Annotated in this window: 52 protein-coding genes, 1 pseudogene and 1 riboswitch (2 of these 54 cut by a window edge); of the genes and pseudogenes, 15 read left to right on the top strand and 38 right to left on the bottom strand. The window is 63.2% G+C overall.

The window, feature by feature from the left end:
- Positions 1-421: the 3' end of a porin OmpA gene (gene ompA / locus KW824_RS11040; RefSeq protein ID WP_042648641.1), read on the top strand. 581 nt of this gene lie to the left of the window's left edge; 421 of the gene's 1,002 nt are visible here — the last part of the coding sequence; the start codon falls outside the window, past its left edge; the stop codon is at positions 419-421.
- A 229-nt stretch (positions 422-650) separates the two neighbouring features.
- Positions 651-1,727, top strand: a complete 1,077-nt coding sequence (locus tag KW824_RS11035) for an OmpA family protein (protein ID WP_043131150.1) — start codon at positions 651-653, stop codon at positions 1,725-1,727.
- A gap of 74 nt (positions 1,728-1,801) precedes the next feature.
- Here KW824_RS11035 and KW824_RS11030 read toward each other — a convergent pair whose 3' ends face one another.
- Together KW824_RS11030 and KW824_RS11025 are read right to left on the bottom strand one after the other, a co-directional pair.
- Positions 1,802-3,496: an NAD-dependent malic enzyme gene (locus KW824_RS11030; RefSeq protein ID WP_182786007.1), complete on the bottom strand. Its 1,695-nt coding sequence runs from the start codon at positions 3,494-3,496 to the stop codon at positions 1,802-1,804.
- A 55-nt stretch (positions 3,497-3,551) separates the two neighbouring features.
- Positions 3,552-4,409, bottom strand: coding sequence for an AraC family transcriptional regulator (locus KW824_RS11025; RefSeq protein ID WP_042648638.1), 858 nt, complete (start codon positions 4,407-4,409; stop codon positions 3,552-3,554).
- 120 nt (positions 4,410-4,529) lie between these two features.
- Here KW824_RS11025 and KW824_RS11020 point away from each other — a divergent pair, with 120 nt between their 5' ends.
- Together KW824_RS11020 and KW824_RS11015 are read left to right on the top strand one after the other, a co-directional pair.
- Positions 4,530-5,909, top strand: a complete 1,380-nt coding sequence (locus KW824_RS11020) for an MATE family efflux transporter (protein WP_218409787.1) — start codon at positions 4,530-4,532, stop codon at positions 5,907-5,909.
- Between the two features lie 128 nt (positions 5,910-6,037).
- Positions 6,038-6,286, top strand: a complete 249-nt coding sequence (locus tag KW824_RS11015; RefSeq protein ID WP_218409786.1) for a DUF2498 family protein — start codon at positions 6,038-6,040, stop codon at positions 6,284-6,286.
- Positions 6,287-6,316: 30 nt separating this feature from the next.
- Here KW824_RS11015 and KW824_RS11010 read toward each other — a convergent pair whose 3' ends face one another.
- The gene (locus tag KW824_RS11010) at positions 6,317-7,456 is read right to left on the bottom strand and encodes a diguanylate cyclase (protein ID WP_218409785.1); all 1,140 of its coding nucleotides are present in this window, start codon (positions 7,454-7,456) and stop codon (positions 6,317-6,319) included.
- 247 nt (positions 7,457-7,703) lie between these two features.
- On the opposite strand from KW824_RS11010, the gene KW824_RS11005 reads away from it, so the two are divergent.
- Both KW824_RS11005 and KW824_RS11000 read left to right on the top strand, forming a co-directional pair.
- Complete coding sequence (locus KW824_RS11005) at positions 7,704-9,101, top strand: nucleobase:cation symporter-2 family protein (RefSeq protein ID WP_218409784.1); 1,398 nt, start codon at positions 7,704-7,706, stop codon at positions 9,099-9,101.
- Positions 9,102-9,201: 100 nt separating this feature from the next.
- Entirely contained in the window at positions 9,202-9,918 is a 717-nt protein-coding gene (locus KW824_RS11000) for a protein ligase (protein WP_218409783.1), read from the top strand.
- A 118-nt stretch (positions 9,919-10,036) separates the two neighbouring features.
- On the opposite strand, the gene KW824_RS10995 is transcribed toward KW824_RS11000, so the two are convergent.
- Positions 10,037-11,419 carry a sodium:alanine symporter family protein gene (locus KW824_RS10995; RefSeq protein WP_218409782.1) on the bottom strand — a complete coding sequence of 461 codons (1,383 nt, stop codon included), beginning with the start codon at positions 11,417-11,419 and terminating at the stop codon, positions 10,037-10,039.
- Positions 11,420-11,668: 249 nt separating this feature from the next.
- Positions 11,669-11,784: riboswitch (glycine riboswitch) on the bottom strand.
- 507 nt (positions 11,785-12,291) lie between these two features.
- Between KW824_RS10995 and KW824_RS10990 the strand changes: the two genes are divergently transcribed.
- Positions 12,292-13,440: a type III PLP-dependent enzyme gene (locus KW824_RS10990; RefSeq protein WP_218409781.1), complete on the top strand. Its 1,149-nt coding sequence runs from the start codon at positions 12,292-12,294 to the stop codon at positions 13,438-13,440.
- 75 nt (positions 13,441-13,515) lie between these two features.
- Here the strand turns inward: KW824_RS10990 and KW824_RS10985 are convergent, their stop codons facing one another.
- The 3 genes from KW824_RS10985 to yfcD all read right to left on the bottom strand — a co-directional run bounded on the left by KW824_RS10985 (position 13,516) and on the right by yfcD (position 15,743).
- Entirely contained in the window at positions 13,516-14,481 is a 966-nt protein-coding gene (locus KW824_RS10985) for a calcium/sodium antiporter (protein ID WP_218409780.1), read from the bottom strand.
- 124 nt (positions 14,482-14,605) lie between these two features.
- Positions 14,606-15,079: a peroxiredoxin gene (locus tag KW824_RS10980; protein WP_218409779.1), complete on the bottom strand. Its 474-nt coding sequence runs from the start codon at positions 15,077-15,079 to the stop codon at positions 14,606-14,608.
- 145 nt (positions 15,080-15,224) lie between these two features.
- Positions 15,225-15,743: an NUDIX hydrolase YfcD gene (gene yfcD, locus KW824_RS10975; protein WP_218409778.1), complete on the bottom strand. Its 519-nt coding sequence runs from the start codon at positions 15,741-15,743 to the stop codon at positions 15,225-15,227.
- 177 nt (positions 15,744-15,920) lie between these two features.
- On the opposite strand from yfcD, the gene KW824_RS10970 reads away from it, so the two are divergent.
- Positions 15,921-16,136: a DUF1107 family protein gene (locus tag KW824_RS10970; protein ID WP_005328955.1), complete on the top strand. Its 216-nt coding sequence runs from the start codon at positions 15,921-15,923 to the stop codon at positions 16,134-16,136.
- Between the two features lie 102 nt (positions 16,137-16,238).
- Here KW824_RS10970 and KW824_RS10965 read toward each other — a convergent pair whose 3' ends face one another.
- The 19 genes and pseudogenes from KW824_RS10965 to KW824_RS10875 all read right to left on the bottom strand — a co-directional run bounded on the left by KW824_RS10965 (position 16,239) and on the right by KW824_RS10875 (position 34,674).
- Positions 16,239-16,982, bottom strand: coding sequence for an amino acid ABC transporter ATP-binding protein (locus KW824_RS10965; protein WP_005328952.1), 744 nt, complete (start codon positions 16,980-16,982; stop codon positions 16,239-16,241).
- A 13-nt stretch (positions 16,983-16,995) separates the two neighbouring features.
- Positions 16,996-18,090 (bottom strand): amino acid ABC transporter permease, encoded by a 1,095-nt coding sequence (locus KW824_RS10960; RefSeq protein WP_043131101.1) that lies wholly within the window; start codon positions 18,088-18,090, stop codon positions 16,996-16,998.
- A gap of 9 nt (positions 18,091-18,099) precedes the next feature.
- Positions 18,100-19,287 (bottom strand): amino acid ABC transporter permease, encoded by a 1,188-nt coding sequence (locus KW824_RS10955; protein WP_256351346.1) that lies wholly within the window; start codon positions 19,285-19,287, stop codon positions 18,100-18,102.
- 67 nt (positions 19,288-19,354) lie between these two features.
- Entirely contained in the window at positions 19,355-20,374 is a 1,020-nt protein-coding gene (locus tag KW824_RS10950; protein ID WP_171276622.1) for an amino acid ABC transporter substrate-binding protein, read from the bottom strand.
- 471 nt (positions 20,375-20,845) lie between these two features.
- Positions 20,846-21,157 carry a DUF2845 domain-containing protein gene (locus KW824_RS10945; RefSeq protein WP_005324667.1) on the bottom strand — a complete coding sequence of 104 codons (312 nt, stop codon included), beginning with the start codon at positions 21,155-21,157 and terminating at the stop codon, positions 20,846-20,848.
- A complete protein-coding gene (locus KW824_RS10940; RefSeq protein WP_182786023.1) occupies positions 21,142-22,155 on the bottom strand; it encodes an ABC transporter permease in 1,014 nt (337 codons plus the stop codon). The genes KW824_RS10945 and KW824_RS10940 overlap by 16 nt, the downstream gene beginning before the upstream one ends.
- A 76-nt stretch (positions 22,156-22,231) precedes the next feature.
- Positions 22,232-23,113 (bottom strand): ABC transporter ATP-binding protein, encoded by an 882-nt coding sequence (locus KW824_RS10935; protein ID WP_218409777.1) that lies wholly within the window; start codon positions 23,111-23,113, stop codon positions 22,232-22,234.
- Between the two features lie 146 nt (positions 23,114-23,259).
- Complete coding sequence (locus KW824_RS10930; RefSeq protein ID WP_005324672.1) at positions 23,260-23,871, bottom strand: FKBP-type peptidyl-prolyl cis-trans isomerase; 612 nt, start codon at positions 23,869-23,871, stop codon at positions 23,260-23,262.
- A gap of 151 nt (positions 23,872-24,022) precedes the next feature.
- A pseudogene (locus KW824_RS10925) lies at positions 24,023-24,103 on the bottom strand (copper homeostasis protein CutC); the annotation flags it as partial.
- A 173-nt stretch (positions 24,104-24,276) separates the two neighbouring features.
- Complete coding sequence (locus tag KW824_RS10920; RefSeq protein WP_005324680.1) at positions 24,277-25,002, bottom strand: copper homeostasis protein CutC; 726 nt, start codon at positions 25,000-25,002, stop codon at positions 24,277-24,279.
- A gap of 41 nt (positions 25,003-25,043) precedes the next feature.
- The gene (locus KW824_RS10915; RefSeq protein WP_218409776.1) at positions 25,044-25,946 is read right to left on the bottom strand and encodes an ROK family protein; all 903 of its coding nucleotides are present in this window, start codon (positions 25,944-25,946) and stop codon (positions 25,044-25,046) included.
- A gap of 110 nt (positions 25,947-26,056) precedes the next feature.
- Positions 26,057-26,563: a GNAT family N-acetyltransferase gene (locus tag KW824_RS10910; protein ID WP_218409775.1), complete on the bottom strand. Its 507-nt coding sequence runs from the start codon at positions 26,561-26,563 to the stop codon at positions 26,057-26,059.
- Positions 26,551-27,360, bottom strand: coding sequence for a M48 family metallopeptidase (locus KW824_RS10905; RefSeq protein ID WP_139751209.1), 810 nt, complete (start codon positions 27,358-27,360; stop codon positions 26,551-26,553). The genes KW824_RS10910 and KW824_RS10905 overlap by 13 nt, the downstream gene beginning before the upstream one ends.
- Before the next feature lie 152 nt (positions 27,361-27,512).
- Positions 27,513-28,487 (bottom strand): PstS family phosphate ABC transporter substrate-binding protein, encoded by a 975-nt coding sequence (locus tag KW824_RS10900; protein WP_043131083.1) that lies wholly within the window; start codon positions 28,485-28,487, stop codon positions 27,513-27,515.
- Between the two features lie 289 nt (positions 28,488-28,776).
- Positions 28,777-30,072, bottom strand: coding sequence for a phosphate regulon sensor histidine kinase PhoR (phoR, locus tag KW824_RS10895; protein WP_218409774.1), 1,296 nt, complete (start codon positions 30,070-30,072; stop codon positions 28,777-28,779).
- A gap of 8 nt (positions 30,073-30,080) precedes the next feature.
- Complete coding sequence (gene phoB / locus KW824_RS10890) at positions 30,081-30,770, bottom strand: phosphate regulon transcriptional regulator PhoB (protein WP_041206225.1); 690 nt, start codon at positions 30,768-30,770, stop codon at positions 30,081-30,083.
- Positions 30,771-30,872: 102 nt separating this feature from the next.
- On the bottom strand, positions 30,873-31,283 hold the full coding sequence (locus tag KW824_RS10885; protein ID WP_171272371.1) for a VOC family protein: 411 nt from the start codon (positions 31,281-31,283) through the stop codon (positions 30,873-30,875).
- Between the two features lie 134 nt (positions 31,284-31,417).
- Positions 31,418-32,698, bottom strand: a complete 1,281-nt coding sequence (locus KW824_RS10880) for a GGDEF domain-containing protein (RefSeq protein WP_218409773.1) — start codon at positions 32,696-32,698, stop codon at positions 31,418-31,420.
- Positions 32,699-33,015: 317 nt separating this feature from the next.
- On the bottom strand, positions 33,016-34,674 hold the full coding sequence (locus tag KW824_RS10875; RefSeq protein WP_218409772.1) for a sigma-54-dependent Fis family transcriptional regulator: 1,659 nt from the start codon (positions 34,672-34,674) through the stop codon (positions 33,016-33,018).
- 235 nt (positions 34,675-34,909) lie between these two features.
- Between KW824_RS10875 and KW824_RS10870 the strand changes: the two genes are divergently transcribed.
- A complete protein-coding gene (locus KW824_RS10870) occupies positions 34,910-36,427 on the top strand; it encodes an aldehyde dehydrogenase family protein (RefSeq protein WP_043131070.1) in 1,518 nt (505 codons plus the stop codon).
- A gap of 62 nt (positions 36,428-36,489) precedes the next feature.
- Here the strand turns inward: KW824_RS10870 and KW824_RS10865 are convergent, their stop codons facing one another.
- Positions 36,490-37,284 carry a helix-turn-helix transcriptional regulator gene (locus KW824_RS10865; RefSeq protein ID WP_043131067.1) on the bottom strand — a complete coding sequence of 265 codons (795 nt, stop codon included), beginning with the start codon at positions 37,282-37,284 and terminating at the stop codon, positions 36,490-36,492.
- Positions 37,285-37,380: 96 nt separating this feature from the next.
- Between KW824_RS10865 and KW824_RS10860 the strand changes: the two genes are divergently transcribed.
- On the top strand, positions 37,381-38,268 hold the full coding sequence (locus tag KW824_RS10860; protein WP_043131064.1) for a DMT family transporter: 888 nt from the start codon (positions 37,381-37,383) through the stop codon (positions 38,266-38,268).
- 77 nt (positions 38,269-38,345) lie between these two features.
- On the opposite strand, the gene KW824_RS10855 is transcribed toward KW824_RS10860, so the two are convergent.
- Genes KW824_RS10855 through KW824_RS10840 form a run of 4 tightly spaced genes read right to left on the bottom strand, consistent with a single transcriptional unit; the run spans position 38,346 to position 43,508 of the window.
- Positions 38,346-39,038, bottom strand: a complete 693-nt coding sequence (locus KW824_RS10855; protein WP_043131060.1) for a response regulator — start codon at positions 39,036-39,038, stop codon at positions 38,346-38,348.
- 3 nt (positions 39,039-39,041) lie between these two features.
- Positions 39,042-40,607 (bottom strand): sensor histidine kinase, encoded by a 1,566-nt coding sequence (locus tag KW824_RS10850; RefSeq protein WP_043131058.1) that lies wholly within the window; start codon positions 40,605-40,607, stop codon positions 39,042-39,044.
- A 17-nt stretch (positions 40,608-40,624) separates the two neighbouring features.
- Positions 40,625-42,175: an oxaloacetate-decarboxylating malate dehydrogenase gene (gene maeA, locus KW824_RS10845; protein WP_218409771.1), complete on the bottom strand. Its 1,551-nt coding sequence runs from the start codon at positions 42,173-42,175 to the stop codon at positions 40,625-40,627.
- 22 nt (positions 42,176-42,197) lie between these two features.
- The gene (locus KW824_RS10840; RefSeq protein ID WP_043131053.1) at positions 42,198-43,508 is read right to left on the bottom strand and encodes a 2-hydroxycarboxylate transporter family protein; all 1,311 of its coding nucleotides are present in this window, start codon (positions 43,506-43,508) and stop codon (positions 42,198-42,200) included.
- A gap of 225 nt (positions 43,509-43,733) precedes the next feature.
- On the opposite strand from KW824_RS10840, the gene slyA reads away from it, so the two are divergent.
- From slyA to KW824_RS10820, 4 genes are all read left to right on the top strand, one after another.
- Complete coding sequence (gene slyA / locus KW824_RS10835; protein ID WP_005324722.1) at positions 43,734-44,207, top strand: transcriptional regulator SlyA; 474 nt, start codon at positions 43,734-43,736, stop codon at positions 44,205-44,207.
- Position 44,208: 1 nt separating this feature from the next.
- Positions 44,209-45,264: an HlyD family secretion protein gene (locus tag KW824_RS10830; protein WP_218409770.1), complete on the top strand. Its 1,056-nt coding sequence runs from the start codon at positions 44,209-44,211 to the stop codon at positions 45,262-45,264.
- 10 nt (positions 45,265-45,274) lie between these two features.
- Positions 45,275-46,303 (top strand): DUF2955 domain-containing protein, encoded by a 1,029-nt coding sequence (locus KW824_RS10825; RefSeq protein ID WP_041207055.1) that lies wholly within the window; start codon positions 45,275-45,277, stop codon positions 46,301-46,303.
- A 183-nt stretch (positions 46,304-46,486) separates the two neighbouring features.
- Complete coding sequence (locus tag KW824_RS10820; protein ID WP_005324730.1) at positions 46,487-46,846, top strand: MliC family protein; 360 nt, start codon at positions 46,487-46,489, stop codon at positions 46,844-46,846.
- Between the two features lie 62 nt (positions 46,847-46,908).
- On the opposite strand, the gene KW824_RS10815 is transcribed toward KW824_RS10820, so the two are convergent.
- The 4 genes from KW824_RS10815 to nrdD form a co-directional block, all read right to left on the bottom strand.
- Positions 46,909-47,301 (bottom strand): energy transducer TonB, encoded by a 393-nt coding sequence (locus KW824_RS10815; RefSeq protein WP_371316616.1) that lies wholly within the window; start codon positions 47,299-47,301, stop codon positions 46,909-46,911.
- A gap of 147 nt (positions 47,302-47,448) precedes the next feature.
- The gene (locus tag KW824_RS10810) at positions 47,449-47,619 is read right to left on the bottom strand and encodes a YqaE/Pmp3 family membrane protein (protein ID WP_025327864.1); all 171 of its coding nucleotides are present in this window, start codon (positions 47,617-47,619) and stop codon (positions 47,449-47,451) included.
- Positions 47,620-47,801: 182 nt separating this feature from the next.
- On the bottom strand, positions 47,802-48,317 hold the full coding sequence (nrdG, locus tag KW824_RS10805; RefSeq protein ID WP_218409769.1) for an anaerobic ribonucleoside-triphosphate reductase-activating protein: 516 nt from the start codon (positions 48,315-48,317) through the stop codon (positions 47,802-47,804).
- Between the two features lie 96 nt (positions 48,318-48,413).
- On the bottom strand, positions 48,414-50,531 hold the full coding sequence (gene nrdD / locus KW824_RS10800) for an anaerobic ribonucleoside-triphosphate reductase (protein ID WP_041206235.1): 2,118 nt from the start codon (positions 50,529-50,531) through the stop codon (positions 48,414-48,416).
- A gap of 441 nt (positions 50,532-50,972) precedes the next feature.
- Here nrdD and KW824_RS10795 point away from each other — a divergent pair, with 441 nt between their 5' ends.
- A complete protein-coding gene (locus tag KW824_RS10795) occupies positions 50,973-51,947 on the top strand; it encodes an ABC transporter substrate-binding protein (RefSeq protein WP_218409768.1) in 975 nt (324 codons plus the stop codon).
- 70 nt (positions 51,948-52,017) lie between these two features.
- Here KW824_RS10795 and ligA read toward each other — a convergent pair whose 3' ends face one another.
- The 3 genes from ligA to KW824_RS10780 all read right to left on the bottom strand — a co-directional run.
- Complete coding sequence (ligA, locus tag KW824_RS10790; protein WP_218409767.1) at positions 52,018-54,024, bottom strand: NAD-dependent DNA ligase LigA; 2,007 nt, start codon at positions 54,022-54,024, stop codon at positions 52,018-52,020.
- A gap of 99 nt (positions 54,025-54,123) precedes the next feature.
- On the bottom strand, positions 54,124-55,251 hold the full coding sequence (gene zipA, locus KW824_RS10785) for a cell division protein ZipA (RefSeq protein ID WP_218409766.1): 1,128 nt from the start codon (positions 55,249-55,251) through the stop codon (positions 54,124-54,126).
- Positions 55,252-55,266: 15 nt separating this feature from the next.
- A protein-coding gene (locus KW824_RS10780; RefSeq protein ID WP_218409765.1) for an AAA family ATPase crosses the window boundary here: on the bottom strand, positions 55,267-56,450 show its 3' end. 2,191 nt of this gene lie beyond the right edge of the window; the window shows 1,184 of its 3,375 coding nt (coding positions 2,192-3,375); the start codon falls outside the window, past its right edge; its stop codon occupies positions 55,267-55,269.

Here is a 56,450-nt window from a genome sequence, read left to right as displayed (position 1 = left end):
GCCGGCCCCCGAGCCCGTCATGGTCGACAAGAGCTTCTCCCTGAGCTCTGACGTGTTGTTTGCCTTCGGCAAGTCCACCCTGAAGCCGGAAGGTACTGCCGCCCTCAACACCCTGTATCAGCAGATCGTCGACGTTCAGCCAAAAGATGGCAGCGCCGTGGTGGTGGGTTACACCGACCGTATCGGTTCTGACGCCTACAACCAGAAGCTGTCCGAAGCCCGTGCTCGCACCGTGGCCGACTTCCTGGTTGGCAAGGGTCTGCCGGCAGGCAAGGTCGCCATCGAGGGCCGTGGTGAAGCCAATCCGGTCACCGGCACCCAGTGTGACGGTGTCAAGGGCAAGAACCAGCTGATCGCCTGCCTGGCACCGGATCGCCGCGTCGAAGTGCGCGTCACCGGCGTACAGGAAGTGCAGCAGTAAGCGGTCAACCCGCAGCCAAACAAGGGGCCACTCGGCCCCTTTTTTTATTCGTTGCACCGCCCTCCACCCCCTCTCACGGGGACCAAATAGTTGTCATCCTCCTCACAGATTTTCCATACAGGGTCGCCACTTAAGTGGTTAAACGTCTCATATGGCCTATACATAATGTTGGTTATACATAACAAAGGGCTGGGAGCCCTATAACACCCAACATCGACGAGGAAACGCGATGAACATAAGACTGAAACCGGTATGGATTGCATTGGCATTGGCGACGGGAGCGGCACAGGCGGCACCTGTCCATGACTGGTATATAGGGGCCGGGGCGGGCTGGGCATGGGCCCATGATCTCGATGACTTCAGCAAGGATGTCAGCAACGACGACACCGCGTACAACGCCTTCGCCGGCTACAACTTCACCGAAAACCTGGGGGCAGAACTGGGCTATCTGTCGGGCGGTGACTGGGACGTCAATGGTCACGAGTTCAGCAATCAAGGGGCAACCCTGTCGATCCTGGGTCGCCTGCCATTGAACGACATCTTCTCGGTGTTTGCCGAGGGGGGCGGTTACCTCTACAGCGTCAAGTCCATCAACGGCAGCGAGGACAACCTGGCGCCGCTGGCCGGGCTCGGCATGACCGCCAGGCTGCACGACTGGATCGACATCCAGGCCCGTTATCGCTACATGGTGCGGGTGGGGGATGACTCGGACAACGACAAGGTGGGCAGCGGCACCCAACGTTGGGTCAGCGACATCAGCACCGCCACCATAGAGCTGGTACTGCACCCCAACCGCACCGTAGCCGCCTTGCCGGTGGCGGCCCCCATGGTGGTGGCCCCGCCGCCGGCCCCCGAGCCGGTGGATCAGACCTTCAACCTGAGCTCGGACGTGCTGTTTGCCTTTGGCAAGGCGGAGCTCAAGCCGGAAGGCATGGCCGCGCTGGACGACCTCTACCAGCAGATCGTCGACGTCAAGCCCAAGGACGGCAACGCCATGGTGATGGGCTATACCGACCGCATCGGCTCGGACGCCAACAACCAGGCGCTGTCCGAAGCCCGTGCACGCACCGTGGCCGACTTCCTTATCGGCAAGGGGCTGCCCGCCGACAAGGTGAGCATCCAGGGCAATGGCGAGAGCAACCCGGTGACCGGCACCCAGTGTGATGCCGTCAAGGCCCGGGCTGCCCTCATCGACTGCCTGGCCCCGGATCGCCGGGTCGAGATCCGGGTGACCGGCGTGCAGGAAGCCGCACCAGCGGCCACCGAGCCCACTGCCGAACCCGCTGCCGAACAACCGGCACAATAATTCCCCATCCGTCTCTGCCGTGCACAAAAAAAGGGATGCTTACGCATCCCTTCTGCTTTTTGCAGCGCCTTCGATCAGAACGAAGTGCGACGATACCGGCGGTATTCCGGGCGCCAGAAGTTCGCTTCGATGGCCTGGTCTATCACCTCGTCCGGGGTCTGCACCGCCTTGCCCTGCAGCATGGCGGTCTTGGCCACCATTTTGGCAATGTAGCGGGACACCCGATGGATATCCGCCAGATCCGGCAGCAAAGAGCCCTCCTCTCCTTTCACCAGGGGAGAGCACTCCGCCAGCGCCCGGCTGGCGGACATCAGCATGGCGTCGGTCACCCGGGTGGCGCCGGAGGCGATGACGCCAAGGCCTATCCCCGGGAAGATGAAGGAGTTGTTGCACTGGGCGATGACGTAGCGCTTGCCCTTGTACTCCACCGGGGCGAACGGGCTGCCGGTGGCCACCAGCACCTGGCCGTCGGTCCAGCGAATGAGGTCGGCCGGCGTGGCCTCCACCCGGGAGGTGGGGTTGGAGAGCGGGAAGATGATGGGGCGGGAGCAATGCTTGTGCATGGTCTTGACCACCTCTTCGGTGAACAGGCCCGGCTGGCCGGAGACCCCGATCAGGATGTCGGGACGACCGTGCTCCATCACCTCCAGCAGGGAGATGTTGTCCCCCACCGGCCACTCCTTGATCCGCTCGAGCGGCTGGGACAGCTTGCGCTGGAAGTCGAGCTGGTTGGGGATCTTGTCGGTGATGAGGCCGAAACGGTCCACCATGAACACCCGGCCACGGGCCTCCGCATCATTCAGCCCTTCGGCCTTCATCTGCGCCACTATCTGCTCGGCGATGCCGCAACCGGCGCTGCCCGCACCGAGGAAGGCGACCCGTTTCTCGGAGAGCTTGGCCCCCGAGGCCTTGCAGGCGGCGATCAGGCTGCCCAGGGTCACGGCGGCCGTGCCCTGGATGTCATCGTTGAAGCAGCACAGCTCATCCTTGTAGCGGTTGAGCAGCGGGGTGGCATTGCCCTGGGCAAAGTCTTCGAACTGCAGCAGGATCTCGGGCCAGCGGCGCTTGACCGCCTGAATGAAGGCATCGACGAACTCGTCGTACTCCTCACCCGAGATGCGCGGATGACGCCAGCCCATATAGAAGGGGTCATTGAGCAGTTGCTGGTTGTTGGTGCCCACGTCCAGCACCACCGGCAGGCAGTAGGCGGGGGAGATGCCGCCGCAGGCGGTGTAGAGCGACAGCTTGCCGATGGGGATGCCCATGCCGCCGATGCCCTGGTCACCGAGGCCCAGGATCCGCTCGCCGTCGGTGACCACGATCACCTTGACGTTCTGCTTGGTGGCGTTCTGCAGCATGTCATCGATCCTGTCCTTGTCCGGATAGGAGATGAAGAGGCCGCGGGCACGGCGGTAGATGTTGGAGAACTCCTCACACGCCTTGCCCACGGTCGGGGTGTAGATGACCGGCAGCATCTCGGTCAGATGGTTGGTCAGCAGGCGATAGAAAAGGGTCTCGTTGGTGTCCTGGATGTTGCGCAGATAGATGTGCTTGTCCATGTCGTTGCCAAACGCCATGAACTGGCGATAGGCGCGTTCGGCCTGCTCTTCGATGGTCTCGATGTTCTGGGGCAGCAGGCCTTCCAGATTGAAGCTGCTGCGCTCCTCGCTGGTGAAGGCGCTGCCCTTGTTGAGCAGCGGGGTCTCCAGCAGGGCAGGACCGGCGTAGGGAATATAGAGGGGGCGTTTCTGATTATTATCTTCAAACATGGATCTGTACCTTGACTGTGTGGCCCGTCGATCCTATGGGCTTGGACCAACAATTTCAAAGGGTTTGCACATCCGTGGCAACAGGTTTGCGACCCAGGCGACGAAAGGCGCCGGGGGTCTGACCAGTGAGGCGGCGAAAGCGGTTCGCAAAGTTCGCGCCGTCGCTGTAACCGACCCGGCTGGCCAGCTCACCGAGGGGCCAATTGGTATAGAGCAGCAACTGACGCGCCTTGTTCATTCTGAGCTCGGTCACCTTCGCCATGGGTCCCATGCCAAACAGCTGCTGGCAGAGTCGATGCAGATGGGGCACAGAGCAGGCCATCTGGCTGGCGAGCAGGACCACGCTCCAGGGCTCATCGAGGCGCGCCTCCACCCGGCGAAACAGCGCCTGCAAGCGCAGCTCCGGAGTACCGCGCACCTCCCCTTGCAGGGTCCTGTCCAGCAAGGCCAGCAGCAGGCTCAGCAACTGGGGCTGCAAGGGGGATCTCACCCCCTCCCCCTGCATCAGGCTGAGCAGATGATAGAGCTGATCCCCCTCCTCCCCCTGCCAGATGCGATGGCCAAGCCGGTGCAGGTGCTGCCAACGCGGCACGTCGTCCAGCAAAATCCAGCTGATCTGCCAGTGCTCGCCGGTGAGCCGCAAGCCACCGGGCACGGCCGCCGGCAGGAAGATGAGTGAGCCCGCGGGGATGGGCTGCTCCCCCTGATCCGTCAGCAGGGCCCCTCCCTCGTCGTGGCTCACCATCAGGATGTGGAACTCGGGCCGATTGCGGCGAATGAGGTAGTGATCCCGCAAGCGGGAGAGGCCGGTCAGGAAGATGCCCGCCTCCCCCAACAGCGGCAAGCCTTCGCGCCCCAGCATCCGCTCCTCGCAGCCGGGAGCTATCTCAAGACATTCGCTGACAAATGCCATAACACCTCAACAGGATAGTTTTGAACAAGAAAGCGGAGAGGTACTCACAGTGAAGCCACCCGCGCCAGACCCTATCATACCCATGACAAACCTTGATTTTCACATACCCGGTTAACATAAATGAGTTATTGGCAAGCGATTTTAAAACAAACCACCGACCGTGAGTTCATGACCCGACTGTGGCGACTGGCCCTGCCGGTGTCGCTGCAGTCCATGATGTTCTCCCTGCTCGGTCTCATCGACATCATGATGGTGAGCCAGCTTGGCACCACGGCGGTGGCGGCGGTCGGCTTGGGTAACCGGGTCTTCTTCTTCAACTTGCTGGTGATAGCGGGGCTCTCGGGCGGAGTCTCGGTGTTGGCAGCACAGTATTACGGTCGCGGCGAGCTGGCCGGGGTACGCCGATCCCTGGCGCTGGCGCTGGTGGGCGCCCTGCTGGTGAGCCTGCCGTTTGCCCTGGTCTATGTGCTCTCGCCGGGCAGCGTGCTCGGCTTTGCCAGCCAGGATCCCGCGCTACGCGCCCTCGCAGACGAGTTTTTGATGATCACCGGCGCTACTATCCTCTGCACCGCCATCGTCGTGCCACTGGAGGCGGCGCTGCGCTCGGTCGGTAATGCCGCCGCTCCCACCCGGATCGGCATCATCGCCATCATCGCCAACGTCATCCTCAACTACGCCCTCATCTTCGGTCACTTCGGCTTCGAGGCGATGGGCGTAGCCGGTTCGGCCTGGGGCACCACTCTCTCACGCTTGCTGCAGACCACGCTGCTGCTGATCTATGTGTGGCGCCAGGAGCCCCGCCTGGTGCCGCGCAAACAGGACTGGTGGGACGCCTTTCGGCGCAAGGAGGTGGTGCGCTTTACCCTGATCGCCCTGCCGCTGCTGCTGCACGACGGACTCTGGGCTTTCGGGATGCTGCTCTACGGCTTCCTCTACGCTCACCTCGGCACAGATTCCCTGGCCATCATGACCACGCTGGGGACGCTCGAGAGCATCCTTATCTCCCTCTTCTTCGGGCTGGCGGTGGCCTGCTCCACCCTGCTCGGACATCGGCTCGGGGCCGAGGAGTATGAGGAGGCCTGGCAACACTCCCAGCTGTTCCTGCTGCTCGCCCCCATTGGCGCCCTGCTGGTGGGGATAGCCGTCTGGCTGCTGCAGACCAACCTGCTGCAGTGGGTCGGCAACCTGCCGGGCGAGCTGATGGGGGAAGCGGGTCAGGTGCTTGCCATCATGTGCCTCGGCATGTTGCTCAAGGTGTTCAACATGGTGGGCATCGTCGGGGTGCTGCGCTCGGGGGGGGATGTGAACTACAGCATCTTCATCGACATCGTCGGCATGTGGTGCATCGGCCTGCCGCTCGCCTGGGTGGCGGTCAGCCTGCTGGGCTGGCCCCTCTCCTGGGTCGTGGCCGTGGTACTGCTGGAGGAGCTCTCCAAGGTACTGCTGGTGCAACGCAGGATCCGCCAGCGTCACTGGCTCAAGAATCTGGTGATGGGGTGACGTTGCTGGCAGGGCAAAAAGCGGGGTCATATCAATGACAGAAAATCCCGGTTTGCAGTATGCTGGCCGCCTCTTCAATCAGCGGCGGGTACACCACGCCCTGCCAGTAGTCGTTTAAGGAGACGCACATGCAACCAGAAAAAGAGCTGATCACCGAGACTGCCCTGCTGGAGATGGCCAACGGCATCATCAAGGACCACGAAGACTTCATCCACGGCATGCGCGCCGATTCGGTGGAGCAGAAGGGGGAGATCCTGGTGTTCAAGGGGGAATTCTTCCTGGCCGAGGACGGCACCCCGACCGGCAAGACCATGGCGGTGTTCAACATGTTCAAGCTGCTGGCCCAGCAGTTGTCAGGGAAGTACCGGCTGATCTGAGGTCGCAATCCCTCCGACAAGATGCCGCCTTCAGGCGGCATCTGTCTTGGTGGGCCCGGGCTTGCCCGGCGTCTTCGCCAGTTCGCCCACCACGCAGTTGCGACCCGCCATCTTGGCCATGTAGAGGCACTCGTCCGCCCGGTTGAGCAGCTCCTCGACCCCCTCCCCGCGCAGAGCCAGGGTCAAACCTATGCTCACCGTCACCTCCAGCAGTTCATCCGAGGTCGGGCTCTTCACCAGCCGCGCCTCCACCGACACCCGCAGTCGCTCGGCGACCCGTTTCGCCTGGGCCAGCTCGGCGCAGTTGGGCAGCAGTATGGCAAACTCCTCCCCACCGTAGCGACCGAGCACCATACCGGGTTCCAGCTGTTCCGCCAGGGTCGCCGCCACCTCTTTCAGCACGGCGTCCCCCGCCAGATGGCCGAAGCTGTCATTGATGCGCTTGAATCTGTCCAGGTCCAGCAGCAGCACGGCAAAGGGAGCCTGCTTGCGGATCATGCTGACCCTGGCCTTCTCGAGCTGCTTCATCAGCAGGCGACGGTTCATCATGCCGGTCAGTTCGTCCGTGGTGGACTCCCGGTAGAGTTGCAACAGCATGTTGAGCTGGCCGCACTGCACCCAGGCACTCGCCACGGTGAACAACCCCAGCAGCCAGACCTGATTGAGGGTCTGCACGCTCAGGAGCGACTGACCCACCAGCAGCCAGTTGCCCGCCAGCATGGTGATCAGGATGCCGCCTGCCAGTTGCAGACTGAGAGAGAGCGGGATGGGGAAGATGGCAAACAGGCTGATGAGCAGATAGGGGAACGCCATGTAACCCGCCTGCAACTCCTGATCCGTCCCGAAACTGTGCAGACAGATGAGGGAGAACAGCATCATCACCGCCATCAGATAGCCCAGCGCCAGCTTCATGCGTTCGCGTCTGAAGTGGATGAGATAGGAGAGGGGGATGAGCGGAGAGAGGGCCAGCAGGCAGAAGATCCGAACCTGAAACAGCTCGTCAAACTGGGTGGCGGGCAGGGTCAGCCAGTCCACCAGCGCCCAGGCGGGCAACCCCACCATCAGCAGACAGGTGAGCAGCCGAAGACGCACCGTCATAAAGCCCATGCGGGTCAGGGTGAAATCTTCGGAGTGGGCACGGGCACTCCAGAACTCCGACAGCTTCAGCATCCAGAGCCTCCATTTTACAACTGAGGGCTCATTCTACACCGACCCTGCCGGTATGCATCAGCCTGCCCCCTATTTATAACGAGAACTGCCTCACACAAACCGGCGGATCATAATCGCCGCACGCAAACGTTTCAACCCATCAAAAAATAAACCTTTATCACTCCAATTAGCGCTGGTCAGCCCCCGTTCAACCACTAAAATAGCGCCCAATTTTCTCCCCCCCCCCCCCACACACTTCGAGGTATTTATGGAACAGGCTGCCGCCGTGCGCGCGACTCCCGAGACCCATCCCCCCAGGCGAGCCCACAGTGAACTGATCTACGGCATCGACGAGGTTCCGCCCCTGCCCCAGACCCTGTTCGCCGCCCTGCAGCACATGCTCGCCATGTTTGTCGCCATCATTACCCCGCCCCTTATCATCGCCAATGCCCTCGGCCTCCCGGCCGCCGACACCCGCTACATCGTCTCCATGTCCCTGGTGATGTCCGGCATCGCCTCCTTCATCCAGACCCGCCGCTTCGGCCCCCTCGGCTCGGGTCTGCTCTCGGTGCAGGGCACCAGCTTCAACTTCCTCGGCCCCATCATCGCCTCCGGCCTCGCTCTCAAGCAGGCCGCCATGCCCACCGACGATCTGCTGGGCACCCTGTTCGGCACCATGCTGGTGGCCGCCCTCACCATCGTCGTGATGAGCCGCTTCCTGCACCTGGTCAAGCGCATCATCACCCCCCTGGTGACCGGCATAGTGGTGCTGCTCATCGGCCTGACCCTGATCAAGGTGGGCCTCATCAGCATGGGGGGCGGCTACGCCGCGCTCTCGGATGGCAGCTTCGCCAGCCACACCAACCTCTTCCTCTCCCTGCTGGTGCTCGGCCTCATCGTGCTGCTGCAGCGCAGTCGCAACCCCTGGCTGCGCCTCTCTGCCATCATGATCGCCATGCTGGCGGGTTACGCCGTGGCTCTGCTGCTGGGCAAGGTCAGCCCCCCCACCTTCGAGGGTCCCCTGATCATGGTGCCACTCCCGCTCCACTACGGCATCGGCTTTGACTGGCAGCTGTTCGTGCCGCTCGCCATCATCTTCGTGGTGACGGCGCTGGAAGCCATAGGCGACATGACCGCCACCTCGGACATCTCCGGCGAGCCCCTGGACGGGCCCGTCTACATGGCACGGATCAAGGGGGGCGTGCTGGCCGATGGCGCCAACTCCATGCTGGCGGCGGTCTTTTCCACCTTCCCCATGTCCACCTTCGCCCAGAACAACGGCGTCATCCAGCTGACCGGCGTCGCCAGCCGCCATGTCGGCCTCTTCATCGCCGCCATGCTGGCCCTGCTCGGCCTGTTCCCGGCGGTGGCCAGCCTGGTGCAGCAGATCCCCGAACCCGTGCTGGGTGGCGCCACCATAGTGATGTTCGGCACTATCGCCGCCGCCGGGGTGCGCATCATCTCCCGCGAGGAGCTGGACCGCCGCGCCCTGATGATACTGGCGGTGTCGCTCGCCATGGGCCTCGGGGTGGCTCAGGTGCCTGAAGTGCTGCAACACCTGCCGGAGCTGGCCAGGAGTGTGCTCTCCTACGGCGTCGCCACCGGCGGCATCACCGCTATCCTGATGAACCTGCTGCTGCCCAAGCACTGCGCCGCACAGGCCTGACGCTCTCCAGAGCGAACAGGTAAAGCCCCGCCGTGCGGGGCTTTACCTCCTCTTCCGTCACGGGTACTGTGCTGGGTAGCCTCTGCTCAGGATGCCCTTCATGACCTATACCCTGCTTTCCTCCCTGCCCACCAACTACACCCCGGATCAGATACTGGCCGAGGAGCAGCGTTGGCTGCGGGAGTGCGCCCATGATGGCCAGCCCCGCGCTCACCTCTGGCAGGCGCCCCAGTGCCTTATCGTGACCCGCAAAGACACCCGACTTCCCCGTTACGCAGCCGCCTGCGAACAGCTCGCCACCGAAGGCTGGCCCGTATTTGTGCGTGACAGCGGCGGCACCGCCGTGCCCCACGGGGCGGGCATCCTCAACCTCTCCCTGCTGCTGCCCCGCACCACCACTGATCTTGGCCACTATTACCATCTGCTGGGGGCGCCGCTGCTGGCCCTGCTGGGCGAATACGGCCTGACGGGAAACTACGACTTCGTACCCGGATCCTTTTGCGACGGCCAGTACAATCTGGTGATCGGGGGTCGCAAGGTAACCGGCACCGCCCAGCGCTGGCTGGCGCCAGGGCAGGATCACCAAGGCGCCGTGCTGGCCCAGGCCATGTTGCTGGTGGCGGGAGACGTGGACGAAGGTACCCGGATGGCGAGCCGCTTCTACGAACTGGCGGGCGGCGAACTGCGCTTTATGACAGGAACCTCCACCACGCTGGCGCAGCAGATCCATTGGCAGAGGAGCGAGGAGGCGCTAGTGGAGATAGTACGAGGGCGGCTGGCGCGACTGCTGACGGAGAGTCCGATGCCCTCACCCTGATGCCCCCCGGAGGGAGAAGGAACACGCCCGTCCATGGAAGTAGCGCAGCGCACAAAAAAGCCACGACCCGAGTCGTGGCTTGTTCTTTTCAAGGCGAACGTGAAACGAGCGGAGGAGTTCAGGCCGTCTGCGGCTCGGGCTCGGACTCTGTATCGCTGTCCCGGTCCCGACTGAAGTAGGCCCGGGTCTCGGCGAGCACCACATGACGCAGGCCAATCAGGCCGATGAGGTTGGGTACCGCCATCAGACCGTTGACGATGTCCGCCAGCAGCCAAATCATGTCCAGATGGAGGAAGGCGCCGCTCGCCACCAGCACCAGATAGACGATGCGGTAGGGCTTGATCGCCTTGACCCCGAACAGGTACTCGGTGCAGCGCTCGCCGTAGTAGTTCCAGCCGAGGATGGTGGTGAAGGCAAAAAACAGCAGCCCTATGCTCACCAGATACTGGCCGATGTGGGCATCCAACCCCTGGGCAAAGGCCTGGCTGGTCATGGCGGCACCGCTCAAGTCCCCGCTCCACACCCCGGTCACCACCAGTGTCAGGCCGGTCATGGTGCAGATGATGATGGTGTCGATGAAGGTGCCGGTCATGGAGACCAGCCCCTGCTCCACGCAGGAGTCCGTCTTGGCCGCCGCCGCGGCTATGGGCGCAGAGCCCAGACCCGATTCGTTGGAGAAGACCCCGCGCGCCACCCCGGACTGGATCGCCAGCATGATGCCGGCACCGACGAAGCCGCCGGTGGCCGCATGGCCGGTAAAGGCGCTCTCGATCACCAGCATGACAGCGTCGGGCAGGGCGCCGGCGTTGTTCACCAGTACCCCGGCACAGGCGAGGATGTAGAAGATGGCCATGAAGGGCACCACCTTGCTCGACACGCTGGAGATGGACTGGATGCCCCCCAGGGTCACCAGCGCCACTATCAGGGTCAGCACCACGGCGGTCACTTCACGGGGCACCGAGAAGGAGAGGCTCATGGCGTCGGAGATGGCGTTGACCTGCGGGAAGGTACCGATCCCGAAGAAGGCGACGCCTATACCGAACAGGGCAAACAGCTTGGCGAGCGGTTTGGAACCGAGCCCCTTCTCCAGATAGTACATGGGGCCCCCAGCCATCTGGCCGTTGGCATCCTGCTCCCGGTATTTGACCGCCAGCAGGCACTCGGCGTACTTGGTGGCCATGCCGAACAGCGCCGCCATCCACATCCAGAACAGGGCGCCGGGGCCACCGAGCTTGATGGCGGTGGCTACCCCGACGATGTTGCCAGTGCCGATAGTGGCTGAAAGCGCAGTACAGAGGGCGGCGAAGCTGGAGACGTCCCCCTGCTTGCCCTGACCCTGATCGCGGCCAAAGACCAGACGCAGGGCGAGCGGCAAGCGCACGACCTGAAGCAGCCCCAATCGCAGGGTAAGATAGATACCGGTCCCGACCAGCAGGATCAGCAGGGGTGGACCCCAGACAAAGCTATCGATGGCGGCGAGCGCCGATTGAATTGATGACATGCATCCTCCTTAAAAAACAATGATTAAGGAGGAGAAGGATGATCTTCCCATAGGTGTCGCGATCCCCAAAGGCGATCGGATGCAGGCCAAGAACGTGTTCACACTCTTACTGCGAGGCCGTGATCAAGGCTCATACGCTGCTCGGAAGCCTCATGTATTCACATACACTCCGGTTCCTGCGCTGCTCTTTACCTTGCTGACGACCTCTCGTGACAGATCGTGAACAGTTCCAAGCTCAGGTACAACCATCCCATCCCCTCTGTCCTTTTGCCTGAGAGTTTCCGGCGCCAGCCTGCCCTTGCGGGTCGTCATGGTGCCTTGCTCCTTCGGCGCCCGATCTAACGGGTCTCTCCAGAGTATCGTCCAGTAGCAGTCCACACCGGTTGCCCGGTACCTGAAAGATTCACTTCTTCGGTGGATGGTCCCCCATCGCTCTCCTGCTACCTTCATCCGAACTAGTTTGGATTAGGAAGCGGGCATGTTAATCCAAAAAATGTGAGCTGTCTCCCACTCGGCCGGACTCCACGCCATTTTTTTCTGTCCCGACCATCAGCGAAACGCATGTTAAATGTTCGTTAACTATCAATAAGTTATGAAGTTTTGTCTGATGATGACGCACACCAAAAGACGCAGACTGCCCCATATCAAGATGATGTTTCGTCTCGACCAGAAATACTTGCCAACATATCCAATCAAAATGCTTGCACACAAACTCAATAAGTCGATAATCCCGCGCATAACTAAGCACTTTGCAAGGGAGTTATGCATTGTGCCTGGTCGGTCCCTCCGGACCACTCGCCTGAGCCGGCCGTCGCCGGTTCAATCGCATATGGCTTGGGCATATCACGCCCCCTAAGGATGATCAAAAGAGAATGAACGAGACCCTGGTCGCACAAGATTACCGTCAGCTGGTTGAACAATTTGGCTCTCCCCTGCTGCTGCTCGACAAGGCAGCCATCCGCAAACAGTATCGGGCCCTGGCCGCCGCCCTGCCCGATGTGCGCTTGCATTATGCACTCAAGCCCCTGCCCCATGAGGCTGTGGTCTCTGTCTTGAAGGAAGAGGGGGCCTGTTTCGATCTGGCCACCAATGGCGAAGTGGATCTGGTGCGCAGCCAAGGGGTTCGTCCGGGACGCTGCATTCACACCCATCCCATCAAGCGCGACAGCGACATCCGTTATGCGCTGGAATTCGGCTGCACCGTGTTTGTCTACGACAACCCGCTGGAGCTGGAGAAATTCCTGCCCTACAAGGACGAGGTCAAACTGCTGCTGCGCGTCAGCTTCCCAAATCCCGAGACCAAGGTCGATCTCTCCAAGAAGTTCGGCTGCACTCCGGAGCAGGCGCTGCCGCTGCTGCAACTGGCCCAGGCCAAGGGGATCAAGGTGATGGGACTGTCGTTCCACGTCGGCTCCCAGGTGCCCCACCCCCGTCGCCACGTGCAGGCCATCGACGCCTGCCGCGAGATCATGGAGCAGGCCTGGGATCTCGGCCTCAAGCCCTGGGTGCTGGACATCGGCGGCGGTTTCCCGGTGGATTATGAGGGCGGCGAGTTCGACATCGACGGCTTCTGCGCCCCGATCCGCGAGGCGCTGGCCAAGCTGCCCGCCACGGTGCAGAAGATTGCCGAGCCGGGCCGTTTCATCAGCGCACCGGCCATGACCTCGGTGTCCAGCGTGATGGGCAAGGCCCACCGCGGTGACAAGATCTGGTACTACCTGGATGACGGCCTCTACGGCAGCTACAACGGTCAGCTCTATGACCACGTCACCTACCCGGTGAGCACCCCCTATGCGCATGGCGAGCTGCACAATGCCGTGCTCTCCGGCCCCACCTGCGACAGCGTGGACGTCATTCGCGACGGCATCATGCTGCCGGATCTGGCCATCGGCGAGCTGGTGGTGGGCCGGGTGATGGGGGCCTACACCTGGGCGTCGGCCTCCACCTTCAACTTCTTCCCCAAGGCGAGCATCCTCATTCTGGACAGCGCCCAGAAGCAGAAACTGGTGGCGGTGGCCTGAACGGTTTGACCACGAGTGTTGCATAGAGAAGGGGAGCCATTGGCTCCCCTTCTTGTTTGTCTTGTCATGCCATTATCAGAACTGGCTGGTCAACAGCCAACCGGTATAGGCGACGAAGATGCAGAGCAAGATACCTCCTTCCACCCTGTTGATGCGGCCCTGTCCCTTGCGGCCCAGACACATCACCAGCAGCAGCAGGGTCAGTCCCATCATCAGGCTCCAGTCGCGGGAGAGCACCGCCGGGTCCACGTCAAGGGGCGCTATGCCGGCGGCGATGCCGACCACGGCCAGGGTGTTGAACAGGTTGGAGCCGAGCACGTTGCCAAGCGCCAGGTCATGTTCCTTCTTCTGGATGGCCATCAGGGAGGAGGCCAGCTCCGGCAGCGAGGTACCCACCGCCACTATGGTCAGGCCGATGACCAGATCGCTGATGCCAAATGCCTGGGCTATGGTCACCGCACCCCACACCAGCAGGCGGGAAGCACCTACCAGGAGTACCAGGCCCACGATCAACCAGAAGATGGCCTTCTTGAGCGGCATGGCTTCGCTGTCGATCTCCACATTCACGTCTTCGTCCAGGGCGTCTCCCTTCCCCTTGATCCCGGTCCAGATGGACCAGCCCAGCAGCACGACGAAGACGCCACCCAGAATGAGGGCGTCGCTACGCCCCAGGTGACCATCGATGAGCAAGGCACCGGTCAGCAGGGTGATGCCGAGCAGTATGGGGATCTCCTTGCGCACCACCTGAGAGGAGACGGCAATAGGGCTGATGAGGGCTGTCAGTCCGAGAATGAGGGCGATGTTGGTGATGTTGGAGCCATAGGCATTGCCCAGGGCCAGGCCCGGGTTACCCTGCATGGATGCCAGGGCCGAGACCACCATCTCGGGGGCCGAGGTACCAAAACCGATGATCACCATACCGATCAGCAGCGGCGGCATGCCGGCATAACGAGCGGTGGCGGCTGCACCGTCCACAAATTTATCCGCACTCCAGACCAGCAACGCCAGTCCGGCAATCAGGGCAACAAAAGCCAGGGTCATATTCTTCTATCTCATCGACTGCAAACACGAGAGCCAGGCGGCTAGCCTGGCTCCATCCAAACGCGGCCTCAGTGTATCGAGCCGCCTTGCTATTTCAAGATGAAATCAAACAATGATTAACATCTCACAGCGCGGCCAGCAGACTCTGCGCATCAGACACCTCGAACTTGCCGGGGGCCTCCACGAACAGCTGCTCGACCACGCCATCATTGGCGATCATGGCAAAGCGCTGGGCACGCAGGCCGCCGAAGGCGCCGGTCTCCTTGGCAAGGCCGAGCGCCTGGGTCCAGCTGCCGTCCCCATCCGCCAGCATGGTGATGGCGTCCGCATTCTGGGCCGCCTGCCACGCCTTCATCACGAAGGCATCGTTGACCGAGAGACAATAGAGGGCATCGACCCCCTTGGCCTTGAACTCGTCCGCCAACACCACATAACCGGGCAGATGGGCGTTGGAGCAGGTGGGGGTGAAGGCGCCCGGCACCGCGAACAGCACCACTCGCTTGCCGGTAAACAGGGCCTGGGTATCCTTCAGCTGCTTGCCCTCGGCGGTGATGAAGGTAAATTCCGCTGCGGGCAGGGATTGACCGACCGTGACCATGATGTCTCGTCCTTAAGTGACTGAAAGAGGCCCAGTCTACTCCAACCAGAAAAGAGACGACACCGGCTCGTCCGTGTCGTCGCACCTGCCTGATGGCAATGTCAGTAGAAAATTCAACGTGAATTCGGCAGCCAGAACCTCTGCCTTATGCCGGGCGCCGCGCCTGCCAGGTGGCGATGGCGAGCAATGAATCCGGGGTGAATTCATCGGCCCGCTCGGCTATCTCGGCCAGACTCATCCAGTACACCTCGCTCACCTCCTCCGCCTGGAGTTGCAGCGGCCCCTGATAATGGCAACTGAACAGACCGCCCCAGACCCGATAGCCTCCCCCGCTCGCCTCCCCCTCGGCGTAGAAGGTGCCGAAGTCGTGCAGGGGCACGTCGTGGATCCCCAACTCCTCGGCCAGCTCGCGCCGAGCGGAGGGCTCCATCGCCTCCCCCGTGGTCACCACACCACCGGCGCAGGCATCCAGCATGCCGGGACAGAAATCCTTGCTCAGGGTACGCCGCTGCACCAGCACGCGCCCGGCCTCATCGAGCACCAGAATATAGCTGGCGCGATGGCGCAAGTTCTCCTGACGCACCTGGGTGCGATCGGCCACCCCGATCACCCTGTCATGCTCGTCTACTACGTCCACCCACTCCACGTGCGGCACCTTGTCCATCCTGCGATGGCCGCAGTATATCGGGGCCGGGACCGGGGGCTGCACTACTTTTTCAACGCCGGTAGCAGGACGCCAGCCCGCCATAACAAGGATTCATACAAACCTTTATCCAGTGTCACATCAGTGTCATGGTGAGGCGGCATAGTGTGCCCTGTCCAAACAACAGGGTGTCTTGCCATGAAGGTGTTCAAGCAGTTGTCTCCTCGTCGAATTGCCCGCTATATCAAAAGCTTCCATCACGGCAGTTTCATGGTAGAGGCTCTGGGGCGGTTTGAATTTCAGGGGGGAATCATCGATGTGAGAACGCTGAGCTGCCGCCAGGCGCTGAGCCTGGCCCGGCAGATCAACCTGGCCGTGCGCGATCTGCGCACCACCGCCCTGTTGCCGGGCTGACATACTCCTTTCCGTTTGTAGTCTGCTTCCATGCACGTCTTTGCCCGCCGCTCACCGAGCGTGCGGGCTATTTTCAATGGGGTTGGCCCCGTCTGACCCGCATCAGTGCTGCAGGATCTGGGAGAGGAACAGCTTGGTTCGCTCCGACTGGGGGTGGTCGAAGAACTGGTCAGGCACGTTCTCCTCGATGATCTGGCCGCGGTCCATGAAGATCACCCGGTCCGCCACCTGCTTGGCAAAGCCCATCTCGTGGGTGACGCAGAGCATGGTCATGCCCTCATGGGCCAGCTCCACCATGACATCCAACACCTCGCGCACCATCTCGGGGTCCAGCGCCGAGGTAGGCTCGTCAAACAGCATCACCTGGGGGTTCATGCAGAGGCTGCGGGCGATGGCGACCCGTTGCTGCTGACCGCCGGAGAGCTGGCCCGGATACTTGAGGGCCTGCTCCGGGATCCTGACCCGGCGCAGGAAGGTCATGGCGATCTCCTCCGCCTCCTTGCGTGGCAACTGCTTGACCCAGATGGGCGCCAAGCAGCAATTCTCCAGCACCGTCAGATGGGGGAAGAGGTTGAAGTGCTGGAACACCATGCCCACCTCCCGGCGTACCGTCTCTATGTTCTTGAGATCCGACGTCAGGGCCGTGCCCTTGACCAGGATGTCACCGCTCTGATGCTCCTCCAGCCGGTTGATGCAGCGGATCATGGTGGACTTGCCCGAGCCAGACGGCCCGCAGATGACGATCTTCTCCCCCCTGCCCACCTGCAGATTGATGTTGCGCAGCACATGAAACTCACCGTACCACTTGTTGACATCCTTGAGTTCTACCACAGCGTCCGTTTTCATCTCGAAACTACTCCTAATGCTTGTGACCGGTGTTGAGTTTGCGCTCCAGATAGATGGAGTAGCGGGACATGCCAAAACAGAACATCCAGAAGATCATGGCGATGAACACATAGGCCTCGGTGGAGAATCCCAGCCAGGCCGGATCCGCCAGCGCCACCTTGGAGATGGCCAGCAGATCGAATAGCCCTATGATCAGCACCAGGCTGGTGTCCTTGAACAGGGAGATAAAGGTGTTCACCAGGGAGGGAATGGTGATCTTGAGGGCCTGAGGCATGATGACCAGTCCCATCACCTTCCAGTAGGAGAGCCCCAGGGCTTCACCCGCCTCGTACTGCCCCTTGGGGATCGCCTGCAGCCCCCCCCTGACCACCTCTGCCACATAGGCCGCCTGGAACAGAATGATGCCGATAAGCGCCCTCAGCAGCTTGTCGAGCTCCACCTCGCTGGTCATGAACAGCGGCAGCATGACGGAGGCCATGAAGAGCACAGTGATGAGCGGCACCGCCCGCCAGAACTCGATATAGACGGTGGAGAGGCTGGAGATGACCGGCATGTGGGAGCGGCGTCCCAATGCCAGCAGGATCCCGAATGGCAGAGCGACCACTATGCCCACCACCGCCAGCACCAGGGTCAGCATCAGGCCGCCCCAGCGATTTGTTTCCACCACCTCGAGACCGGCCCCGCCATGGATCAGCACGAAGGCGATGACAGGGAATACCAGCAGGGTAAAGAGCGCCAGCCAGCCCTTGCGCGGGGTGCGCGGCCAGATCAGCAGCGCCAGCAGCACGGCCAGACCGGCGAAGGCCAGATTGATGCGCCAATACTGATCGACCGGATAAAAGCCGTAGAGGTATTGCCCCAGACGACTCTCGATAAAGACCCAGCAAGCCCCGCCCTGGGCGCAGTCGGCACGGCTGCTCCCCTGCCAGTTGGCGGAGAAGATAGCCCAGTCCAGCGCCGACCAGAGCAGTGGCAGCAGCAGGTAGGCCAGCACCAGGGTCAGCAAGCCGTTCCACCAGTTGGGGAAGAGGTTCTGCCTGACCCAGGCGACCAGCCCCCGGCGATGATTGGGAGGCGGCAGCGCCTCCTGCAACTCGTTCACAAACATGACTGCTCCCTAGCGCTCGACCAGCGTCATCCTGCGGTTGTAGATGTTCATCAGGACAGAGGTGGTGATACTGATGATGAGATAGACCCCCATGGTCATGGCGATCACCTCGATGGCCTGCCCGGTCTGGTTGAGGGTGGTGCCCATGAACACCGAGACCAGATCCGGATAACCGATGGCGGTGGCCAGCGAGGAGTTCTTGGTGAGGTTCAGATACTGGCTGGTCAGCGGGGGAATGATGACCCGCATCGCCTGAGGAATGACCACCAGCCGCAGCGTCTTGGTGGGCGAGAGCCCGAGTGCGGAAGCGGCCTCGGTCTGCCCCTTGCTGATGGCCAGTATGCCGGATCGCACTATCTCGGCGATGAAGGCCGCCGTATAGATGGTGAGCGCCAGCAACAGGGCCGCGAGCTCGGGCAGCACCGTCAAGCCCCCCCGGAAGTTGAAGCCCTGCAAGGCCGGCACGCTCCAGGAGAGCGGGCTGCCTGCCAGCAGGAAGGCAATGGCGGGGAGCAGGATCACCAGAGCGGCCACACAGCGCCAGAACGGGAAGATCCTGCCGGTCAGCGCCTGACGGCGCCGCGCCCAGCGACTCAACCCCCAGCTCAGGACGACAGCGAGCAGCAGGGCCCAAAGCACATAGCCAAATCCCTCCTCAAACAAGGGTTTGGGTAGATAGAAGCCCCGCACGTTCAAGAAGGCGAGCCCTCCCAGCTCCACGCTCTCACGGGGAGACGGCAGGGTGCGCAGCACCGAGAAGTACCAGAAGAAGATCTGCAGCAGCAGCGGAATGTTGCGGAACGTCTCTATGTAGACGGTGGCTATCTTGGCCACCAGCCAGTTGCGGGACAGACGCGCTATCCCGAGCACGAAGCCGAGCAGGGTGGCAAACAGGATGCCGAGCACCGAGACCAGCAGGGTATTGAGCAGGCCGACCACGAAGGTACGACCGAAGGTGTAGGTTTCGTCGTAGGGGATCAGGCTCTGCAAGATGCCGAACCCGGCGGTGTTGCCCAGAAAATCGAAACCTGTGGTGATGCCACGGGTCGCCAGATTGGTCAGGACATTGTTGATGATGTAGAACAGAAACGCGAGAACGGCCGCAATGGCCAGGCACTGGAATATCTGCGCCCGCACCTTAGCGTCATACCACCAGCGGCCCTGTTCTTTCCTATGGTTTGATGCTTGTATCGCCATGAGGATGACTCCGACAAAGCCAGGGCAAGGGGGAAATGGGGGGCCAGGCCCCCCGACAGCTGTCTATTTAGCGGATGGGCGGGGCATACATCAGGCCGCCCTTGTTCCAGAGTGCGTTGATGCCGCGGTCGATCTTGAGGGGAGAGCCGGCGCCGACGTTGCGATCGAACGACTCGCCGTAGTTGCCGACCTGTTTGACTATGTTGTAGGCCCACTTGTCATCCAGCCCCAGCACGCTGCCCTTGGGCTCTTCCAGCCCCAGCAGGCGACGAATGTCCGGGTTGGTGGATTTGAGCATCTCGTCCACGTTGGCGCTGGTCACACCGGCCTCTTCGGCGTTGAGCATGGCGTAAAGACTCCAGCGCACCACCTTGAACCACTGCTCGTCACCCTGACGCACGGCGGGTCCCAGCGGCTCCTTGGAGATGACCTCGGGCAGTACCAAGGCATCCCCCGGCTTGGTCAGCTTGATCTTGAGGGAGTAGAGCTGGGATTGATCCGAGGTCAGCACGTCGCAACGTCCCGCCTCGAAGCCTTTGACGGTCTGATCCGAGGTATCGAACACCACAGGGGTATATTTCATGCCGCCGTTGGCGCGGAAGTAATCCGCCAGGTTGAGTTCGGTGGTGGTGCCGGACTGGATGCAGACGGCGGCACCGTCCAGCTCCTTGGCGCTCTTGACCCCGAGGGACTTGTTGACCAGGAAGCCCTGACCATCGTAGTAGTTCACCCCGGCGAAGGTCAGACCGAGCGACCCGTCCCGGGTCAGGGTCCAGGTGGTGTTGCGCGACAGCAGATCCACTTCACCGGATTGCAGGGCGGTGAAACGCTCCTTGGCGGTGAGGGACACATACTTGACCTTGCCAGCATCCCCGAGCACGGCCGCGGCGACCGCGCGACACACGTCCACGTCCAGCCCGGTCCAGGTGCCCTTGGCGTCCGGATTGGAGAAACCGGGCAGGCCATCACCGACCCCGCACTGCACGAACCCCTTCTTCTTCACGGCATCCAGGGTGCCCTCTGCCCAGACATTGGCTGCCGCCAGCGACAGCACTATCACCATACCTGCCTTGTGTATCTGCTTCATGTCACTCTTCCCTGTGGTTTGATTCGCATTGGCACCAAAACCTAGCAAGATGCCATCGTTTCCTTGCTTTTTCGCAGCTTATCCAGCGGTTCAAAAACTTGTCAATCGGTGCAACCCGGCCCAACCGTGGTGCAACAGCACAAAATGTTCGAACGAAGTGATATGCACTCTTAGAATCAAAAGTAGACCCTTATTCGCCAAATAGCCTGCTGTTAAAGGCCATTCCCGCTGTGAGGATTATTTTCGCAAAAAAATGGGATGCACCGGGATGGGGCAGCAAGATCTGCTTCCAACTGACTCATCAGGCTCGCTTTTCCACCAGCAGACCCAACCCTGGGAGCGGCAAACAAAGAGAAGGCTTTGCCGATATTTCGCGATGTAGGGTGGCAAACTGATATCAACAGGGGATCTTCTGGTGGGGATGGGGCCTGAGCTCTAGATCAGGGTGCCGGCCCGGGAGCAATACGCGACTCAACCACCGCGGGGACCGTCTTCAATCTCGGTGATGATGCCGTTTTCGACGGTGACGAACTGCATGAATTCGCTCCTGCCGAAGTTGTAGGTCCAGCGTTCGGCATACTTGACCGTCATCCGCGCCCCGAAGCCGTTCTCCTCGTAGCGTGTCAGATCTTCCTTGAGCAGCGGCTGACCGCAGCGGATCAGCAGTTCGGCCGTGGTGTCCCCCTCGGTCAACAGGGCGCTCTTGCAGCGCAGGGTGCCGGCATGCACCGGTAAGGCCGCTACCAGCAGCAACCACAGAATTGACTTCATTTTGCGCTCCATTTGAACAGCACCGCCCCCAGCGTGATGCACACCAGGGCAAACACCATGACTTGACCCAGGGTTCCCGCCACCGCCTGCCAGCCCGCCCCTTCCAGCATGACGGCACGGGCGGCCTCGATGATCTGGCTGAGCGGCAAGCGGGCCCCCACGGCCTGCAGCCAGGGAGGAGAGCCTTCCAGCGAAAACCAGACGCCGGATAAGAACATCATGGGCAAGCTGATGAGATTGAGCAAACCGCTCGCCAGCTCCTCGTTCTGAATGCGGGCGGCGATGAGCAGCCCGAGGGAGGCCATGGCGGTCCCGCCGACCAGGGCGATGAGCAGCAGCAGCCAGCCAGAGCCGAGCAGGGGCACATCCAGCAGCCAGTAAGCCACCAGAAAGACCAGCAGGCTCACCACCAGGGTGATCAGCACACGTGACAACAGCTGGGCGCAGAGAAACTCGGCGGCCGAGAGTGGCGTGGCCCGCAAGCGCTTGAGTACCCCGTTCTTGCGATAGCGCACGATGACGAAGCCGACCCCGAACAGGCCGGAGAACATCAGGTTCATGCCGATCACCCCGGGCAACAACCAGTCGCCGTAGCGGATGGCCCGACCGCTCAGGGCCTCTCGTTGCAAGGGCGCGCGCACCGCCTGGCGCAGCAGGTATTCGGCCATGGCCCCCTGGGGGGCGTCCGGGTTGACCCAGTAGTGGCCGCGCGCCGGTGACAGCAGCAAGTCCAGCTGGTGATGGCGCACCTTGAGGGCCCCCCTCGCCTCGTCGTCATAGGGAATGAGCTTGAGCAGCGGGATATGGGTCAGGGGCTGATAGGCCGTCGTCAGCTCCCCCACCACCCCTATCTGTACCAGCGGCTTGGGGGGACCGGAGAAGATGAGGGAGAAGCCAATCACCAGCAAGAGCGGAAAAAGCAGGTTCCAGACCAGGGCCGCCCTGTCGCGCACGAACTCCAGGTTGCGTGCGTAGAAGAGCGCACCTATGCGCTTGAGAGATCCCGTCATCTTCCGCTCCTTGAGCAGGCTGGCATCGGTAACATGCTGGCAGGCGCCACAGCGGGGCGCCGCCATGGGGCGGCGTTCATGCGCCGCTCCGGAGGCTGTGGCCTGTCAGGTGCAGGAAGAGATCCTCCAGATTGGGGGAACGTACCTGCATGCCGGTCAGCGGTACCCCCAGGCTCAACAAGGTTGGCAGCAAGACCGCCACGTCGGGGCAGTTCAGCTCCACCTGATCGCCGTGGGGCAGCAGCGGATAACCCAGGCTGGCGAGGGCCGGGTGATCTGCAAGACGCACCAGCACACCGTCGAAGTGCTGTGCCAGCAGGGCCGCCGGCGTGTCCAGGCTGAGCAGATGACCGTGATCGACGATGGCGATGCGATCGCACAGTTGCTGGGCCTCGTCCATGTAGTGGGTGGTGAGCACCACCGTCTTGCCCTGGGCCTTGATCGCCTCGATCCGCTGCCAGAAGTGGTGACGGGCCTGGGGGTCCAGCCCTGTGGTGGGTTCGTCCAGAAACAGCAGTTCGGGATCCCCGAGCAGAGCAAGGGCCAGCAGCAGGCGCTGACGCTGGCCGCCCGAGAGCTTGCGGCTGTCCCTGTCGATGAACTCCCCAAGGGCACACAGATCGATGAGCAGTTCCCGTGGCAGGGGGTTGGGATAGAGGCTGGCGAACAGGCGCAGGGTGTCGCGCACCGTCAGAAAATCCTGCAACGCCGTGTGCTGGAACTGGATGCCGATGCGGGAGCGATAGTCGGGGCCGCGGGGGGCGCCGTGAAACAGGATCTGGCCGCTGTCAGGGGTGAGGATCCCTTCGAGCAGCTCTATGGTGGTGGTCTTGCCCGCCCCGTTCGGGCCGAGCAGGCCGAAACAGCTCCCGGCGGGAATGGCAAAGCTGAGTCCGTCCACCGCCTTGACTCCGGGGAAGTGCTTGATGAGATCGACGACTTCGATGATGGCAGCCATGGCCTGTCTCCCTGGGTGGCCGAGAGTGCGACGTCCTGACTATATCCAAATCTCCCGAGAAGGCCATGGCTCATCCACCAGGGCGTGGCGGCGCGCAAAAAACAAACGGCGACCCAGGGGTCGCCGTTTGCATCACGCCAACCGGATCACAGGATGTCCAGCAGCTCCACTTCGAAGACCAGAGCGGAGTAGGGCGGGATGGAACCGGCGCCACGGGCACCGTAGGCCAGATCCTGCGGAATGTAGAGCTTCCACTTGGAGCCAACCGGCATCATCTGCAGTGCTTCTACCCAGCCGGCAATGACGCCGGTGACCGGGAATTCGGCAGGCTGGCCGCGGGCGACCGAGCTGTCGAACACACCACCGTGGGTGAAGGTACCGTGGTAGTGCACACGCACGGACTGACCGGCTACCGGCACGGCGCCGTTGCCTTCTACCATGACTTCGTATTGCAGACCGGAGTCGGTCACTTTCACGTCGGCGCGCTTGGCGTTGTCGGCCAGGAAGGCTTCGCCATCGGCGGCGGCGGCCTTGGCAACGGCTTCCTGCTCTTCCTGCATGCGGGCGGTGATGACCTGGAAGGCATCATTGATATCGTCACGGCTGACCGCGAACTCCAGGCCATTCAGGGCATCTGCCAGACCTTGTTGCAGGGCAGGGATATCCAGACCGGCAAAGGCTTGCTGCGCCAGCTGATCACCCATGTTGCGGCCGATGCCATAGCTGGCCTTCTGTTCGATAGAGTCGTATTGGGACATTGAGATGTTGCTCCGGGTCCTGAGGGTAAAAGAGACGGGATAATATCAGACTTTTTGGCGAGGTGCTGCCGACTGCCTTCCTGATTTCCCCGCCCGTGGGAGAGACTTCACACAAGAAGGGGATGAACGCCGCCCATCGGCGGCGATCTGCTCAGGCGCGATCCAGCAGGGCCCGTACCGCAGTAACCTTGGCACCGTCGGTAATATTGACCCGGCCGTCGTCCGAGGTGCCATGTTCACACACATGAGGAGGCACCATGCCGCCACGCGGTACGTATCAGGCATTGTCCAGTAAAGCCCGCACCGCGGCCACCTTGGCGCCGTCGGTGATATTGACTCGGCCGTCGTCCGAGGTGCCCATGTTGACATCCCATGGAGAGGCACCATGCCGCCGCGCGGCACCTATCAGGCCTTGTCCAGCAACGCCCGCACCGCTGCCACCTTGGCACCGTCGGTGATATTGACCCGGCCGTCGTCCGAGGTGCCCATGTTCACTCCGTGGGGCACCATGCCGCCACGCCAGCCCATGCCGGACATGTGCACCTCGCTCACCCCGGTGAACTCGAGTATGGTGCGCACGTTGTCGGCATTGACCCCGGCGCCGGGCATCAGGCTGGCGCGGCCCGCCAGGGTCTGCTGCATCGCCTGCAGGGTCTCCAGACCCGCCAGGGCAGTCGGGGCATGGCCGGAGCTCAGGATCCGCTCACAGCCGGCCGCCACTATGGTCTCCAGATCGGCGCGCCAGTTGGAGCTGAGATCGATGGCGCGATGGAAGGTGACCCCAAGGGGACCTGCCGCCTCGACCAGCTGTTGCAACTGGGCGGCTGGCACTCTGCCCCCCTCGTCCAGCAAACCCACCACCACCCCTTGCAGGCCCGCAGAGCGCGCCGCAGCGATATCCAGCAACATGAGTTCGAACTCGGCGGCACTGAAGCAGAAATCCCCGGCACGGGGGCGGATCATGGCGTAAACCGGTACGCTGGCATGGCGGGCAGCAAGCTGCATGAAACCATAGGAGGGGGTGAGACCACCCAGCCCCAGCGCAGAGCAGAGCTCGATGCGATCCGCGCCGGACCGCTCTGCGGTGAACAGGGATTCCAGGTTGTCGATGCAGATTTCAAGACGGGTCATGATGACTCCTTATCCAGGGAGATCAGACCCAGTGCCTGATCTCATAAATTGAGCAGGGCGGCGCCACGCACGCCACCGGCGCCGCCGAAGCGGGCCTGGCGGATAGCCGGCAGGGCGACACCGGGCAGCAGGTGGCCGGGCAGACGCTTGGGCAGCTCTTCATACAGGGCGGGCAGCCCGCTGAGGCCGCCCCCCAGCACCACCACCTCTGGGTCTATCACCGAGATGGCGGTGGCGAGCCCGGCGGCCAGGATCTCCAGCCAGCAGTCGATGGCCGAGAGCGCCGCGGGTTCCCGGGCCTCGGCGCGGGCGACTATCAGGTGGCCACTGGCGCGCTCGCCGCGGAAGTGGTGATAGAGCCGCTCCAGGCCGGTGCCCGAGGCGTAGGTTTCGAAACAGACCAGGCGGCCGCAGCCGCAGCGGGGACGGGGCAGGTCGGGATATTTCATCAATATGGTGGCCGGCAGCGGGTAATGGCCTATCTCCCCCGCCAGCCAGTTGCGACCCTGGATGAGCTTGCCCGCCAGGTAGACGGCGCCACCGATACCGGTGCCAATGGTCACCCCCAGCGCACTCTCGGCCTCGGCGGCGGCGCCCTGGTGCACTTCGGACCAGAGGAAGCAGTTGGCGTCGTTGTCGACGCTGACGGTGCGTGCCAGTCGTGCGGCCAGATCCGCGCCCAGATGACGACCGTGAATGGCGGGCAGGTTCGCCGCCACTATGCTCCCATCAAGGCGATTGATGATGCCGGGAAACCCGATGCCGACGGCGCCTTTCGCACCGAAGCGGGCGTCCGCCGCCTCGACCCGCGTCCGGATCAGCTGCAACAGCCCCTCGTAATCATTGCCAGGGGTGCTCATGCGCTCTTCGTGACAGAGGTTCAGGCCACCGTCATACACCGCGAAGGCAATCTTGGTACCACCAATATCAAATCCGTAATACATGCCACACTCCCTTGCCGGTGAACCGGGTCACCTCAGTCTGTCCAGATGGGGCACATTGTATTAATTCGCAAAAAAAATAAAGTAACCATGGGCAAAAAACGGGAGCCAGCTCAAAGCAAACGGAACATTTGTCGCTGAAGACAGGGTTGTCCCAGGCTCGTCAGTGTGCGCTCCTGGCCGTCAAACACGAAGCCGCGGCGCAGGTAGAACCCCTCGCCGATGTGATTGCCATCGAGCAGCCAGAGCCTGACGCACTCGCAGCCGGCCCGGCGCATCTGCACCGCCACCGCCTGCCACAACCGCTTGCCATGGCCCCGACGCCAGTGATCCGGGTGCAGATAGAACGCCCGGATGCGCGCCGTCATCATCCCCTCCTCATGGGCTGGGTGCCAATAGAGCAGGCCGATGACGACCTCGTCCTGACACAGCAGCATAGGGATGGGGGCGGGTTCGGCGAGCCGGCGGCGCCAGATCTGCAGGTGCTCGGTGACCGCCAGCTGGGCCAGCAGATCCTCCCCGAGCACACTGCCATAGGCCGCCAGCCAGCTGGCCCGCTGCATCACCGTCATGGCGGCGGCATCGGCGGGACGGGCCAGACGCAGGCTTATGCCTTGCACTTGGGCTCCAGCCCTGCCGCTCGCGCCTGCTGATACAGGGGCTGCACCTCGGCCTGCTGGGCCTGCAGTTCGGCGATGCGGTTCTCGTCGCTCGGGTGGGTAGAAAGCAGTTGCGGCGGTGCCTTGCCACCGGAGGCGGCACTCATGTTCTGCCACAGGGGGATGGCCTGGGCCGGATTGAAGCCGGCGCGGGCCATCAGCTCCAGACCGAGTCTGTCGGCCTCGCTCTCCTGGGTTCTGCCATAGGGCAGGGCAATCCCCACCTGAACCCCGAGCCCGAGCGCCGCCATGGTGGCACCGCCCCCCTGGCTGCTGCCGATGGCGGCATCGGCCACCGCCAGCCCGATGCCGGTCAGCTGATCCCGGGAGAGGCGTTCGTTTGAGTGCTGTGCCAGCACATGGGTCAGCTCATGGCCGATGACGGTGGCGAGCTGATCCTGATTCTTGGCGACCTTGAGCAGACCGCTGTAGACGCCGATCTTGCCGCCAGGCAGGGCGAAGGCGTTGACCTCCTTGGAGTCAAACACCACCACCTCCCAGCTGGTGATGCCATAGCTGGCAGGCACCTGGGCGGTGACCGCCCTGGCCACGCAAGAGACATAGGCATTCACCCTGGCATCCTTGCTCACCTTCTCCTGCTTCTTCATCTGCTCGAAGGAGTCGGCCCCCAGCTGGTTCATCTGCTGGGGGGAGAAGAGCAGCATCTGGCTGCGGCCGGTCGGCGACTGGGCACAGCCGGCAAGCAGGGCACTGCACAAGGCTGCCAGGCCGAATTTGGACAGGGAAGATGCACGCATGAGAGGGTCCTTTACCGTGAAGTTGCCCTATTCTCGGGAATGCCGCCCTCCGGTGCAAGCCAGGCGCCACCCCATGCGACCAAAAAGATCCCATGGCGCCAAAATAAAAACGAGCCCGTTCGGGCTCGTTTGTTTGCGCTGCAAAAGCGGGATTACATGATGCCCAGCTTCTTCAGATCGGCCTCAACAATCTTGGCCGGTACCGGCACATAGCCGTCCTTCGCCACTATGTTCTGACCAGCCTTGGAGAGCATCATCTTCACAAACTCCTGCTCCATCGGGGAGAGCGGCTTGTTCGGAGCCTTGTTTACGTAGACGTACAGGAAGCGGGAGAGCGGGTACTTGCCGGTCAGGGCGTTGTCTGCCGTCGCTTCAACGAAGGTCTTGCCATCCTTGGAGAGCGGTACGGCGCGCACGCCGGAGGTGACGTAGCCGATGCCGGAGTAACCGATGCCGTTCAGGGACGCGGAGACGGATTGCACCACGGAAGCCGAACCCGGCTGTTCGTTTACGCCGCTCTTGAAGTCACCGTTGCACAGGGCGTGCTCCTTGAAGTAACCGTAGGTACCTGAAACGGAGTTGCGACCGAACAGTTGCAGATCCTTGGAAGACCAGTTGCCATCCAGACCCAGATCAGACCATTTGGTGGCCGCCTTGGCTTCGCCGCACTTGAGGGTGCTGGAGAAGACGGCATCAACCTGCTCCATGGTCAGCCCCTTGATGGGGTTGTCCTTGTTCACGAATACCGCCAGGGCATCGACCGCGACGCGGATGGCAGTCGGCTTGTAGCCGTAACGCTTCTCGAATGCTTCCTCTTCACCGGCCTTCATGGCACGGCTCATGGGGCCAAACTGGGCAACGCCCTCGGTCAGCGCGGTCGGCGCGGTGGAAGAACCGGCGGCCTGGATCTGCACGTTGACGTTGGGGTAGACACGCTTAAATTCTTCGGCCCACAGGGTCATCATGTTGGCCAGGGTGTCCGAGCCGACGGAGGACAGGTTGCCCGAGATGCCACTGGTCGGGGTGTAATCCGGCAGGTTTTTATCCACACCGGCAGCCAGCGCGCTGACAGAAAACAGGGTTGCTGCGGTGAATCCGATTACACCAGCCAGTTTGTTGAGTTTCATCCAATCTCTCCAAAGTTACAGAAGGCAATTGCCAATACATGGCGCCGATTAACACTGTCTTGCGGTGATCAAGCTGGCTGCATCAGTCAGCTTGTTGAGTTTTATCCGTCCCCTCTTTCCCAAGGTGACGCGGGGTCTGTTCTTAAGACGGCGCCAGTATCTGACCTGGCAGTGACAAATTTATGGAATTTATATGACACTTTGATGACATGGGCCCGGCGCGGCACAAATGCCAAGGGGGCCGCTCTCGCAGCCCCCTTTCTTATTGCTAACCCTTTGTCAAAAAAGACTATTTAACCACCACCATGCGGCCGGGAATGAGGAAGCTGAAACGGCTGCCCTGGCCAACCCGGCTCTCTATCTCGAGCTGGGCGTCGTGATGGCTCAGGGCGTGCTTGACGATGGCGAGACCAAGGCCGGAGCCACCGGTGTGGCGGGATCTCGCCTTGTCGACCCGATAGAAGCGCTCGGTGAGCCGCGTCAGGTGCTCCGGGGCTATCCCCTCCCCCTCGTCCTGCACCACAAAGAGCGCCATGGCCCCCTGCTTGCGCCATTCCACCGTGATCTTGCGACCGGCCGGGGTGTAGTGAATGGCGTTGTAGACCAGGTTGGAGACGGCGCTGCGCAGCTGGTCCCTGTCCCCCTTCACGAACAGATTGGACTGCACCTGGAACTCTATCTGATGGGCACTCTCCCCCGACAGGGCACGGGCCTCCTGCTCCAGCAGCCCCAGCATGGCGGGCATGTCCACCAGATGGGAGAGATCCACGGTCGGGGCCGCCTCGATGCGCGACAGGGTGAGCAGCTGATTGACCAGATTGTCCATGCGGATGGTCTGCTCCATCATCACCTTGTGCGCCTTGGCCCACATGGCGGGGGGGGGCGGCTCCTCCGTCATCTCCAGATAGCCCTTGAGCACGGTGAGCGGGGTGCGCAGCTCATGGGAGACGTTGGAGACGAAGTGCTTGCGGGTCTTCTCCAGGCTGCGCAGCCGGGTCACGTCCCGCACCACCAGCATGGCCTGATCCTCGGCATAGGGCATGATGCGAAATTCGAGGAACTTCTCCTCGTTGATGGGGGAGCTCATCTCGAACGGCTCGTCATACTGTCCCTTGCCGAGGTAGGCGACGAAACCGGGGTGACGGATGAGGTTGCCGATGTGCTGGCCGGCATCCTCGGGCCAGCGAAAACCGAGCAGTTGCTCCGCCAACCGGTTACACCAGAGAATGCTGCCGTCGGTGCGAAACACCACGGCGGCATCGGGCAGGGCCTCGGCCCCCTCCCGAAAGCGGCGGATGAGACCCGCCAGCTCGCGACGCCTTGCACGGTGGCGCTGCTGCAACTTGTAGATGCCATTGAAGATGTATTCCCAACTGCCGCTGCCATGGGGCGGCACTAGGCTGCGATCGTGCCACAGCCAGTCCGACAGCCGCTTCTGGAAGCGGTAGTGCCAGCCCAGATGCAGCACGGTCGCCACCAGCAGACAGAGGGAGAGGTGTTCTATCAACCAACCTACCAAGACGAAGGGGGCGTAGAAGAACGCCATTCGCCACAACTGTCGCCGCCAGGCGTAAGGTTGCAACATGTTATCCCCTAGAGACGGGTTGAGAAGCGGTATCCGGCTCCACGCACCGTCTGGATCAATCTGTCGTGCCCGGTCTCTTCGATGGCCTTGCGCAGGCGACGGATGTGCACGTCCACCGTCCTGTCCTCCACATAGACATTGGTGCCCCAGACGTTGTTCAGCAGTTGCTCGCGGCTGTAGACCCGCTCGGGATGGGTCATGAAGAAGTGCAGCAGCTTGAACTCGGTCGGCCCCATGTCCAGCGCCTTCTCCTCGGCGCTGACCCTGTGGGAGACAGGATCCAGCTTGAGCCCCTGCACCTCGATCACCTCGTCCACCGAGGTAGGGGAGACCCGGCGCATCACGGCGTGCAAGCGGGCGGTCAGCTCCTTGGGAGAGAACGGCTTGGTGATGTAGTCGTCGGCGCCCGCCTCGAGGCCGCGCACCTTGTCCTCTTCCTCACCGCGGGCGGTCAGCATCACCACCGGGATCTGGCGGGTCACCTCGTCCTGCTTGAGCTGCTTGATGAACTGGATGCCACTGCCACCAGGCATCATCCAGTCCAATACGATGAGCTCGGGGTAAGGTTCACGCACCTTTGCCAGTCCATCGGCATAATCTTCTGCCTCAACCGTCTCATATCCTTTTTGCTCGAGCACGAAGCAGAGCATCTCGCGGATTGGTGCCTCGTCCTCGACCACCAGAATTCGCTTAGCCATATCCCTTCTCTCTCCTCTGTGAAGATGGGTGCGCCAATTATTAGAACTTTCTGTGACACTTTTATGACTTTATGACAGGCGGGATGATAAACGTTTTCAGATTCAGCTGGCAGCAGCGAGTTGCAGCAGGTCCCAGCGGTTGCCACTGATGTCCTCGAACACCACCACTGTGCCGTAGGGCTCGTGGCGGGGCTGTTCACAAAAATGGACACCGTACGCCTGCATGCGCTGGTAATCCCCCCAGAAGTCGTCGGTCTCGAGGAACAGGAAGACCCGGCCTCCTCCCTGCCGTCCGATGGCGGCCTGCTGTTCGGGGGTGGCCGCACGGGCCAGCAGCAGGGCAGAACCGGGAGCGCCTTGCGGAGCGACACGCACCCAGCGTTTGCCCGGTTTGCCCGGCTCATCGAGGGGAGTGTCTTCCAGCAGCTCGAACCCCAGCCCCTGGGTGAAGAAGGCGATAGCCTCGTCATAATCGGCCACCAGCAGGGCCAAGGCGCCCAGGTGTTGTGACATGGAGATACTCCTCGATAGATGAATGAAGGGGCCAAGCCCCGGCTGGGGCGCATCATAACGGCTGGCGGGCCTGTGCTCCAGCCGCAATCACCTTCGCGAAGGCAAGGCTCTCGGTCGGTTGGCAGGCCTGCGCCCTAGCCCACCTCGACCCGGTTGCGCCCCCGCGTCTTGGCCTGATAAAGCGCCTCGTCGGCCCGCTTGAGGGCCAGCTCCAGGGCGTCCCCGCACCGCTCCGCCACCCCGAAGGAGGCGGTGATCCTGAGCCCGAGGGGCCAGCCCCGGTGCACCTCGAGCGCTTCCCTCAGCCGCTCGGCCAGGGCGGTGGCCCGTCCCTCGTCGTAATGGAGGCAGACCAGCACGAACTCCTCTCCCCCCCAGCGCACCAGGCGGCACAGGCTGTCACAATGGCGCAGCAGCTCGCTCACCATGTGCTTGAGCACCTCGTCCCCCATGGGATGGCCGTGGGTATCGTTGACCCCCTTGAAGTGATCGATGTCGATATAGATGAAGGAGAGCGGCATCTCCCCCAGTTCGCTCAAGAGCTTCTCGCCCCCGAGCCGGTTGAGGGCTCCGGTCAGGGGATCGTAACGGGCCTCTTCCTCGGTACGGCGGTTCTGCTCGCACAGGCTCTGGCTGAGTGCCTCCGCCGCCAGCCGCGCCTCACGGGCCTTGCGCAGCCGGTCCCCCATCCACAGGTACTGGATCAGAAACAGCAATATCCCGTATATCAGCCAGCCCAGCAGCAGCTGGCGGTAGAAGTCCCCCGGCTTGCCCCAGCGGCCATAGAACTCCAGCTTATCCAGGGTCAATCGGTAGTCCCCGGGTTGCATCTTGTCGTCGGTGGCAAGCTCGATGGCATAGACATGGTGCAGGTCCGGTCCCTGCTGCGCCAGCGGGATCCGGTACTGCTGCACCCACCAGGAGCTGGGGGCGAACACCTTGAGGGGGACGTCCTGGATGCGGCCGTAATCATCGGGGCGAAAGAGCACCTCGTTGAACTTGTGGGAGGTCTCGTCCCCGACTGTCGAGTAGGCGGGATCATAATTGCGCAGATAGAGGCGCCAGCTCTGCGGCGCCTCCCCTTCCACCCGCAACTTGACCCGCACGCCATCAAAATGGGAGAGATCCATGCACCGCTCGGGGGCAGACAGGGTCAGGATCAGCTCACAGAAGGGTGAGGCGTAGCCCGCACGCAGCCTGCAGTCGATGGCCGGTTTGTCGCCGGCGGCGAGCAGCGTCGTAACCGAATGGCCCCCATGGGAGCGATCATCCTGGGCCCTGGCGGCTATGCCGGCCTGGCTCAGGATATCCAGCCGCCGTTCAGGTCCGAACTCGAACGCCAGGATGGCCAGCAGGCTGCCGAGCAGCAGGCTCCAGAACAACAGATTGGTCATGCGGGAATAGGATGAGGTCATAATGATCACACCTGGAAAAGAGCCTTTACTCTACACCTTGTGATTCCGCACCGTGCTGATCCAGATCCAAGGTTATTACACGCGCCCCCTCGGGCGCCGGGCATTGGTCGGCTCAGTCAGCGCACAGGGCGTCGCTTGCCATCTGCCGGGCTGAATCCTGTCGGCATTGCACCGCAAGAGGCGGACGCCAGCTCCTGGGGAAGCGGGTTCCCGATGTCATCATTCCTTTCACCACTGAGCGCTCCATGCCATGGAAAAATAAAGAAAAATCATCGCAGAGCCCCAGTCTACACAAGCAAGCGATACCGCAACACCCCCTAGCCCTCTTCCCGCAGCGCCCGATAGAGGGTGGTGCGGCTGATGCCGAGGCGGCGCGCCGCCTCGCTCACGTTGCCGCCGCACTGGGACAGGGTCTGCTGCACCCGCAACCGGCTCTGTTCGCGCAAGGTGGTGGCGTCCCGGGGAGCCGGCATGGTGGCCACCTCGGGCAGATGCAGGTGGGCGAGGTCAATCCAGCCCTGCCCTTCCGCCAGCACGCAGGCCACCTCCAGCGTCTGCTTGAGCTGGCGCACGTTGCCGGGCAGCGGGTGGGTCAGCAGTTGCCGCTCAGCCTCCGCCGTCAGATGCAGGGCCGGGTCCATCTCCGCGAGCAACCGCTGGATCAACTCCTGGCGCTCGCGGGTCGGCCAGGCCCGTAGTGGCGCCAGCGGCTGGCGCCAGCCGCAGATGCGGTAATAGAGGTCTTCACGAAACCCGCCGCCCTGCACCATGGCCGCCAGATCCCGGTGGCTGGCGCTCACCAGCCAAAAGTCCACCGGCTCAGGTCTGTGGCTACCCACAGGGGTGACGGCACGCTCCTGCAATACCCGCAGCAGCCGAGTCTGGGCCGAGAGCGGCAGCTCGCCGATCTCATCCAGCATCAGGATGCCGCCGTGGGCGGCGCGCAGATAACCCTGACTGCCCTGGCTGCGGGCACCGCTGAAGGCGCCACCCACATAGCCAAACAGCTCGGCTTCCACCAGATCGGCGGGCAGGGCGCCGCAGTTGACACACACCAGGGGTTTGTCCCGCCGGCTCGATTGGCGGTGCAGGGCGCGCACCAGATGCTCCTTGCCACAGCCGGTCTCCCCCTCGATGAGCAGGGAGATGCCGCGCTCCAGCATCTTGAGGGGCACCCCGGCGGTGGCAGGCGGCGTTGCCGGCAGAGACTGGGTTTGAATCACCACAGGCTCGGGCACCAACCGCAGGCCACGGCGCTCGCGTAGCAGTTGCTTGCCATCGAAGGGGTGCTGGCCGAGCCAGAGCCGGCCAGCCCGGTTGGCCCCGAGCAGTTCGCCCCCCTCCCCCAGCAGCAGGCGGGCAGACCAGAGACTCTGAGGATCGAGATCCACCAGCCAGCCCGGCTGACGCGCCAGCAGGGCGTTCTCCAGCGTCATGGCCAAGAGCCGCACCGTGCCCAGCATGTCGCCATCGTGATGGGCCGCATCGGTGGAGATATCGAGCACCCCCAGCAGTTGCCCGTCCGGCCCGAGCAGGGGGCAGGCGCTGCAACTGAGGAAGCTGTGCTGGGCGAAGAAGTGCTGGTTGCCGAGCACCTGTACCTCGCTCTGCTCGGCGAGGGCGGTGCCGATGGCGTTGGTGCCCTTGCTCGCCTCCCCCCAGCGGGCGCCGCTGCGCAGGAAGATCCGCTCGGCGTGGCGGGCGAAGCCATCGTCACCGCTGGCGGCCAGGATGGCCCCCTCACCGTCGCACAGCAACAGGCGACAGGGTCTGCCCGCCAGCAACTGGGCAAATAGCGGCAGCACGAAGCGCTGGAAGCAGGTGATAAGGGTTCTGTGCTGCTCCTGGCGAGCCGACAGCTCCCCCTGGGGCAGCAAGTCCAGCTCGGCGCTCTGCTGGCGGAGCAGGCCCTGATGCAGGCAGCGCTGCCAGGAACGCAAGATGGGACTGGGACTGGATTGAGGTAACTCGCTCATCACGCCTCCTGTTCACAAAGGGCACAGTGTCACGGCCACTGTCCAGAAACGGCACAGTTTTATCGCCACCGCCGGGATCATTGGTTAATCAAGATACGCCGCCGCACCCCGTTTGATAACGTTTTTGTAACTTTTGCCTGCTGGTCAGACCCTCTGGCACGGCCCTTGCGATACAGAGAAGCAACCGGACTGCCCGCCAGGCCGGTCAGGACCACACACACATAAGGATGATGAGATGATTTATACCGCTCCCGGTCAGGCAGGTGCCCTGGTCAGCTTCAAGTCCCGTTACGACAACTTCATCGGTGGCGACTGGGTGGCGCCGCGCGCCGGCCGCTACTTCGAAAACATCTCGCCGGTGGATGGCCGGGTGTTCTGCGAGGTGGCCAGATCCGATGCCGCCGACATCGAGCTGGCGCTGGATGCCGCCCACAAGGCCTTTGCGAGCTGGAGCAAGACCAGCGTCACCGAGCGCAGCAACCTGCTGCTGCGCATTGCCGATCGCATCGAGCAGAACATCGAAGTGCTCGCCATCGCCGAGACCTGGGAGAACGGCAAGGCGGTGCGCGAGACCCTGGCCGCCGACCTGCCGCTGGTGGTGGATCACTTCCGCTACTTCGCCGGTTGCATCCGCGCTCAGGAGGGCTCCGCCGCCGAGCTGGATCAGCACACCGTCAGCTACCACTTCAAGGAGCCCATCGGCGTGGTCGGCCAGATCATTCCGTGGAACTTCCCCCTGCTGATGGCGGCCTGGAAGCTGGCCCCGGTGCTGGCGGCCGGCTGCTGCAGCGTGCTCAAGCCCGCCGAGCAGACCCCGGTCACCATCATGCTGATGATGGATCTCATCAAGGACATCCTGCCCCCCGGCGTGGTCAACGTGGTCAACGGCTTCGGCGCCGAGGCGGGTCAGGCGCTGGCCACCAGCGACAGGATCCAGAAGCTCGCCTTCACCGGCTCGACGGAAGTCGGCGCCCATATCCTGCGCTGCGCCGCCGACAAGCTGATCCCCTCCACCGTGGAGCTGGGCGGCAAGTCCCCCAACATCTACTTCGCCGACGTGATGCAGCACGAGAGCAGCTACATCGACAAGGCGGTGGAAGGCATGTTGATGACCTTCTTCAACCAGGGCGAGGTGTGCACCTGCCCCTCCCGCGCCCTGGTGCAGGAGAGCATCTACGACGACTTCATGGACCGAGTGCTGGCCCGCGCCCGCACCATAGTGCAGGGCAACCCCCTGGACACCGCTACCCAAGTCGGCGCCCAGGCGTCCCGCGAGCAGTTCGACAAGATCCTGAGCTACATGGAGATCGGCCGTGGCGAGGGGGCCAAGATGCTGATCGGCGGCGGCCCGGCCAAGGTGAGCGGGCTGGAAGGGGGCTTCTACATCCAGCCCACCATCTTCTCGGGCCAGAACAAGATGCGGGTGTTCCAGGAAGAGATCTTCGGGCCGGCGCTCGGGGTCACCACCTTCAAGGATGAGGCGGATGCGCTGGCGATTGCCAACGACACCCAGTATGGCCTGGGGGCGGGCCTGTGGACCCGGGACAGCAACCTGGCCTGGCGCATGGGGCGCGGCATCCAGGCCGGCCGGGTCTGGGTCAACTGCTACCACGCCTACCCGGCCCACGCCGCCTTTGGCGGCTACAAGAAGTCAGGGATAGGCCGCGAGACCCACAAGATGATGCTGGACCACTACCAGAACACCAAGAACCTGCTGGTGAGCCACGACATCAACCCGCTCGGCTTCTTCTAAGCCCATCCCGTGATTGACAAGGGCGCCCGTGGGCGCCCTCTCTTTTTCCACCGTGATCATCATCAGCCCCCTGGTTGGTCCAACTGCTGGCGATAGCGCTGGGGGGCGCCCCCCTGCTCGCGCTGGAACATGGCGATAAAGGCCGAGGTCGAGGCGTAGCCCAGACGCCAGGCGATCTCCTGTACCGGCATGTCGCCGCGCAGCCAGTCCAGCGCCTTGACCAGCCGCAGCCGGGTGCGCCACTGCCCGAGACTCATGCCCAGCTCCTTCTGGCAGCGCCGCGCCAGGGTACGCTCCGTGGTGTGCAGTACCCTGGCCCACTCGGCCAGGGTGCGGTTGTCCTCGGGGGCAGCCTGCAGCGCCGCCAGCAAGGGGGCGAGCAGGCGATCCCGACTCTGAGGCAGGTAGCTCGGCTGGCAGCGAGTGCGGGCCAGCTTCTCGATGAAGAGCTCACCCTGGCGCGCGTCCCACTCGTCTTCCATGTGACCGACACGGCGCTGGGTAAAGTCCTCCAACAGGGCGCGCAGCAAGGGGGTCAACGCCAGCAGCTGGGGTTCGCTTGGCAGGCGTGGGGCCAGGGCGTGGCTGACGTAGATGGAGGTGTAATCCAGGGTCTGCTCGTTGAAGGCACTGTGGGGCAGGTCCGCCGGCACCCAGATGAGGTAGTCCGGGGGCGCCACCAGCCGCTCTTCCCCGACCTCCACCACCATGACCCCCAGGCTGATGAGGCTGAGCTGGCCCCAGGGATGGGCGTGCTCGGCGCAGGCGTTGCCCCCCTGGATCTGGCTGTAGCGAAAGTAGAGGGGGTTGGGGTCGGCCAGCAGGCGATCCTGCTCGGCCAGGGTGAGGCTGCCCATGAAGATTGTCCCAAAGCGGTTATGACATGTCTTATTTACGCTACTTGCATCGTTCAAGACAAGGCTAGACTCTCGTCATCGAACCAAGGAGTCCCTATGCCTTTTCTCTTCCCCCTGCTCGCCATCCTGATCTGGGCCGCCAATACCGTGGTGGCCAAGGCCGCCGCCGGGGTGGTGGATCCCGCCGCCATCTCCTTCTACCGCTGGGTGATCGCAGCCCTCGCGCTCTCTCCCTTCTGCCTGCCTCCGCTGTGGCGCCGCAGGCGCGATCTCCGCCCCTTGCTTGGCAAGCTGCTGGTGCTCTCCCTGCTCGGCATGGTGCTCTACCAGTGCCTCGCCTACTACGCCGCCCACAGCACCTCCGCCACCAACATGGGGGTGATTGGCTCTTTAGTGCCTCTGCTTACCTTGCTAAATGGCGCCCTCTTCTTCGGCCAGCGCCCGGGCAGGCAGGCACTGCTCGGCATGAGCCTCTCCCTGTTCGGGGTGCTCTGGCTGCTGGGTCAGGGCAACCCCCTGGCGCTGCTGCACAGCGGCATCAATCCGGGGGATGGCATGATGCTGCTGGGTGCCGCCAGCTATGCGCTCTATGGCCTGCTGATCCGCCGCTGGCAACTGCCGTTCGGCCCCTGGCTCAACCTCTATGTGCAGATCCTGCTGGCGGTGCTGCTGCTGATCCCGGTGGCCCTCAATGCCGATTCCCTGGCGGTGCCCGCAGAAGGCTGGGGCCTGGTACTGTTCGCCGGCATCGCCTCCTCGCTCTTCGCCGCCTACTGCTGGATGCGCGGCCTCGCCACCCTGGGGGCGGAGCGCACCTCGGTATTCATGAACCTGATGCCGCTGTGCACGGCACTCATCGCCGTCATTACCATCGGGGAGCCCATCCACGGCTATCACCTGCTGGGGGGCGGCCTCATTCTGACTGGCGTCATGATCTCCCAGTTCAGGCCGAGGGTGCGTCCCGCCCTGGTGGAAAGGGCATAAGCCGGCACCATCAACCGTGTCCGTCAAAAAGGGAGCCGAGGCTCCCTTTTTGTTTGCAATGCTGTGGTCACGCCGCCTCAGCTGCTCCGGCGCCAGTGGTAGCGGCGCTCCGGCCGGCCACGCTGGCCGTAGTTGAGATCCACGTCCAGCTTGTCTTCGGACTCCAGAAACTCCAGGTAGCGGCGCGCCGTGGTGCGGCTAAGTGACAACCGCAGCGCCACCGTATCGGTGGAGAAGGCGGTGTCCGGCTCCCCCGCCAGCAGCTCCAGCACCTGGCGTAGGGTGATGGCGTCTATGCCCTTGGGGGTGTCGCGCACCTCCCGCGGCTGAATGCGCCCCTTGCCCATCAGGCGGTCGAGATCGCTCTGCTCCAGCAGGCCGCGTTCGCACAGACGGCGATGCAGGGTCAGGATCTCGTCCAGGCTCTGCTGGATGCGAAACAGCCGCAGCGGCTTGATGATGTAATCCTGCACCCCGAGATTCAGGGCCTGCTGTATGGTCTCCACGTCGCAGGAGGCGGTCACCATGACCACGAAAACCTCCCGATTGTGGCTGCGCAGCCGGTTCACCCACTCGAGGCCCGAGCCGTCGGGCAGGGAGATGTCCACCACCAGCAACTGGGGGTCGGTGGCGCGCATCATGAGATCGGCCTGGGCCAGGCTCTCGGCCCGCCCCAGCAGGGAGTAGCCCGGGGTCGAGGAAACCAGCTCGGCCAGGATGGCGCCGATCCGCTCGTCGTCCTCGATAACAAGAGTGAAAATTGGCTTCATGACTCACACCAATTGGTTTTTATTCAAATAGATACCGAACAGCGTCGTCTGCTCGGCGGTGCGGCGCCATTCTATCACACCCCCACGGCGGGCCACCGTCTTCTTGACCAGGAAGAGGCCGACCCCGTGATCCCCGGTCTGGCGGCTGACCCCATAGTCGAACAGGTGATCCGCCAGCGCCTCGTCCACCCCCTCGCCACTGTCCTCCACTTCGATCACCAGCCGACGCCCGAAGTCATCCACCGAGATGAGCACCCGGGGAGCGCATCGCTGGCGGTTTGCCCAGGCGGCCCGGATGCCGTTGTCCAGCAGGTTGCCGATGCAGGTGATGAGATCCGCCGACACCTCGGCCGGGTACTCCCCGAGTGCCGAGCCGGGATCCAGCACCAGCTCGACACCGAGCTCCCGCGCCCGGCTGAACTTGCCGAGGATGAGGCCAGCAACCGGCTTGTTCTCGATGGAGCGCAGCAAGTCCTGCAGCATGGTCTGACAGGCCTCGTTCTCCTGCTGGATGAGCTCCACCGCCTGATCCACGTGACCGAGCTGCAGCAGGCCGGAGAGGCTGCTCAGCTTGTTGGCAAACTCGTGGGTCTGAATGCGCAGCATCTCGGCATACTGGCGCAAGTGAGTCACCTGCATGCCGAGGCTGCCAGTGCCGTCCGGCCGGCTGAAGATCAGCATGCGACCGGGCTCACGACCGCTCAGCTCCTGCCAGTGGCCGACAAAGTCATCCCCCTGCACGGTGAAATTGACCCCCCCCTCCTGCTCCAGGATGGGGAGCAGGCTGGGGGCAAGCTCGGCCAGGGAGTGGCCCAGCAAGGCATGACGCCCGGTGCCCGGCAGCCGCAACTGATAGAAGGCCGCGCTGTTGAGCATCTTGATGCGATGGTTGGCGTCGAGGGCCACAATCCCCTCCGAGATCCCCTCCAGCACCAGATCCTGCTGGGCGAAGCGGTTGACTATGGTCTCCGGCTCCAGATCCAGCAGGGTGCGCCTCAGCCGGTGCTGCAACCAGAACGCCAGCAGCAGGCCACAACCCAGCACGGCGCCGATGGCGCTGATGAGCAGGGCGATCCGCTCCAGATAGGTACCCTCCACCGTCCGCATCAGGTAGCCCACCGCCACCGCGCCTATGGTGCGCCCGTCCGCCCCTATCACAGGCGAGAAGCAGCGGATGGCCGGGCCCAGGGTGCCCTCATCCCTGGAGCAGTAACTGCGCCGCTCGTGGATCGCCGGCCAGATGTCCTCGCCACGGAAGGTTGCACCGACCAGCTCGGGGGAAGGGTGACTCAGGCGGCGGGCATGCTCGTCGGTCACCACCATGTAGGCGGCATCGGTGCGGCTGCAGATCCCCTGCACATAGTCCCGCAGGCCGGGATCGCTGCCCTGCTGCAGGGCCTGCACCACCCGGGTATCCGCCGCCAGCACCCGGGCCAGATCGCTCCCCTTCTCCTCCAGGTTGCTCTCCAGCAGGTGGCGGATGAAGAGGGCGAGCAAGCCGCCCAGGATCAGGATCAGCAGCAGTGACAGCCCGAGGGAGAGAGTGACCAGTTGGTGGCGCAGTTTCATCGATTAACCTTGCAGCGTCAGGAGGCGGACCAATAGTGCGGGCGCCACCAGGTCTGGTCAATGAGCGGTGCGGGATCACCGGCAAAATCCGCCAACCCCTCCTCGCGGGCGGCCAGGGCCACGGCTCTGGCGACGGCACGGGCCACCTCCCCCACCTGATCGATGGGAGGCAGCAAGCGGCCGGTCTCCAGGGGATAGGCCCCGACCGCCCGCACCGCCGCCTGCAACATGCCATCGCTGATGCGCCGCGCCTTGACCGCGCAGGCCCCGAGGCCAATGCCCGGGAAGACATAGACGTTGTTGCACTGGGAGACCACCCGCGCCTCTTCCGCCACCATGACGGGAGCGAACGGGCTGCCGGTGGCGAGCAGGGCGCGCCCCTCGGTCGCCCGCCACACCTGCTCCGGCGTCGCCTCCGCACTGCGGGTCGGGTTGGAGAGCGGCAGGATCACCGGGCGCTCGCACACCTCCCCCATGGCCGTCAGCACAGCCTCATCGAACAGGCCCCCCTGGCCGCTCACCCCGATCAGCACCCCGGGGCGCAACCGGGCGATGAGCTCGGGCAGGGAGGTGCAGGCCTCCTGTGACGGACGGGCGAAGGGCTGCTGGGAGGGGGTCAGGTTGGCCCTGTCCAGGCAGACCAACCCGTCCTGATCGAACAGCTGCACCCGCTGTGGGCTGCCCGCCAGCCGGGCCAGCATGGCGGCGATCCCGCAGCCCGCCGAGCCAGCGCCGACGATGAGCACCGGGGTGTCGGCCAAGGTGCTGCCCGCCTGCTGCAAGCCCGCCAGCACGCAGGCGGAGGCGACCGCCGCCGTGCCCTGGATGTCGTCATTGAACATGCAGAGCTCATCCCGGTAGCGGGCCAGGAGGTTGGCGGCATGCTTGCCGGCAAAATCTTCAAACTGCAGCACCACCTCGGGCCAGCGCCGCCGGATGGCCGCCACCACCTTGTCCATGAAGTGGTAGTAGGTCTCGCCGTCGATGCGCGGGGCCTGCCAGCCGAGGTAGGAGTCATCCTCCAGCAGCGCCGGGTTGTTGGTGCCCACGTCCACGCACAGGGGCAGGGTGCGCGCCGGGTTGATGCCGCCGGCGGCGCTGTAGAGCGCCAGCTTGCCGATGCAGATCCCCATGCCGCCGATGCCGAGATCGCCAAGCCCCAGCACCCGCTCCCCGTCGGAGATGACGATGACGTCCACCTCCTGCTCCACCGCGGCGAAGATGTCGTCCAGCTCGTCCCTGTCGTGCCAGGAGAGGTAGAGGCCGTGGCTGCGCAGGTAGAGATCGCTGTGGCGCTGACAGGCCTCCCCCACCACTGGGGTGTAGATGATGGGCAAGAGCTCCGGCAGGTGGTGGCGCACCAGATCGTAAAACAGCACAGGGTTGTCCTCCTGCAACTGGCGCAGCAGCAGGTGTTGGTCGAAGGGACTCTGCATGGCCGAGACCAGGCGGTAGATGCGGCGGCGCTGCTGGGAGAGGGATTCCTCCTTGTGGGGCATGCGCCCCATCAGCCCCTGACGCTTGCGTTCGGCATAGGGCAGGCTGGTGCCCATCATGGTGTCGTTCATATCGGTTTCCTGTATCCAGTCGTCACGCGAACAGAGAGATGAGGGCGGTGGCCAGGATCAGCATCACGGCCCCGCCAAGGCGAGAGGAGATCTGGGCGAACGGCATCAGCTTCATGCGCTGGGCCGCCGACAGCACGGCCACGTCGCCGGTGCCCCCCATGTTGGCCATGCACAGGCCGCCGGTGATGGCCGCCTCGATGGGATAAAAACCTATCATGCGCCCCACCAGGGCCGCCCCCAGAGCGCCGCCCACCACTGTGGTCAACACCATGATGAAGTAGTTGACCGAGAAGGCGCCGATGAGCTCGGGGATGCTGGTGTAGGCCACCCCTATGCCCACCAGCAGGGAGGGGGTGAGGTTGCTCACCACGAACTGGTACCAGTCGGCCGCCGCCTGCTCGTAGCGGCGCGGCAATACACCACTCACCTTGATGAAGGCCACCGCCAGTATCATCAGGGCGAAGGGGTGCATGGGGATGAAGTTGCCGAGCAGGGAGCCCAGCACGAACATGCTGGAACTGATGAAAAGGCCCATACCCAGGCTCTGCAGGGTCGGCGCCTCGGCCTGCTCGTCGGCGACGCTCTGGCCACTCTCTTTCACCATCAGCCTGCCGTTGCCGGTCAGGGAGGGGTAGCGGCGACCAAGGCGCGCCAGCAGGGAGCCCACCAGTATGGCCAGGGTGTTGGCGATCACCACGGCGGGCACCATGCGCGACAGCAAGTCGGCGCTGGACATCTGCAAGGGACCGGAGAGGATCTCCACCAGCGGCACGGCGCCGGCGCCCATGCCGCCCCCCATGATGGGCAGACCGATGAGCAGCACCGCATTCTTGAAACCGTACCCCATCAGGGAGCCGACCAGGCCGACGCTCAGCAGCGCCAGCGCCACGCCTCCCAGGATCACCGGCAGGTAGCGCATGGCAGCGTTTTTCAGCAGGGCGCTGCTCATGCCGAACACGGAGCCGGTCACCAGGCTGGCGATGAAGAAGTTCAGAAAGCCTCCCTCCTTCATGAAGCGGGTGATCACCTCACCCGCCTCGGCCGGCAGGATTCGGTACTCGAACAGGGCGGCGCCGCCGAAGATGGCGAGTATGGTGCCACCCCCGAGGTATTCCCGGATGGGGGGGATGCGCTCGCCCAGCTCGCTCAGCAGGGTGCCGAGCACGAACATCAGCGCCAGGGCGCCGACCATGCCGAGTGGCAGGGAGCCGTTCCAGCCGGCGTAGAGGACGCAGGTGGCGAGCCCGAGGAAAATCATCATGGGCATGCCGGCGATCTGCTGGTCGCCCCAGGCGCTCTTCATCTGTACTTCAGGGGTAGAGAGGTTTTTCATTGTTATGCTCCAGCTTGTGGTGTGGCGCCACTCTACGTATCCCCTCCTCTGCTGTCGGTTAGCAGACCTGCAAAGCCATATAAAAACATTGAAACCTTAAGCACCATTCAGCCCCTCCGTGCCCCCCTCCCCCGCCGAAAACTGAACGTGACCTGCATCACACTATTTACTTAGCCTGCGAAATAAATATAATACTTCGCAAGCTAAGTAAATAAGGAGCCCGTCATGGGAAAGGATCTGGAAATGCTGCGCGAGCTCTCCCTCGCCGAACAGCTGGGACGGCTGCACCGGTTGTGGCGCACCGTGGCCGACCTCGAGCTGGCCCCCCTGGGACTCACCCACCCCCGCTGGACCGCGCTGTGGAAGCTGAGCCGCCTCGGTGGCCACCTCAGCCAGAAGACCCTGGCTGAGGCGCTGGAGATAGAGCTACCCTCGCTGATGCGCACCCTGGGCCAGCTGGAAGAGCAAGGCCTTATCGAACGCCACTGCTGCAGTCAGGACAAACGCGCCCGCATCGTCACCCTGACCCCGGCCGGCAAGGCGCTGCTCGACAAAATCGAGGATCGCATCATCGCCGTGCGCCGGGAGTTGCTCGCCGGCATCAGCCAGCAGGAGCTGACGCAGTTTGAAGAGATAGTGCACCGCATATCCGCCAACGCCCTCGGCAAGATTGGCGCCCAGCATGAAGAGAGAGAATAAGATGACCCCGGATCAACAATTCAAGCGCTGGATCAAATGGGCCATCGCCTGCTTCACCCTGGTGTTTGGCTACTTCCTGCTGGCCGACATCAAGATGCCCCTCACCCCCCAGGCCATGGCCACCCGGGTCGTCACCAAGATGGCGCCCCAGGTCAGCGGCAAGGTGACCGAGGTTGCGGTAGCGAACAACCAGCATGTCAAGCAGGGGGATCTGCTGTTCATCCTGGATCCAGCCCCCTTCGCGCTCGCGGTCGAACAAGCCCGCCTCGCCCTGGATCAGGCCGAACAGCAGAACCGCCAGCTCGATGCGACCCTCAATGCCTATGAGGCTGAGTACAGCTCCCTGCAGACCCAGGCGGCCCAGAAGCAGCGGGAAGCCGAGCGCATCGACGCCCTCTATCGCCGCCACATGGTGTCGGAGCAGCAGAAAGACGACGCCGACAGCGCCGCCCGCACCGCCCGTGCCAATCTGCTGGCCAGCCAGGCCCGGGTAGAACAGGCTCGCGTCAACCGGGGCCTGCCCGGTGACGACAACCTGCTGCTGCGCCAGGCGCGCAACCGCCTGGCCCAGGCCGAGCTCAACCTCACCTATAGCCAGATCCATGCAAGCCAGGATGGCATCATCACCAACCTGCAGCTCAAGCCGGGCAGCGTGGCCACGGCGGGCGCTCCCCTGCTGGCCCTGGTCTCCGAGCAGGTGGACGTGATCGCCGATTTTCGCGAGAAGAGCCTGCGCCACATCACCCCGGAAAGCCGGGCGCTGGTCGCCTTCGATGGCGAGCCAGGCCGCCTCTACCCGGCCCGGGTCGCCAGCCTGGATGCCGGGGTCAGTGCCGGCCAGTTCGATGCCAACGGTCTCCTGGCCAATCCCGTCGAATCCGATCGCTGGGTGCGCGATGCCCAACGGCTGCGCCTGCACCTGACCCTGGAGCAACTGCCCGCCCATCTGCCGGCCGGGGCTCGCGCCACCGTCCAGCTGCTGCCGGACAACGCCCTGACCGGGCTGCTGGCCCGCGGCCAGATACGCCTGCTCAGCCTGCTGCACTACATCTATTGAGATGACGACCATGAACCTGTGGCACAGACCCCTCACCGCCAACGAGCTGCGCCAGTGCCTGCGCATCGCCTTTGGCTGCACCCTGGGATTTGTGCTGTGCAAGATCTTCGGCTGGAGCAACGGGGTCTTCTTCACCGTCACCCCGGTGCTGCTGCTGGGGATGATCCCCGTGATGAACGGCCACGCCGCCCGCCAGCTCATCGCCTCCGCCGCTATGTGCGGGCTGGAAGTCGGGCTGCTTGGCGGCCTGTTCGGTGGCCATCCCGGCCTGATGCTGCCCATCGTCTTCCTGCTGTTTCTCTACCGCTTCGCCGCCATGTCCCGGGGCAGCCTCTTCCTGTTCGGCGCCAATGGCGTGCTCAGCCTCAGCATCATGCTGCACTTTGCCAGCTATCCCGAGACCGATCTGAACGATCTCATCTTCAGCAACCTCTGGGCCAGCGTCCTGTCGGTGCTCATCGCCTACCTGATGACGGCGCTGATCCCGGATGTGGAGGCGCGGCCCGCCCCCACCCCCTCTCCCAAGGCACCGCACCGGATGCGCCACGAGGCGCTGCTCGGCGCCAGCATTGCCACCCTGTCGTTCCTGGTGTTCCAGCTGTTCGATCTGCGGGACTCCATGTCCGCCCAGGCAACCACCCTGCTGGTGCTCTTCCCCATGCACTGGGACGGGGCCCTGAGCTACGCCCGCAAGCGCGCCATGGGCACCCTGCTGGGGGTAAGTTTCGGCATCCTGGGGCAACTGGTGCTCTATGACTGGTCCGGCTTGCTCTTGCTGGTGACCCCGCTGCTCTGGTTGGGAGCCATGCTGTTCAGCCATGCCCATGTGAAGGAGGCGAGCGGCTCCGGCGTTGGCTTCGGTGCCCTCACCACCCTCGGCATCCTGTTTGGCCAGTACCTGACGCCCGGCAACGATCTGGTGTTCAGCGCCCTGTACCGGGTCAGCAGCATACTGTTTGCCATCGTCGCCACCCTGCTGGCCTGCTACCTCATCCACCGCCTGCTCAACCGCTTCGAGGCGACCCGCTTCGGCCATTGATATCTCTTTTCTGTAGCCCAAGGACGGCACCCTTTCGCCCCGCTCGCCTGGCGGGGCGTTTTTTTGCCCGCTGACTGTGCAGGGTGACGGACGCATCCCGACGCAAGAGGGGGACACCGAGGTTGCAGTTGCCTCTCAGCCTGTTAGGCTCAAGGCCATATGACACCGATCAAAGGATGCGACATGAAACAGGCCAAGCTCTTTCTACTGGGGATAGGCACCCTGACCCTGCTCGGCGGCTGCGATCTGGGGGCCGGCAAGCTGGGGGTCACAGGGGGCGATCCCGTCACCTACCTGTGCGAACAGAACCAGAAGGTGCAGGTGCGCTACTTCTCCCTCTCGGACGAGAGCCTGAACTTCGTCAAGCTCGCCCTGCCCGATGGCAAGGATTACACCCTGCCCCAGGCGGTCTCCGCCTCCGGCGCCCGCTACACCGACGATCACGAGGTGGTCTGGTGGAACAAGGGGAAGGAAGGCTTCGTGGAGATGCGCGATGACGCCGGGGAGTGGCAGAGCCGCTACAACGACTGCAAGGAGCAATAAGCCCAGCAGGCAACAGCGCCCCCGCACAGTGACAAAGACCCCGGCCAAGGCCGGGGTCTTTGTCATCTCACTTCGACGTCATATCGGACCACCACCCGCACCGGGATGGCTTGTGGATTCTGCTCGGACACCCGATAACGCACCTGCGCCAGTCCAGAGATGGCGATGAGATCCAGCACGCCGGGTGGCTCGGATGACAGGACCTCGGGACTGAACAGATCGCCATTGGAATCGATGAGATAGCGAAGCGTCACACAGCCCTTCACCGGCCTCTCTTTGGGCAGTCCACCGACCGGATTGAAGTCGCCTATCTGCTCCACCTGAACCCAGTATCTGGGCAGGTCTTCCCAAACGATATCCACCGGAGGCTGATTCAGCTTGGCGGTGGGGCTGGCACATCCTCCCAACAGGACCAGGGTGGCCCACAGCAACAACAGCTTCAAACGCACTGACACTCCCTCTTCGTCAAACCGCTCGGCTCCTTGAACGGCCAGCCAGTGTCAGACAGTGAGGCTCATTCGGGAAGTCCCCATCTGGCGAGACACTCTCGTGGGCAATAAAAAGGCCAACCCTGGGGTTGGCCTTGTTCGCACGGGGATGGCTCAGGCGCGCTTGTCGCTGACCACCAGCCAGAGCGCGTGGACCATGCCGGGCAGACCGCCGAGCAGGGTCAGCACAATGTTGATGAAAAAGTGCAGGCTTAAGCCCACCTGGATAAAGGCACAGACCGGGGGCAAGAAGATGGCCAGCAGGATCTTGAGCAGATTGTTCATCTCATGGTTCCTCATGAAAGATGTCTCGTGATTCGGATGGGCTAACCATAAACATCCCTGGCCTCAACTGCAAACCACAGCGGACAGCTTTCGCGCCTTTCTCGCCCGGGATTGAGCCAGGGTTCAGCTGACGGAGGCCCGCGCCCCCATGTCATCCTGGGATCTACGGGTTGTGGCGATGATCATGCCAGCCGTTGGCAAGGGATCAGTCCCTTGTGCTCCCGCTCCCGCCAGGCGTTGAGATCGTGAATGATCTGGTTGCTGCTGCCGCGCCAGAGCAGGCCGGGATCTGCCAGCTCTTTTTCAAACTTGCCATCCACCAGCACATCCAGCAGGGCGACCAGCTCGCGCTGGGCCGGGCTGAGCTCGCCGAGCAGATAGCCGGTCCAGCACCAGATGTCCTTGCCCGGGCACTCGGCACGCACCCGCCGTACCAGCGCCAGCACCTGAGGTACGTTGGCGGGGTGGAGCGGATCGCCGCCCGAGAGCGACAGCCCCCGGCGCTTGATGCGGCTGTCGTTGAGATCCTGGATGACGCGATCGCTCATCGCCTGATCGAATGGCTTGCCGCCATCGAGCCGCCAGGTGCTCTGGTTGTAGCAACCCGGGCACTGGTGCTCGCAACCCGACACGAACAGGGTGGCGCGGGTACCGGGGCCGTTTATGACATCGACCGGATAGTATTGGTGGTAATGCATCGCTTGTTTCCTGCCTCCTTCATAGGGGTGCAAACGGTCGCCATCCCATGAAAATGGCCCCTTGCAACAGGGGCCAGCGCTTCATCGTTACCGCACTTACATATGCTTGACGCGGCGCTTCACCTCTTCCTGCTTGCCCGCATTGAAGGGGCGCGCATCCGGGCTGCCGAGGTAGCCGCACACCCGGCGGGTCACCGACACCTTGGCGGGGTCATGGTTGCCGCAGCGCGGGCAGGTGAAGCCCTTGGAGGTACATTCGAACTCGCCGGTGAAGCCGCAGTCGTAGCACTCGTCGATGGGGGTGTTGGTACCGTAGTAGGGCACCTTGTCATAGCTGTAGTCCCAGACGTTCTCGAGCGCCTCCAGGTTGTGCTGGATGTTGGGGTACTCGCCGTAGCAGATGAAGCCGCCGCTGGCGATGGGCGGATAGGGCGCCTCGAAGTCCAGCTTGTCGTACGGATTGACCTGTTTCTCCACGTCCAGGTGGAAGCTGTTGGTGTAGTACCCCTTGTCGGTCACCCCGGCCACCACGCCAAACTCCTTGGCATCGATGCGGCAGAAACGGGTGCAGAGGTTCTCGCTCGGAGTGGAGTAGAGGCTGAAGCCGTAACCTGTCTCCTCCTTCCACTCGTCGGTGGCCGCCTTGAGCCGCGCGATGATGGCGATGGCCTTCTGGCGCAGCACCTCGCTGTCAAACAGATGGGCATCGGTGCCGAACAGGGCGTTGATGGTCTCGTGCACCCCGATGTAACCCAGGGAAATGGAGGCACGGCCATGTTTGAAGATCTCGCTGACGTTGTCATCGGCCTTGAGGCGCACCCCGCAGGCCCCTTCCATGTAGAGGATGGGAGCGACCCGCGCCTTGACGCCGTCCAGTCGCTCGATGCGGTACATGAGCGCCGTCTTGGCCACCCGCAGGGCGGCATCCAGCTTGTCCCAGAAGTCCGCCTCGTCGCGGGATCTCAGGGCGATGCGCGGCAGGTTGAGGCTCACGACACCCAGGTTGTTGCGCCCTTCATGGATCAGTTCACCATTCTCTTCATAAGCGCCGAGGAAGGAACGACAGCCCATGGGAGTCTTGAAGGAGCCGGTCACCTTCACGACCTGGTCATGGTTGAGGATGTCCGGGTACATCCGCTTGGAGGCGCACTCCAGGGCCAACTGCTTGATGTCGTAGTTGGGATCCCCCGGCTTGTGATTGAGGCCATCCTTGATGGCGAACACCAGTTTCGGGAACACGGCGGTCTTCTTGTTCTTGCCAAGGCCGGCGATGCGGTTGCCGAGGATGGCACGCTGGATCATCCGCGACTCCCAGCTATCCCCCAGGCCAAAGCCGAAGGTGACGAAGGGGGTCTGACCGTTGGCGGTGTGCAGGGTGTTCACCTCGTACTCCAGGGACTGGAAGGCGTCGTGACACTCCTTCTCGGTGCGAGCCATGGCGTAGGCATCCACGTCGCCGATGCCCCACTCCTCGGCCACTTCCCGGTGCTTGTGCCAGCTGATGGTCACATAGGGAGCCAGCACCTCGTCGATGCGGTTGATGGTGGTGCCGCCATAGATGTGGCTCGCCACCTGGGCGATGATCTGGGCGGTGACCGCAGTGGCGGTGCTGATGGATTTTGGGGTGTCGATCTCCGCATTGCCCATCTTGAAGCCATGGGTCAGCATCCCCTGCAGATCGATCAGCATGCAGTTGAACATGGGGAAGAAAGGGGAGTAGTCGAGATCGTGGAAGTGCAGATCGCCGCTCTCGTGGGCCTGCACCACCTCGCGGGGCAGCATGTGGCTGATGGCGTAGTGCTTGGCGACGATACCCGCCAGCAGGTCGCGCTGGGTCGGGATCACCTTGGAGTCCTTGTTGGCGTTCTCGTTGAGCAGGGCCGCATTGGTCTGCTCCACCAGGCCTCGGATCTCCTGCGCCAGACGGCCGCGCGCCTCGCGAGCCTGATCCCGGTCGTGACGGTACTCGATGTAGGCGCGGGCGATGGCCTTGTCGTCGGACGCCATCAGGTGGTTCTCGACCCGGTTCTGGATCTCGTGGATGTCCACCTCGCCTCGCCCCTCCAGCTCCTGGCTGACGGCACCGGCGATGCGCTCGGCCAGCATAGGGTTGGCCTGATTGACCGCTTCCGCCGCCCGGCTTACCGCCTCGGCAATCAGCTGGCCATTGAATGGTGCACGACATCCATCGCGTTTGATCACTACCGGTTTCATCGATTTTCCCCGCGTTAAAGGCCTGGCTCTCGCCCTCGGCTCACCCTTGTTGAGTCCCCTTCTCCGCACCTGTCCCCGGCGCAAATAAATTCAGCCGAGGCGTGAGAAACCCGGGCTGACACTGAGAGGGTGACGACTTATGCACAGCTTGATAACACTATATATGGATGTTTTTTTTATGATAACCCCTATATGTGGGGTCTATTAGGCACCAAAGCAGTACCTCGTTTCTTGATCCAGAACAGGTTTTGGGAGGGGTGGTGCAGTTCACAACCAGCGCCAAAAGAGGCTTATTCAACGCATCCCAGACGGGGAGCGGGCTGGCGTACCATACGACCGGCTGGAAAAAGATTTTCCCTCCGACAGTAATTGACCGGGACAGGCCTGCACCAAGATGGACATAATGAGTGACGACTCTTTTCTTGTCCGATGGGAAGCGACATGAACAAGCCTGTATTGCGGTGGCTGCTACTGCTGCTGTGTACCCTGCCGCTGCGGCTGTGGGGGGCCGAGATCCTGGTGATCAGCAGCTATCACCCCGAGTACCTGTGGGATCGGAGCTACAACGCCAGCCTGGAGGCCCATTTGGGCAGCAACCACCGCATCAGCCACTTCTACATGGATACCAAGCGTCGCTCTCCCGATGACTTCGACCAGATTGCCGAGCAGGCGCTCGCTTTCTACCGGCAGACCAAGCCGGATCTGGTGGTGCTCGGCGACGACAATGCCATCAATTACCTGGCCAGAGAGATCGCCACCCTCGGCACCCCTGTGGTGTTCCTCGGCATGAACGAGAATCCGCGCCACAAGGGGCTGGTCGGCCATCCCAAAATCACCGGCGTGCTGGAGCGCCCCCTGCTCAAACGCAACATCAACGAGATGAGCCAGTTGATGGGGGGGGCGCTGGTACTGTTTGATTCCAGCAACGTGTCGCTCACCGCCATCGAGGACGAGTTCAAGACCCAGACCGAGTTCCGCGTCGGCCAGACCCTGGTCAACAGCCAGTTGATCGGCGACTACGGCCTGTGGCAGGAGGCCGTGCTCAACGCCAAACGCAATGGCTATCAGGCCATCTTCATCGGCCTCTACCACACCCTCATCGACGAGCAGGGCAGGCATGTGGACGAACAGCAGGTACTGGCGTGGGCCAGTGCCCACAGCCCGGTGCCGCTGTTCTGCTTCTGGGAGTTTTCGGTGGGCAAGGGCCGCGCCATCGGTGGTCTGGTGCTCGATGGCCGCGATCAGGGGGCCAAGGCGGCCGAACTGGTAAATGCCATACTGGCGGGAGCCCAACCCAAGACCCTGGCTCCGCGTGCCGCCCTGCGCGGAGAGTATGTCTTCAGCGAAAGCGAGTTGGCCCGCTGGCGGCTCACCCTGCCCGACAAGTGGCGCTACAGGACCCTTTGGCGCGACTGACCCAGTCAGGCCCTCATAACAAAGAACCCGGCCATGCCGGGTTCTTTGTTTCTCGTTCTGTGTTGGCGACTCAGCCCTGCAACGCCTGTTGCAGCTCTTCTTCACTCCAGACTGTGATACCGAGCTCCTGGGCCTTGGCGAGCTTGGAGCCGGCGGCTTCGCCAGCCACCAGCACATCTGTCTTGGCCGACACCGAGCCCGCCACCTTGGCCCCCAGCGCCTGCAGCGCCGCCTTGGCGTCGTTGCGCGACAGGGTGGTGAGGGTACCGGTCAGCACGAAGGTCTTGCCGGCGAAGGGCTGATCGCTTGCCTCCTTCTTCTCGATGGCCGGCCAGTGGATGCCGGCGGCCAACAGGGCGTCGAGCACCTCGATGTTGTGGGGTTGGCGCAGGAAGTAGTAGACGTGCTTGGCCACTATGTCCCCCACGTCGGCTACTTCCAGCAACTGCTCCACCGAGGCGGCGCGCAGGGCCTCCAGGGTGAGGAAATGGTTGGCGAGGTTCAGCGCCGTCGCCTCCCCCACCTCACGGATCCCCAAGGCAAACAGGAAGCGCGGCAGGGTGGTGCTGCGGGCCTTGTCGATGGCGGCCACCAGATTGAGGGCGGATTTTTGCCCCATCCGCTCGAGACCGGCCAGCTGGATTGCGTTGAGGCTGAACAGATCCGCCGGGGTCTTCACCAGCCCCTTGTCCACCAGCTGCTCCACTATCTTGTCACCCAGGCCGTCCACATCCATGGCGCGGCGGGCCGCGAAGTGCTTGATCGCCTCCTTGCGCTGCGCCTCGCAGAACAGGCCGCCGGAGCAGCGGGTCACCGCCTCCCCTTCCAGTCGCTCCACCGCAGAGCCACACACCGGACACTGGGTGGGGAAGAGGATCTCGCGGGCATCCGCGGGGCGCTGCGCCTCCACCACGGCCACTATCTGCGGGATCACATCCCCTGCCCGGCGCACGATCACGGTGTCGCCGATCATGACGCCAAGGCGCGCTATCTCGTCCGCATTGTGCAGAGTGGCGTTGGATACGGTGACGCCGCCGACGAACACCGGCTTGAGCTTGGCCACTGGGGTCACGGCGCCAGTACGGCCGACCTGGAACTCGACGTTCTCCAGCAGGGTCATCTCCTCCTCGGCCGGGAACTTGTGGGCCGTGGCCCAGCGCGGGGCCCGAGCCACGAAACCGAGCTCCTGTTGTAGTGCTATGTCGTCCACCTTGTAGACCACGCCGTCGATCTCGTAGGGCAGCTCGCTGCGGCGGGCCAGGATGTCGTCGTGGAAGGCCTGGCAACCGGCCGCCCCCTCCTTGAGCTTCACCTCGGGGCTGAGCGGCAGCCCCCAGGCCTTGAGCTGGTTGAGGCGAGCGAAGTGGGAGTTCCCCAGCTCGTCGCCGCCTATACCCACGCCATAGGCGTAGAAGCTCAGGGGACGGCTGGCGGTGATGCGGGAATCAAGCTGGCGCAGACTGCCGGCGGCGGCATTGCGCGGGTTGACGAACACCTTCTCCCCTGCCGCCTGCGCCTTGGCATTCATCGCCTCGAAACCGGCCTTGGGCATGAAGACTTCGCCACGCACCTCCAGTCGCGCAGGCCAACCAGTGCCCCTCAGGACGAGCGGAATGGCCTTGATGGTGCGCACATTCTCGGTGATCTCCTCCCCCGTGGCGCCATCCCCCCGGGTGGCCGCCTGCACCAGCTGGCCGTCCACATAGAGCAGGCTGACCGCCAGACCATCGAGCTTGGGCTCGCAGCAGAAGGTGAAGTTCAGCTCGCGCTTGAGGCGATCGCGCATGCGCTGCTCGAAGGCCTGCAGCTCTTCGTCACTGAAGACGTTGTCCAGGCTCAGCATGGGGATCTCGTGGCGCACCTGGCTGAAGGCCGAGAGTGGCTGGCCGCCGACCCGCACGCTCGGGGAGGCCGGGGTTTTCAGCTCGGGGTGGTCGGCCTCGAGCGCAATCAACTCGCGCATCAGGCGATCGTATTCGGCGTCCGGCACCGTGGGGTTATCCAGCACATAGTACTGATGGCCGTATTCAACCAGCAGCTCACACAATTGACGGTGGCGGGAGAGGATGTCGCTCATGAAGAAGTCTCGAAGTGTGATGGAACAATCAGTCTGGGGCAGAAATGAAAATGCGGCACCTGGGTACCGCACTTTTCATGGCTGAGGCCAAATGGCGCATCAGTCGCGGCTGGCCTCGTAGGCCGCCAGCTCATGGCGATAACGGGCAATGTCGTCGTCGCTGAGCGGGCTGCGCGAGGCATCGGTCAGCATGGCATCGAGATCGCTCGCCAGCTGATCCGCCGCCTGCAGCATGTGCTCGAACGCAAAGGCCGCATTGCTGCGCAGGGGCAGTTGCATGAAGAGGGACACACCCGGGGTGCTGAACTGCTCCATGCGGTAGGGGTTGAAGGTACCCGGCTTGACCATGTTGATCATGGAGAAGAGCACTTCACCCTTGCCGTTGAGATCTTCGTGACGGTGGAAGATGTCCATCTCGCCAAACTTGAAGCCCAGCGCCAGCAGGGAGGAGAGCAGGGTCGCCCCTTGCAGATCGTGACCAGGACGGGCCATCAGGTTGATGACATAGACATCCTGCCAGATCTTCTCGACCGGCGGCAGCTCCTGGACGGGCTCGGCCACCTGGACCGGCTCTTCGTAGGCGGGCTCGTCATCATAATCGGGCTCTTCATACACAGGCGCGGGCGGGGCATAGCGGGCTTGCTGCTGCGGCGCGGGCTCGCGGGCACCGAAGGTCGGCGCCTGGGCGTAGGCCGGCTCCACCAGCGGTTCGTCGTCCAGTGGCTGCATCATGGGTTCACGCTGGGGGCGGGAGCGGTGCACCGGGGTGCGGCGGATCACCTGGGCAGGCTTGCGTACCGGCGCGGCAGGCACCTCTTCGACAGGCTCGGCGCTCGGCTCTTCATACTCGTCTTCTTCTTCATAGACGGGAGGCGGCGTCACCGGACGGGGGGCTGGCTTGCGCACCACGGGCGGCGGCAGATCGTCATCCTCGTCCTCATCGAAGGCGGGCACGGTGGCGGCACGGCGGGGTTCCGGCTGATGGGCCTCGTCGCTGCGCAGCTTGGGCTCGGCACGACGGCCACCGCTGACCACGCGCACCTGACCGATGCCATCGCTGTCAAACGCATCGCTGTCACGATCCCGTGACTTGGATTCCATCCGACCCAGGGGTTTTTCCTTGATCGGTGCCTGACGGTTCTTTCTGTTGCTCCACAACCCGTGAATGAGCAATGCCGCGATGGCAATACCGCCCAGGGCAACCAAGATGTAACGCAATTCCTGCATTAGCTGCTTCTCTTTCTAGTTTTGCTCAGCCAAAGCGACGGCTTCACCGATGTCAACCGACACGATGCGAGAAACCCCGGGCTCTTGCATCGTGACGCCTATCAGCTGCTCGGCCATCTCCATGGAGACCTTATTATGACTGATGTAAACGAACTGTACTGTGCTCGACATCTCTTTGACAAGAGAACAGAAGCGACCCACGTTCACTTCATCGAGCGGTGCATCCACCTCATCCAGCAGACAGAAGGGAGCTGGATTGAGTCTGAAGATGGCAAAAACCAGCGCAAGGGCGGTTAGCGCCTTCTCCCCCCCGGAAAGCAGGGCAATGGTAGCATTCTTCTTGCCCGGAGGTCTTGCCATGATGCTCACTCCGGCTTCCAAAAGATCGTCCGAGGTCAGCTCAAGCCAGGCACTGCCCCCCCCGAACACTTTCGGGAACAGGGATTTTAAATCTTCGTTGACCTTATCGAAAGTGTCGCGGAACCGTATTTGTGTTTCTTTATCAATTCTTTTAATGGCTTGGCTCAGGGTTTCCAGCGCCTGCTCCAGATCCTGGCACTGGTTTTCCAGGTAGCTTGCCCGGGTTTTCGCCTCTTCATACTCCTCCAGCGCCGCCAGGTTGATGGCGCCAAGTGCCTCCACCTGTGTCTCCAGTGTCTGGATCTCCTGGCGCAGCTTGCCGCGATCGGCGGCGATCAGCACGGCCTGATCGAGATCCACCAGCCGCACGCCCAGCTCTTCGAACTGCTCGTGCAGTCCCTGTCGCCGGGTGAGGTTGCGCTCCCGCTCCAGTCTGAGCTGGGCGAGCTTCTCCTGCAGGGTCACCAACTGTTTGTGGTCGGCGCTTCTGGCCTGCTCCAGCTCGGCCAGCTGACGCTCCAGCTCGGCGAGCCGCTGATGACAAGCCAGCTGCTGCGCCTCCAGGTTGCGTTGCTCCGCCAGCAGAGGCGAGATGTCCTGCACCGCCTGGGCGTCCGGCCCCTTGAGCTCGGCCAGCTCCAGCCCGAGCCGGGCCAGCTCCTGTTCGCGCAGGGCGATGAGCTGCGCCAGATTTTGCTGCGCCAGTTGCCAGCGCTGGCAGCTTGCCTGCTGCTGCTCCCGGCGCGCACGCGCCTCCTCCAGCGCCCGCTCGGCACTGGCGACCCCCTCCTGGGCCAGCAAGAGTGCCTCCGCCAGCGGCTCCCCCTGCTCCTGCAGCT

Source organism: Aeromonas sp. sif0611 (assembly GCF_019218845.1).
Taxonomy (GTDB): domain Bacteria; phylum Pseudomonadota; class Gammaproteobacteria; order Enterobacterales; family Aeromonadaceae; genus Aeromonas; species Aeromonas media.
The sequence above is the reverse complement of the archived record's forward strand: the minus strand, read 5'-3'. Positions and strand labels throughout refer to the sequence as shown.

Bases quoted from the DNA above. Each gene is read 5' to 3' on its own strand.
- KW824_RS11035 (WP_043131150.1), top strand. From the start codon at position 651: ATGAACATAAGACTGAAACCGGTATGGATTGCATTGGCATTGGCGACG.
- KW824_RS11030 (WP_182786007.1), bottom strand. From the start codon at position 3,496: ATGTTTGAAGATAATAATCAGAAACGCCCCCTCTATATTCCCTACGCC.
- KW824_RS11025 (WP_042648638.1), bottom strand. From the start codon at position 4,409: ATGGCATTTGTCAGCGAATGTCTTGAGATAGCTCCCGGCTGCGAGGAG.
- KW824_RS11020 (WP_218409787.1), top strand. From the start codon at position 4,530: ATGAGTTATTGGCAAGCGATTTTAAAACAAACCACCGACCGTGAGTTC.
- KW824_RS11015 (WP_218409786.1), top strand. From the start codon at position 6,038: ATGCAACCAGAAAAAGAGCTGATCACCGAGACTGCCCTGCTGGAGATG.
- KW824_RS11010 (WP_218409785.1), bottom strand. From the start codon at position 7,456: ATGCTGAAGCTGTCGGAGTTCTGGAGTGCCCGTGCCCACTCCGAAGAT.
- KW824_RS11005 (WP_218409784.1), top strand. From the start codon at position 7,704: ATGGAACAGGCTGCCGCCGTGCGCGCGACTCCCGAGACCCATCCCCCC.
- KW824_RS11000 (WP_218409783.1), top strand. From the start codon at position 9,202: ATGACCTATACCCTGCTTTCCTCCCTGCCCACCAACTACACCCCGGAT.
- KW824_RS10995 (WP_218409782.1), bottom strand. From the start codon at position 11,419: ATGTCATCAATTCAATCGGCGCTCGCCGCCATCGATAGCTTTGTCTGG.
- KW824_RS10990 (WP_218409781.1), top strand. From the start codon at position 12,292: ATGAACGAGACCCTGGTCGCACAAGATTACCGTCAGCTGGTTGAACAA.
- KW824_RS10985 (WP_218409780.1), bottom strand. From the start codon at position 14,481: ATGACCCTGGCTTTTGTTGCCCTGATTGCCGGACTGGCGTTGCTGGTC.
- KW824_RS10980 (WP_218409779.1), bottom strand. From the start codon at position 15,079: ATGGTCACGGTCGGTCAATCCCTGCCCGCAGCGGAATTTACCTTCATC.
- yfcD (WP_218409778.1), bottom strand. From the start codon at position 15,743: ATGGACAAGGTGCCGCACGTGGAGTGGGTGGACGTAGTAGACGAGCAT.
- KW824_RS10970 (WP_005328955.1), top strand. From the start codon at position 15,921: ATGAAGGTGTTCAAGCAGTTGTCTCCTCGTCGAATTGCCCGCTATATC.
- KW824_RS10965 (WP_005328952.1), bottom strand. From the start codon at position 16,982: ATGAAAACGGACGCTGTGGTAGAACTCAAGGATGTCAACAAGTGGTAC.
- KW824_RS10960 (WP_043131101.1), bottom strand. From the start codon at position 18,090: ATGTTTGTGAACGAGTTGCAGGAGGCGCTGCCGCCTCCCAATCATCGC.
- KW824_RS10955 (WP_256351346.1), bottom strand. From the start codon at position 19,287: ATGGCGATACAAGCATCAAACCATAGGAAAGAACAGGGCCGCTGGTGG.
- KW824_RS10950 (WP_171276622.1), bottom strand. From the start codon at position 20,374: ATGAAGCAGATACACAAGGCAGGTATGGTGATAGTGCTGTCGCTGGCG.
- KW824_RS10945 (WP_005324667.1), bottom strand. From the start codon at position 21,157: ATGGAGCGCAAAATGAAGTCAATTCTGTGGTTGCTGCTGGTAGCGGCC.
- KW824_RS10940 (WP_182786023.1), bottom strand. From the start codon at position 22,155: ATGACGGGATCTCTCAAGCGCATAGGTGCGCTCTTCTACGCACGCAAC.
- KW824_RS10935 (WP_218409777.1), bottom strand. From the start codon at position 23,113: ATGGCTGCCATCATCGAAGTCGTCGATCTCATCAAGCACTTCCCCGGA.
- KW824_RS10930 (WP_005324672.1), bottom strand. From the start codon at position 23,871: ATGTCCCAATACGACTCTATCGAACAGAAGGCCAGCTATGGCATCGGC.
- KW824_RS10920 (WP_005324680.1), bottom strand. From the start codon at position 25,002: ATGACCCGTCTTGAAATCTGCATCGACAACCTGGAATCCCTGTTCACC.
- KW824_RS10915 (WP_218409776.1), bottom strand. From the start codon at position 25,946: ATGTATTACGGATTTGATATTGGTGGTACCAAGATTGCCTTCGCGGTG.
- KW824_RS10905 (WP_139751209.1), bottom strand. From the start codon at position 27,360: ATGCGTGCATCTTCCCTGTCCAAATTCGGCCTGGCAGCCTTGTGCAGT.
- KW824_RS10900 (WP_043131083.1), bottom strand. From the start codon at position 28,487: ATGAAACTCAACAAACTGGCTGGTGTAATCGGATTCACCGCAGCAACC.
- phoR (WP_218409774.1), bottom strand. From the start codon at position 30,072: ATGTTGCAACCTTACGCCTGGCGGCGACAGTTGTGGCGAATGGCGTTC.
- phoB (WP_041206225.1), bottom strand. From the start codon at position 30,770: ATGGCTAAGCGAATTCTGGTGGTCGAGGACGAGGCACCAATCCGCGAG.
- KW824_RS10885 (WP_171272371.1), bottom strand. From the start codon at position 31,283: ATGTCACAACACCTGGGCGCCTTGGCCCTGCTGGTGGCCGATTATGAC.
- KW824_RS10880 (WP_218409773.1), bottom strand. From the start codon at position 32,698: ATGACCTCATCCTATTCCCGCATGACCAATCTGTTGTTCTGGAGCCTG.
- KW824_RS10875 (WP_218409772.1), bottom strand. From the start codon at position 34,674: ATGAGCGAGTTACCTCAATCCAGTCCCAGTCCCATCTTGCGTTCCTGG.
- KW824_RS10870 (WP_043131070.1), top strand. From the start codon at position 34,910: ATGATTTATACCGCTCCCGGTCAGGCAGGTGCCCTGGTCAGCTTCAAG.
- KW824_RS10865 (WP_043131067.1), bottom strand. From the start codon at position 37,284: ATGGGCAGCCTCACCCTGGCCGAGCAGGATCGCCTGCTGGCCGACCCC.
- KW824_RS10860 (WP_043131064.1), top strand. From the start codon at position 37,381: ATGCCTTTTCTCTTCCCCCTGCTCGCCATCCTGATCTGGGCCGCCAAT.
- KW824_RS10855 (WP_043131060.1), bottom strand. From the start codon at position 39,038: ATGAAGCCAATTTTCACTCTTGTTATCGAGGACGACGAGCGGATCGGC.
- KW824_RS10850 (WP_043131058.1), bottom strand. From the start codon at position 40,607: ATGAAACTGCGCCACCAACTGGTCACTCTCTCCCTCGGGCTGTCACTG.
- maeA (WP_218409771.1), bottom strand. From the start codon at position 42,175: ATGAACGACACCATGATGGGCACCAGCCTGCCCTATGCCGAACGCAAG.
- KW824_RS10840 (WP_043131053.1), bottom strand. From the start codon at position 43,508: ATGAAAAACCTCTCTACCCCTGAAGTACAGATGAAGAGCGCCTGGGGC.
- slyA (WP_005324722.1), top strand. From the start codon at position 43,734: ATGGGAAAGGATCTGGAAATGCTGCGCGAGCTCTCCCTCGCCGAACAG.
- KW824_RS10830 (WP_218409770.1), top strand. From the start codon at position 44,209: ATGACCCCGGATCAACAATTCAAGCGCTGGATCAAATGGGCCATCGCC.
- KW824_RS10825 (WP_041207055.1), top strand. From the start codon at position 45,275: ATGAACCTGTGGCACAGACCCCTCACCGCCAACGAGCTGCGCCAGTGC.
- KW824_RS10820 (WP_005324730.1), top strand. From the start codon at position 46,487: ATGAAACAGGCCAAGCTCTTTCTACTGGGGATAGGCACCCTGACCCTG.
- KW824_RS10810 (WP_025327864.1), bottom strand. From the start codon at position 47,619: ATGAACAATCTGCTCAAGATCCTGCTGGCCATCTTCTTGCCCCCGGTC.
- nrdG (WP_218409769.1), bottom strand. From the start codon at position 48,317: ATGCATTACCACCAATACTATCCGGTCGATGTCATAAACGGCCCCGGT.
- nrdD (WP_041206235.1), bottom strand. From the start codon at position 50,531: ATGAAACCGGTAGTGATCAAACGCGATGGATGTCGTGCACCATTCAAT.
- KW824_RS10795 (WP_218409768.1), top strand. From the start codon at position 50,973: ATGAACAAGCCTGTATTGCGGTGGCTGCTACTGCTGCTGTGTACCCTG.
- ligA (WP_218409767.1), bottom strand. From the start codon at position 54,024: ATGAGCGACATCCTCTCCCGCCACCGTCAATTGTGTGAGCTGCTGGTT.
- zipA (WP_218409766.1), bottom strand. From the start codon at position 55,251: ATGCAGGAATTGCGTTACATCTTGGTTGCCCTGGGCGGTATTGCCATC.